General features: G+C 42.5%; 40 protein-coding genes. 20 read left to right on the plus strand and 20 right to left on the minus strand.

The features are described from left to right. Together IEY48_RS14150 and yddG are read right to left on the minus strand one after the other, a co-directional pair. Nucleotides 1–216 (minus strand): transposase family protein (locus tag IEY48_RS14150; RefSeq protein ID WP_229786481.1); only part of this gene is annotated, 216 nt, incomplete at its 3' end. Then, nucleotides 213–1,109, minus strand: coding sequence for an aromatic amino acid DMT transporter YddG (yddG, locus tag IEY48_RS14155; RefSeq protein ID WP_188921400.1), 897 nt, complete (start codon nt 1,107–1,109; stop codon nt 213–215). The genes IEY48_RS14150 and yddG, both read right to left, overlap by 4 nt. 602 nt (nt 1,110–1,711) lie before the next feature. On the opposite strand from yddG, the gene IEY48_RS14160 reads away from it, so the two are divergent. Both IEY48_RS14160 and IEY48_RS14165 read left to right on the plus strand, forming a co-directional pair. Continuing rightward, entirely contained in the window at nt 1,712–3,370 is a 1,659-nt protein-coding gene (locus IEY48_RS14160; RefSeq protein ID WP_188921402.1) for a cytochrome c3 family protein, read from the plus strand. Between the two features lie 804 nt (nt 3,371–4,174). Next, a complete protein-coding gene (locus IEY48_RS14165; RefSeq protein WP_188921404.1) occupies nt 4,175–6,109 on the plus strand; it encodes an Ig-like domain-containing protein in 1,935 nt (644 codons plus the stop codon). Nucleotides 6,110–6,432: 323 nt separating this feature from the next. Here the strand turns inward: IEY48_RS14165 and IEY48_RS14170 are convergent, their stop codons facing one another. Further along, complete coding sequence (locus tag IEY48_RS14170; RefSeq protein WP_188921406.1) at nt 6,433–6,924, minus strand: hypothetical protein; 492 nt, start codon at nt 6,922–6,924, stop codon at nt 6,433–6,435. A 7-nt stretch (nt 6,925–6,931) separates the two neighbouring features. After that, entirely contained in the window at nt 6,932–7,612 is a 681-nt protein-coding gene (locus IEY48_RS14175; protein WP_188921408.1) for an Hpt domain-containing protein, read from the minus strand. A gap of 191 nt (nt 7,613–7,803) precedes the next feature. On the opposite strand from IEY48_RS14175, the gene IEY48_RS14180 reads away from it, so the two are divergent. Both IEY48_RS14180 and IEY48_RS14185 read left to right on the plus strand, forming a co-directional pair. Next, complete coding sequence (locus IEY48_RS14180; RefSeq protein WP_188921410.1) at nt 7,804–8,211, plus strand: response regulator; 408 nt, start codon at nt 7,804–7,806, stop codon at nt 8,209–8,211. 3 nt (nt 8,212–8,214) lie between these two features. Continuing rightward, the gene (locus tag IEY48_RS14185) at nt 8,215–10,593 is read left to right on the plus strand and encodes a PAS domain-containing protein (RefSeq protein ID WP_188921412.1); all 2,379 of its coding nucleotides are present in this window, start codon (nt 8,215–8,217) and stop codon (nt 10,591–10,593) included. Between the two features lie 82 nt (nt 10,594–10,675). On the opposite strand, the gene IEY48_RS14190 is transcribed toward IEY48_RS14185, so the two are convergent. After that, entirely contained in the window at nt 10,676–11,191 is a 516-nt protein-coding gene (locus IEY48_RS14190) for a DUF302 domain-containing protein (protein WP_188921414.1), read from the minus strand. 362 nt (nt 11,192–11,553) lie between these two features. Between IEY48_RS14190 and IEY48_RS14195 the strand changes: the two genes are divergently transcribed. Next, complete coding sequence (locus IEY48_RS14195) at nt 11,554–12,408, plus strand: CLCA_X family protein (RefSeq protein ID WP_308424897.1); 855 nt, start codon at nt 11,554–11,556, stop codon at nt 12,406–12,408. A 98-nt stretch (nt 12,409–12,506) separates the two neighbouring features. Here IEY48_RS14195 and IEY48_RS14200 read toward each other — a convergent pair whose 3' ends face one another. The 11 genes from IEY48_RS14200 to IEY48_RS14250 all read right to left on the minus strand — a co-directional run bounded on the left by IEY48_RS14200 (nt 12,507) and on the right by IEY48_RS14250 (nt 31,990). Further along, entirely contained in the window at nt 12,507–15,383 is a 2,877-nt protein-coding gene (locus IEY48_RS14200) for a DEAD/DEAH box helicase family protein (protein ID WP_188921416.1), read from the minus strand. A 9-nt stretch (nt 15,384–15,392) separates the two neighbouring features. After that, nucleotides 15,393–15,980, minus strand: coding sequence for a class I SAM-dependent methyltransferase (locus IEY48_RS14205; RefSeq protein WP_188921418.1), 588 nt, complete (start codon nt 15,978–15,980; stop codon nt 15,393–15,395). 98 nt (nt 15,981–16,078) lie between these two features. Next, the gene (locus IEY48_RS14210; protein ID WP_188921420.1) at nt 16,079–16,681 is read right to left on the minus strand and encodes a hypothetical protein; all 603 of its coding nucleotides are present in this window, start codon (nt 16,679–16,681) and stop codon (nt 16,079–16,081) included. Nucleotides 16,682–16,831: 150 nt separating this feature from the next. Continuing rightward, a complete protein-coding gene (locus IEY48_RS14215; RefSeq protein WP_188921422.1) occupies nt 16,832–19,930 on the minus strand; it encodes an efflux RND transporter permease subunit in 3,099 nt (1,032 codons plus the stop codon). Between the two features lie 3 nt (nt 19,931–19,933). Beyond that, entirely contained in the window at nt 19,934–21,112 is a 1,179-nt protein-coding gene (locus IEY48_RS14220; protein WP_188921424.1) for an efflux RND transporter periplasmic adaptor subunit, read from the minus strand. 150 nt (nt 21,113–21,262) lie between these two features. Then, on the minus strand, nt 21,263–22,141 hold the full coding sequence (locus tag IEY48_RS14225) for an NAD(P)-dependent oxidoreductase (RefSeq protein WP_188921426.1): 879 nt from the start codon (nt 22,139–22,141) through the stop codon (nt 21,263–21,265). Between the two features lie 484 nt (nt 22,142–22,625). After that, a complete protein-coding gene (locus IEY48_RS14230; protein ID WP_188921428.1) occupies nt 22,626–25,607 on the minus strand; it encodes a TonB-dependent receptor in 2,982 nt (993 codons plus the stop codon). A gap of 634 nt (nt 25,608–26,241) precedes the next feature. Further along, on the minus strand, nt 26,242–26,916 hold the full coding sequence (locus IEY48_RS14235; protein WP_188921430.1) for a glutathione S-transferase: 675 nt from the start codon (nt 26,914–26,916) through the stop codon (nt 26,242–26,244). A 385-nt stretch (nt 26,917–27,301) separates the two neighbouring features. Then, on the minus strand, nt 27,302–27,655 hold the full coding sequence (locus IEY48_RS14240; protein ID WP_188921432.1) for a YkgJ family cysteine cluster protein: 354 nt from the start codon (nt 27,653–27,655) through the stop codon (nt 27,302–27,304). 172 nt (nt 27,656–27,827) lie between these two features. After that, entirely contained in the window at nt 27,828–30,068 is a 2,241-nt protein-coding gene (locus IEY48_RS14245; RefSeq protein WP_188921434.1) for a peptidase U32 family protein, read from the minus strand. A 320-nt stretch (nt 30,069–30,388) separates the two neighbouring features. Continuing rightward, entirely contained in the window at nt 30,389–31,990 is a 1,602-nt protein-coding gene (locus IEY48_RS14250) for an ABC-F family ATPase (RefSeq protein ID WP_188921437.1), read from the minus strand. A 151-nt stretch (nt 31,991–32,141) separates the two neighbouring features. Here IEY48_RS14250 and IEY48_RS14255 point away from each other — a divergent pair, with 151 nt between their 5' ends. The 3 genes from IEY48_RS14255 (at nt 32,142) to IEY48_RS14265 (ending at nt 36,028) form a co-directional block, all read left to right on the plus strand. Then, nucleotides 32,142–32,309 carry a hypothetical protein gene (locus tag IEY48_RS14255; RefSeq protein WP_188921439.1) on the plus strand — a complete coding sequence of 56 codons (168 nt, stop codon included), beginning with the start codon at nt 32,142–32,144 and terminating at the stop codon, nt 32,307–32,309. A gap of 358 nt (nt 32,310–32,667) precedes the next feature. After that, nucleotides 32,668–35,385 carry an EAL domain-containing protein gene (locus tag IEY48_RS14260; RefSeq protein WP_229786483.1) on the plus strand — a complete coding sequence of 906 codons (2,718 nt, stop codon included), beginning with the start codon at nt 32,668–32,670 and terminating at the stop codon, nt 35,383–35,385. Between the two features lie 139 nt (nt 35,386–35,524). Further along, nucleotides 35,525–36,028 carry a VF530 family protein gene (locus IEY48_RS14265; RefSeq protein ID WP_188921441.1) on the plus strand — a complete coding sequence of 168 codons (504 nt, stop codon included), beginning with the start codon at nt 35,525–35,527 and terminating at the stop codon, nt 36,026–36,028. Nucleotides 36,029–36,104: 76 nt separating this feature from the next. Here IEY48_RS14265 and eat read toward each other — a convergent pair whose 3' ends face one another. Genes eat through IEY48_RS14280 form a run of 3 tightly spaced genes read right to left on the minus strand, consistent with a single transcriptional unit; the run spans nt 36,105 to nt 39,817 of the window. Next, complete coding sequence (eat, locus tag IEY48_RS14270; RefSeq protein ID WP_188921443.1) at nt 36,105–37,505, minus strand: ethanolamine permease; 1,401 nt, start codon at nt 37,503–37,505, stop codon at nt 36,105–36,107. Nucleotides 37,506–37,526: 21 nt separating this feature from the next. Beyond that, on the minus strand, nt 37,527–38,414 hold the full coding sequence (gene eutC, locus IEY48_RS14275) for an ethanolamine ammonia-lyase subunit EutC (RefSeq protein WP_188921445.1): 888 nt from the start codon (nt 38,412–38,414) through the stop codon (nt 37,527–37,529). After that, on the minus strand, nt 38,414–39,817 hold the full coding sequence (locus tag IEY48_RS14280; protein WP_188921447.1) for an ethanolamine ammonia-lyase subunit EutB: 1,404 nt from the start codon (nt 39,815–39,817) through the stop codon (nt 38,414–38,416). Before IEY48_RS14280 ends, eutC begins: the two co-directional genes overlap by 1 nt. A 212-nt stretch (nt 39,818–40,029) precedes the next feature. On the opposite strand from IEY48_RS14280, the gene IEY48_RS14285 reads away from it, so the two are divergent. Next, nucleotides 40,030–40,980, plus strand: a complete 951-nt coding sequence (locus IEY48_RS14285) for a helix-turn-helix domain-containing protein (protein WP_188921449.1) — start codon at nt 40,030–40,032, stop codon at nt 40,978–40,980. An 87-nt stretch (nt 40,981–41,067) separates the two neighbouring features. Beyond that, a complete protein-coding gene (locus IEY48_RS14290) occupies nt 41,068–41,958 on the plus strand; it encodes a dienelactone hydrolase family protein (protein WP_188921451.1) in 891 nt (296 codons plus the stop codon). Nucleotides 41,959–42,082: 124 nt separating this feature from the next. On the opposite strand, the gene IEY48_RS14295 is transcribed toward IEY48_RS14290, so the two are convergent. Then, nucleotides 42,083–43,000, minus strand: coding sequence for a LysR family transcriptional regulator (locus IEY48_RS14295; protein ID WP_188921453.1), 918 nt, complete (start codon nt 42,998–43,000; stop codon nt 42,083–42,085). Between the two features lie 224 nt (nt 43,001–43,224). On the opposite strand from IEY48_RS14295, the gene IEY48_RS14300 reads away from it, so the two are divergent. From IEY48_RS14300 to IEY48_RS14345, 10 genes are all read left to right on the plus strand, one after another. Further along, nucleotides 43,225–43,971, plus strand: a complete 747-nt coding sequence (locus IEY48_RS14300) for a histidine phosphatase family protein (protein WP_188921455.1) — start codon at nt 43,225–43,227, stop codon at nt 43,969–43,971. Nucleotides 43,972–44,037: 66 nt separating this feature from the next. Next, nucleotides 44,038–44,808, plus strand: a complete 771-nt coding sequence (locus IEY48_RS14305) for an SDR family oxidoreductase (protein ID WP_188921457.1) — start codon at nt 44,038–44,040, stop codon at nt 44,806–44,808. 55 nt (nt 44,809–44,863) lie between these two features. Beyond that, nucleotides 44,864–45,988: an NADH:flavin oxidoreductase gene (locus tag IEY48_RS14310; protein WP_188921459.1), complete on the plus strand. Its 1,125-nt coding sequence runs from the start codon at nt 44,864–44,866 to the stop codon at nt 45,986–45,988. A gap of 63 nt (nt 45,989–46,051) precedes the next feature. Then, nucleotides 46,052–47,263: an acyl-CoA dehydrogenase family protein gene (locus IEY48_RS14315; protein ID WP_188921461.1), complete on the plus strand. Its 1,212-nt coding sequence runs from the start codon at nt 46,052–46,054 to the stop codon at nt 47,261–47,263. A 91-nt stretch (nt 47,264–47,354) separates the two neighbouring features. Beyond that, complete coding sequence (locus tag IEY48_RS14320) at nt 47,355–48,389, plus strand: phosphotransferase family protein (RefSeq protein ID WP_188921463.1); 1,035 nt, start codon at nt 47,355–47,357, stop codon at nt 48,387–48,389. 41 nt (nt 48,390–48,430) lie between these two features. Next, nucleotides 48,431–49,192, plus strand: a complete 762-nt coding sequence (locus IEY48_RS14325; RefSeq protein WP_188921465.1) for an SDR family NAD(P)-dependent oxidoreductase — start codon at nt 48,431–48,433, stop codon at nt 49,190–49,192. A gap of 56 nt (nt 49,193–49,248) precedes the next feature. Next, entirely contained in the window at nt 49,249–51,054 is a 1,806-nt protein-coding gene (locus IEY48_RS14330; RefSeq protein WP_188921467.1) for an acyl-CoA dehydrogenase, read from the plus strand. Between the two features lie 259 nt (nt 51,055–51,313). Further along, nucleotides 51,314–51,775: a MaoC family dehydratase gene (locus tag IEY48_RS14335; RefSeq protein WP_188921469.1), complete on the plus strand. Its 462-nt coding sequence runs from the start codon at nt 51,314–51,316 to the stop codon at nt 51,773–51,775. A 73-nt stretch (nt 51,776–51,848) separates the two neighbouring features. Further along, on the plus strand, nt 51,849–52,769 hold the full coding sequence (locus IEY48_RS14340) for an SDR family NAD(P)-dependent oxidoreductase (RefSeq protein ID WP_188921471.1): 921 nt from the start codon (nt 51,849–51,851) through the stop codon (nt 52,767–52,769). Nucleotides 52,770–52,894: 125 nt separating this feature from the next. Beyond that, the gene (locus IEY48_RS14345) at nt 52,895–54,076 is read left to right on the plus strand and encodes an acetyl-CoA C-acyltransferase (protein WP_188921473.1); all 1,182 of its coding nucleotides are present in this window, start codon (nt 52,895–52,897) and stop codon (nt 54,074–54,076) included. The last annotated feature ends 156 nt before the right edge of the window (nt 54,077–54,232 follow it).

The raw sequence follows: 54,232 nt of genomic DNA on the forward strand, positions 1-54,232 counted from the left end.
TATGATACGAGCAATTGTGTCATCAGCGGGAATGCCACTCACAAATAGGTCGTTGTTTTTAAACCAGTCATGATGCCCAAGAATGTATTCACGAATATCAAACCAGCCTTTAGCGCCTGCGATAACCGCACATAGCGAACCAAACAGTACCTCAAAAAGGCAATAGGTCACTTTAGCCCCTTGACGCTGGTTTGTTATTGTTTGGAAAACGTTCACGATCTCGCCCTGCGTGTCACCCAAAAGCACATCAGCGAACCGATTGTGACTAATGCTACGCCTTGCCAAAATGATCCGGTGAGAGAAATAGATAAATACACAGAGGCAAACACCGTTGAAAATACCGGAGTAAAATACGACAAAGTGCCTAATAAGATGATATTGCCGCCAATCACAGCTTGATTCCACAACGCATAACCAGAGCCTATTATAATGCCAGCCAATATCAGTGTCGCAGCAGATGAAGCTTTAAACTGAATACTCGGCTCATTACTGAAAAAATACTGCACCCACAAAGTGATGGCCGTTGCCGCAAAAAACAGCACGATAGTATTTTTACCCTGGCTTATTTTTTGGGTCACAACGCAATAAATCGCCCAAATAAAGGCTGCAGAAAACGCCATAAAGTAGGTCAGGGGGTTATCGGCAATATTGGTCAATAAAATATCAACTGAAATGCCTTTGTCACCGGCAATACACCAGGCTACACCTATAAATGCGATACAAACACTGGGGTATATCAACCCACTGACTTTTTTACGGCTCAGCATAACGCTCAATAATATGGTCAGTGCTGGCCATAAGTAATTAATGATCGCCATTTCCATCGCTTGATGGCGACTGTTCGCCATGCCTAAAGACAACGCTAAACATATTTCATAAGTGACAAATAAACTGCCACCAATCAATAGATACTTTTTAGGGAACGCACCGATTTTAGGCACACCCATCACCGACATTAAAAACACTGTGCTCACGCTATACAACATTGCCGCCCCCGCAATAGGGCTAAACAGTTCAGACAAGTCTCGTATAAATGCAGTGACACTGCTCCACAATAAAATAGCAATAACACCATATAAAGTGTATTTATTTTCACCCGTAATAGACATAACACCCAATAATTAAACTCGCCAACTCAAAGTGACACTATCACTGTAAAAACAAATAGATGCAACCTATCTAAGTGAAGTTATTTATTTCAAGTCAATCCGATGGAATAACATAATAAACAGAATAATAAATGATATTGTCTAGAGCCTGTTCTCATGTCTTTGGATAATGTTCCTCAACACGGCTTGTCGGTGTAAAACTCACTTTAACATTAGCTTTTGGCGGTATGATTTCGTAATGCGGATCGTGTTGAATTATGGAACCTTTTCCAATATGAGACCTGCAAACGACTATGTCTGCTCAGCGCTTGCCTGAGTGCTCACTGTAGAAAAAATACCGATTGGCATCACTAATTAGGTATAAAAACGGGCTGTATATGAGCGTGTGTTCAAAATCTACTATAAAATCAATTTACAGTATCTTATGTGTTCACTGATCTATGTTTAATTAAACAAGCATTAATCGAAGTGAGTACACATAGGCGATGAACAATATTAAACAAGCATATTAGCTGGCAATAGCATTTATCTACAATATTCAGATTTGTAAAATAAAGAAGTGTTGGCCTAATAATACTTAACATGATTTTTAGGATGAAATGATGAACAACATAATTAACCCCATATTGTTAGCCAGCACAATATGCTTAATATTATCTTCATTTAATGCCCAAAGTAATGATCAAACGCCTAAAGCAAACTCGGCAACACCGACACACCCTCCGGTTATGGACGTCATCAGTCGCGGCGAATATGCAGGTGCCAAAGCTTGCGGCGCGTGTCATCAACAAAAATACAACGACTGGGCAGGCTCGCGACATGGCAGCATGTTAAGAAAGCTCTACACCGATGGCAATACCATTACCGCGCCATGGGGCACAGCAGAAAAACCACTTATCTTTAAAGACAGCGGCAATCACCAATACACCTCATATATGAAAGGCGATAAATACTGGGTAACGTTGCATGATGCGATAAATAGTCAAAACGATTTAGATTTTCAAATCGATGTGGTTGGCTACAAAACCACGCAAATGTTTTTAAGTTGGGACGAAGCCAATCAAAACTACATCACCATGCCTTTCATTTATTGGGACTGGGAAGACAGTAACCCTAAACAACCGTCTCCAGATAGCCAATGGACCCCATTAACCAGCGGTATATTCTTTTACAATGCAGACGGTAGTCTATTTACCGGTGACAAACTTGAACTCAGTAAGCGCGCCTTTGGTTTTACCAACTTTTGCATGGAATGCCATACCACAGGTTTTGAAGTGAGCAGTTGGGAAGTGCAAGATACGGCATTGGGTAACCGCGTTATCCCTATCGACAATACCAGCAAGACTGTTGAAATGGGCATCGCCTGCGAAAAATGTCACGGTCCAGGGGCAGAGCATGTGCGCACTCAAAAAGCCGATGACATTATTCAGCCCATTAACGATCTCACCGGCGAAAAAGCAGGCGATCAATGCAATGTATGTCATATCGCACCAGTATCATTAAACAGCCCAGCAGCGATTCAAACAGGTTATGGTTACAAATTTAATCATAACGACCCATTAGGTCACGGTATGTTTCCCAATGTCGGAGATGACTTAACAGAGTTCCAAGGTTCAGCCGCTTACAACGTAAGTTACTGGCCAGGTACCAAAATTAGACGCCAAATTAGAACTCACGCCCTAGAGTTAGCAGAATCAAAACACGGCGCCGCAGGCTTTACCTGTGTAACATGTCATGATCCTCATTCACAAAAGCTTAAGTTTGACGGCGAACAAGACAGCGATAATTTATGCAGCAGTTGCCATGCAGAACAAGACAGCGACGCACACAAACTCAACGCGCACAATGCTGTTGATGTTAAATGTACCGATTGTCACATGCCATGGATGAAACATGCGGGTGGACGTGGTCACCGTTACGATGGCAGATCGCACTCATGGGACTTATTAACACCAACAGACTCGTTAAAAGGATTTGACCTGTTACGCCCATACACAGAAAAGGGCGCAGATCCTGACGCACAGCTAACTAAAGACTGGCAAAAAATTGAAGCTATTAAGGGGTTATGCTACGACAACTTCAATTACCCAATCAACGTCGTAGGTTGTGCTAAGTTTGATATTATGCCCAATGCGTGTTCAAGCTGTCATACCGATGAATTCCCAACGCCCGGTGTATTCACTGATGAAGAGCGTGCAAAATTAGAAAATGCAGTGGAGCGCCTTAAAGCATTTAAAAAATTAACTAATCATCATGATTAAATATCATTAAATAAATGAGTTTAAAAAATGCCACTCAGATAATGTGAGTGGCATTTTTGTATTTGGATAATAAATGAAATCCAGCTTGCCAATATTGCGGTGTCAAACTAATTGTTTTGTTGTGAATGGCAATAAAAATAAATCAAAATATTCTGGTTAGTTTTTATTTATGTTCGGTCAATAAGATATATTTCAATTTTTTTGTGATGTAAAAATAGACTCATTTAATGTTAGATTCAACTCGTAACATAATTTAAGAATTATATTTACTGAATTTATAATCAATACTAAGGTTTTTGAGCCTTTAAAAATCAATAAATCTAATCAATGTTTGGATGTATTAGCCTTTCTTAATTCTGGTGGCGTAAGTATCTTTTCGGTATTGCGCTATATAAATCATCCTATATCAAATAATCTTAATCGTTTTTAAACAATGACTTATGATTAATTTGTCATGTATTGGCTTACTAATGACTTTTCAGGTTGAACGCTCGTTCTAGTCTGTAAAGTTGATGAGTATCACTAAATAGGTATTTAGCGTCAACAATTGTGAGCAATCGTTCAAAATGTGGTGTAAGCTTTAAAATGAATTATGTTAATTACTTATGAATAAGTTTTTAGTGGATGCTAAATGTAATTGAATAAGACGGAGAATGTATCACGTAAACTGTACTGTATGTTGTAAATAAAATATTAGAATATACCTTTAAATAATCGCTAAATATAAATGCGATGGATTTCTGCAACCTTTTTTTAGCAGTTTACATTGCGAGTTATATTAAATGGTGAACTTTAGGAACGATGATGAATAAAAAAATTAAACCAATGCTGTTAACCACAACAATATGCCTCATATTATCGGCATGTGGTTCAGACAATAATAATGACACTACTGTGATAGAACCGACAGTACCTACAACTCCAACAACCCCGACAACGAACCAAAGTCCCCAAGCCTATCCTGACATAGCGACCGTAACTCAAGGTGAAACCATCACCATTGATGCGCTTGCTAACGACACAGACCCTGAAAATGACACGCTCTCAATCACCTCTGCAGAAGGGCTCATTATTGACGGTAATATTATCAGTTACACTGCACCAATTGATGAAGTCGGTGACAAAGTATTTAACTACACCATTAGTGATAGCGCACTAGAGTCGTCGTCTACAATTACGATTACCATTTTAGACAAAGCGGATGAAAATGTGGCTATTAGCCGTGGTGAGTATGCTGGGGCAGAAACCTGTGCTACATGTCACCAACAAAAATATGATGATTGGGAAGAGTCACGTCACGCATCAATGCTCAGAAAACTCTATAGCGATGGCAACACCATAACCGCGCCTTGGGGAACAGAAGACGAACCATTTACGTTTACAGACAGTGGAAATCATAAATACACGTCTTACATGAAGGGTGATAAATACTGGGTAACCTTACATGACGCTATAGACAGTAGTAATGATCTCGACTTTCAAATTGATGTAGTTGGCTACAAAACAACGCAAATGTTTTTAAGTTGGGATGAAGCTAATCAAAACTACATCACCATGCCATTCATTTATTGGGATTGGGAAGACAGTAACCCCAAGCAACCATCACCAGAGAATCAATGGACGCCTCTAACGAGTGGGATATTCTTTTTTAACTCAGATGGAAGCTTATTTACAGGCGATAAACTTGAGTTAAGTAAGCGTGCCTTTGGGTATACCAACTTATGTATTGAGTGCCATACAACAGGTTATGAAGTCACCAGTTGGGAAATTAAAGACACGGCATTTGGTAATCGCGTTATCCCAATTGACAACACCAGTAAAACCGTTGAATTTGGTATCGCCTGTGAAAAATGTCATGGCCCTGGGGCTGAACATGCGCGCACTATGAGCCCTGATGACATTATTCAACCTACGAAAGATCTTACCGGTGAGCAAGCTGGCGATGAATGTAACGTATGTCATATTGCACCTATTTCATTAAACAGTCCTGCGGCTATCCAAAAAGGTTACGGTTATAAATTCAATGCTGACAATCCATTAGGACATGGTATGTTTCCAAATCCTGGTGACAATCTTGACGAATTCCAAGGTTCTTCATCAGACAATGTGAGTTATTGGCCAGGAACCACCATTCGCCGTCATATCAGAACACACGCATTAGAACTTGAAGAGTCTAAGCACGGTGAATATGGAATGTCTTGTGTAACTTGTCATGATCCGCATTCACAGAAACTCAAATTTAATGGTGATGAAGACTCAGATGCATTATGTATAAGTTGTCATGCAGAAAAAGACAGCGATGATCATAAACTGGCTTCTCATAATCAGGTAGATGTTAAGTGTGCTGATTGTCATATGCCTTGGATGAAACATGCTGGTGGTCGCGGACATCGTTATGATGGAACCTCACACTCTTGGGATTTATTAACACCAACAGATTCACTTAAAGGATTTGATGAACTCCGCCCATATACTGAAGTGGGTGCAGATCCTGATGCGCAATTAACCAAAGATTGGGAGAGTATTCAGGCGATTAAAGACTTATGCTACGACAACTTCAATTACCCAATCAACGTTGTAGGCTGTGTTAAGTTTGATATTATGCCCAATGCTTGTTCAAGCTGTCATACAGATGAATTCCCAACACCGGGTGTATTCACTGATGAAGAGCGTGCAAAATTAGTCGAAGGTGAAAAACGCTTAGAAGCCTTTAAGATTTTAAGTGATATCAATGATTAAGTAAAAATACTCACAAGTAAGTTAACCCAAAATGCCACTCAAGCAACTTGAGTGGCATTTCTATTTACAATATTCATCCGTCATCTACATACCATTAAGATTGCCTAAAAGTCCAAAGTTTACCAATCCGCATTAGAATGTGCTTTTTTAGCGAAAATTATCAGTGAGGTATTCGAGGCAGCCTTTTGAGGGCATAGTGCGCTATGTTAAGAAAGGCTAACAAAGAAGACCACACTGATAAATTCGCCCTTTGGGGCTGTGTCACAAACCCCATTACGGCTTCAAATGACTTTGATGTAGATGGCAACAGCTACAGTCACCATCTACATACCATTAAGATTACCTAACAGTCCGATATAGTTGTATCCCTTGGATTTATAAAAGGCTAATTCCACTTTTTTAAAGGAGTCGACGTAGGCTGCCACCAAAGGCGTAAACGCAATAATCGCAAAAATGTGCTTAACCTCGCCATCGGGTACAAAGCCCACAGAATGTATTAGCCAATGTGTCAGATCAAACAGCCGCAAAAAGACAATCGCGCCCAAGCCTATGGCTAAAGAGATAAACAGCTGACACCATAAAACACGGTCAAAGTGCCAAAGTAACTTAGATATACTAGAAAAGAAAAAGACATAAGCATAAAGCCCACCAAGTAACATAACCGCTAAAATATCTAAGGACTCAGGCATTAAAAAATAACTAAACGCGGGGATGACATACCAAAACATGCGTTTTTTATAAACGATCACAAATTGTTCCGCGTTAACGATGATGTCGCTGGGTAATGAGCTGACTTGTTTTATGTTATTTTGCACTGTTATTTTATCCTTGTGATTTAATCGTTGCCGCCAGTGCAGATAAGCGTATTAAAGCATCGTCAAAATTTAATTCTTCAATGGTGTCGCAAAGGATTGTTAAATCGATAGTTAAATCGTTTGCAAGTGGACTATTCACAGCCAGCTTTGCTTGCAGTGCCTGGCAATAATCAACAGCATTCAGATTGCCTTGCAGTAAATGCTGATGAAGTACATCAAGCTCATCAGTGAGCTGTACAAGAGAAAGTGTCTCAGTAGATTGCTCTGTTTTTGCTAAGGGAGTATCCACCACAGAGGTGGCTAACAGCGCGTGGATATGGGCAAGTTCGGCGTGGGCAATATCGGCAATATGTTGGCCTACATGGGCGTAACAGCGAGTGGCCTCTGTAGTGGTATCAAGCTCAGTTAATGTACGCTCCCAATCATGTAAAGCCAGATGAAGCGAAGCCAGACCTGTTGTCCCTGCGGTGCCTTTAAGCGTATGTATTAAGGCTAATAACTCGCTCATATTGCGCTGTGCTGCCAATTGCTTAATATCGAGCAGTTGTTGGCTGAGGTTTTTTTCAAAAATGGCAATCAAACGGCGATAAAAAACTTCATTACCGGCAAAAGGGCCAAGCAAGTCTGCTAGTGTTGTATGTGCATCGTTAACCGACAGCTTAGTACCGACTTTGTGAGTGGTTGTCATTGTATCGAGACCCTTAGCTGCAGGAGGCTGTTCATCATTGTTTTTACTATTTACCATGAGTTAATTGTTAAATCCGTGAAAATTTTTTTGGCAATATCAATGTATTTATTCAATGGCTTAGTTTGCTTCATTAACAATTATAATACAATATTAGGGTATATAAGAGCTAAGCCAACCGCACAGGAGCCCAAATGCAGTTAGATAAAATTCTACACGTAGAAGATGATGAATCAATTCGTGTGATCGTGGAAATGGCCCTAGTCGATTTATCTGGGTTTACGCTAGTGTCTTGTGATGGCGGGCAAGATGCCTTAACCAAAGTCGACACATTTACTCCAGAGTTAATTTTACTCGACGCCATGATGCCAGGCATGGATGGCTTACAAACCTTAATTGAACTGCGAAAAAAACCACACTGCCAACATACCCCGATTGTATTTATGACCGCGCGCATTCAGCAAGCCGAAAAACAACAATATTTAGATGCTGGTGCTGTAGCGGTCATTGAAAAACCGTTTGATGCAATGAGCCTAGGCGATAGGCTTGAAACTATTTACCAAGCTTATCTTGCATCGCCAGACAGTGATGTCACGGAGTAACTCATGCAAACCCCAACATTTCCGTTAAATGAACCAAGTCGTATTAACGCATTACAACAAACGGGTTTATTAGACACTCAGCCAGAGCAACGTTTTGATCGTTTAACCCACTTAGCCCAACTGTGTTTAGGCACTGACATTGTATTAGTGTCATTAGTCGATGGCGACAGACAATGGTTTAAATCTAAACAAGGGCTCGATGTCTGTGAGACAGGCCGGGATATTTCATTTTGCGGCCATACGATTTTGGGCGAGGGCATTTTTGAAGTGGCCGATGCCCAACTCGATAACCGTTTTGCCGACAATCCATTAGTGCTTAATGCACCCTTTATTCGCTTTTATGCCGGCGTGCCACTCGTCAGTAACGGTGAAAACATTGGCACCCTGTGTTTTATCGACAGCAAACCACGGCAATTTACCGACAAAGAACGCCAAATAGCCACCGAAATAGGCAAAACGATTGAACAAGAAATTCAAGACAGATTACAAGAACACGCCCACGAGCAACTTGCGACAAGAGAGGAAATGTATCGCTCAGTACTCGAAGGTACTCGAATAGGCACCTGGCAGTGGAATGTCCAAACGGGGGAAACCGTACTTAACGAACGCTGGGCTGAGATTATGGGCTACACTCTTGCAGAGTTAGAGCCCATTTCTGTCGATACCTGGTTAAACTTACTGCATCCTGATGATTTAGCGGACTCAGATGCTAAATTAGAAGAACACCTAAGTGGTAAAACGCCATTTTTTAACGATAAATGCCGCATGAAACACAAGCAAGGGCATTATGTTTGGGTGCATGATCAAGGCAAAGTCATCTCTTACACAGCCGACGGTCAACCCTTAATGATGTTTGGTACCCATGCCGACATCACCCAACAACAAATGAATGAAATAACATTACAACAAAGCCGCGACGAGCTGTATAAATTAACTCAACAGCTACCTGGTGTGGTTTATCAATATCAATCCTGGCCAGACGGGCGAAGCGCATTTCCTTATGCCAGTACCGCCATTGAAGATATTTATGGTGTTACCCCCGAAGAAGTGCTCACCGATGCCACAAATGCTTTTGCTAAAATTCACCCTGATGATTTAGGCCTGCTAGTTGAAAGCATTGAACACTCAATTGAAGACCTCAGCATTTGGGAGCTGGAATATCGTGTATCAAGTGACAATAACGCGTTTAAATGGTTATCAGGCAGTGCCACGCCCGAGCGAATGGAAGATGGTAGTACCTTATGGCATGGCTACATTCAAGATATCACCGAAACTAAAAAACATTACCTTCAACTCGAAGAGCTTAACCAACAGCTCAATGTTGCACAGCAAAGCCTCGATTTGGCCAGCGAACAAGCGCAAATAGGGTATTGGCAGGCTTCTTTAAAGCTCGGCACCTTATGGTGGTCGCCAATCATTTATCAAATCTTTGGCCTAGATGAACAAGACATTGATCCCAGTATCAGCTTCTTTAAAAGCGCGCTTCACCCAGATGATATCGATATAGTCGAAAAAAGTGAGCAGCAAGCGCGCATTACCGGTATTCATAACGTCATACACAGAATTATTCGCCCTAACGGTGAAGTGCGCTGGGTACATGAGCTAGGCCAGCTGGTCTCAGAAGACCAAAATCCCGATTTAGTCATGATAGGCTCAGTGCAAGACATCACCGACAGAATGAAATTACAAAAAGTGAAAGATGATTTTATTTCAACCGTGAGTCATGAGCTCCGTACACCACTCACCTCTATTAATGGCGCATTAAACTTATTGCAATCAGGCAAAATCATCACCTTGCCCGAAAAAGCCCAAAAGCTCATGGATATCGCCAGCAGTAACTGTATGCAACTGAGCAGACTCATTAATGACTTATTAGATATCGACAAACTGGCTGCAGGCAAAATGCAATTTGAAATGACAAAACTCAATATTGTGCCACTACTGCAAAGAGCCATAGACGATCACCAACCCTACGCTCAACAACATAATATTACGCTCGCACTGCAAATGGATGATCATATAGATCAAAGTATGTTGTATGTAGACGAACATCGCCTGCTGCAAATTTTGACTAACTTTTTATCAAACGCGGTAAAGTTTTCGCCCAAAGAGGGTTGTGTCACCTTGTCAGCCACGCTTATAGACAACGACATTGAAATAGCCGTGCAAGACCAGGGCACAGGCATTCCAGACGATTTTAAAAGCAGAATTTTTGAAAAGTTCTCACAAGCAGACGCCAGTAGCTCAAAAGCAAAAGGCGGCACAGGCTTAGGCCTTGCCTTGTGTAAAGAACTCACAGCAGCCATGCAGGGCAACATTGGGTACGAATCTGAGTTTGGCAGTGGCGCCAGGTTTTATGTTCGTCTGCCCATAGCAAAATAATAACCAAACCTAAGTACAGCTAGCAGAAACTAAAAATCCCAGTGGCATTTTCATGCCGCTGGGATTTTTTATTCATCAAAACTTATTTTGTCGTTGCTGCCTTTGCCAGAGTGTTGAGCACATTGGCTATTTTGTTTAACACCGCATCACAGCCTTTAATATCATGGCGTTGTTTAAGGTACTGTGGATTGTTAAACGACAACCATACCTTGTTGTTCGCATCTTCTGTAATTAATACTTTTTGCGGTAAATCAATGGCGACCTGCTGATTACACTGCATCAATTGAGTACCAATTTTAGGATTACCAAAAATAATCACCTCGGTTGCGGGCAAGCTTAGCTCAACAGCTTCGGCATTTTTTTGATGATCAATCCGTGCAAAAACCGTAAAGCCCTTATCTTTAATAATTGACTCAAAACGGTCAGCAGTGGCTTTGGGTGAATACTGGCTTTGCAAAGTCACAAGACTGTCGACCATTAACGTAGGCGACGAGTCATTTACTGTGGCTGCAGAAAGCTCAGATGTTGAAGCAAATGCTGTTGACGCAAGTGACGTTGAACACAGCAACATAAAGGCTAGCGGGACAGGGTTAATCATACAATGCTCCATTTGTGATGAGTATTACAACATAAAGCCAATAGCCATATAAACACAAGTATAAATGCTGGTGGCTCTCACTCATCAAACAGCATCAAACTCATTGAACGCTTAATGGCCAAACTGCATTTATTTGCATACATATACGATTCAATGCATAACAGTTAAAAAATTACCGAGGGTAATACTTTTATTTTTGCATGAACACGAATAAATATGTTGGTGGTCAGCGTTGGTTTTACGCCGTTTATCTATAACACCCATCCGCATTTAACATTTTGCTACGTTCAAAAGCGCTAAAGCTGTAAACTAGCTAGCCAGTTAAAAGAGTGTCAGTTCCGTTTGTTGATCAGAGGTATTGTTTGGCGTCACATCATTCGTTATTAAATCACCAACGTTACTTTGAGCGCATAGGCCCAGATTATCGTAATGGCAGCTCGATGAGCTTTTTAGACATTAAAGACACTTTTGGTTTACGTCACATTCGTGTCGGTAAATGGGTTAATCGTGAAGAGTCTGCACTGGCCGCCAATCTGATTTTTGATTCAATGGCCGACCTTGCCAATATTTTACGTGTGCCACCCGAATTAATTGGCCTGCGAGGGAGCCTACGGTTTGCCTTTGGCTCAGGCGGGCAAAAAGGTGTACAGGCCCATTACTCACCAGCATATAAAGAATTAGCTCTGGCAAAAAATGCCGGAGCAGGGGCATTAGCCCACGAGTTTTGGCACGCCTTTGATCATTACATTGCCGATAAAATGTTTATCGACGACAGCCTATTAAGCCCCGACGGTTACATGAGCACAGCAAACCGCTTTGCCTGCGCCACAGACCACTGGCTCGCCGATAAAACCTTAGTTGATCATCCGTTAAATCAGCAATTATCTAAGTTATTTGAAGTCACCTTTTTAAGCGCCAACGGCCAAGAACCTCACGATTATGTTCGCCGCTCAATCGCGTTAGACAAACTGCAAAACAGCCAATACTTTGCTAAACCCACTGAAATGATGGCCCGGGCTTTTGAAGCCAGTATCGAAATGTATTCAGAAACCCACGCCGACATCGCCAACCCGTATTTGGTCAACAGCACCATCAACTCACCACTGAGCAAACACGGTGCCTACCCAGACGCCAAACACGGCGCCGAAATCTATCAAGCATTAATGGCCTATTTTGAACCACTGGGAATAGCATTTGATAAGCAGACGAATGGTTAAGCGAAAGGCGCTAAGTAACAAGAAATAACTAACAAGAAAAAGCGGGCAATTAATCACAAGATTAAGCGACATTATTTATCACTGGTTAGCTGACTTTGTTATTCAACAAAATCAGCAGCATCTAAGACTTGCTTTAAACGTGCAAACGTAACCATGCTTTCATTGGCAATCATGGGGTTATAGTCAAGGTTATGTGCGTTGAGTTGATATTCACCATTTGGCAATTTGCTCACTTTTCGCAGTAAGTATTGGTTGTCTCCTGCGTCATCCTGTATCTCAATAGCCATGATTTTACCGGTAATCGAACCTGCATTCGTTGGAGTCACTCGCTCAAGTAATAATAAATCACCATCGAGAATGGGGTTCTTGCCGCCATTCATCGAGTTACCGCTGGCTGGGGCGATAAAGTGAATGGCTGGATCGTGCCTATTAAAACTCGAATTTAACTTGAGGGTTTCGCTACTTTCATCAGTACCCGTTTTAAAATGACCACAAGCAATTTTTAAGTCAGGGTAAAAATGCATTAACGTGTGTTGCGGTTGCTCAATAGGTAATTGGTGTACTGTTGCTGGTGCTGCTTGCACTTTCGTTTTTGACGGTTGGCGTTGGCTATAACGAGCTAATAATAACTCTGTTAACTCTCGCATTGCCCTAGATAAAGTCTCAATATCTGTGCCAGCAATATCTATATTTGCGTGAAGACAATCAGCTTCAACTTTAAACCATGATTGGCTATCAGACTGATCTTGTTTGCTTAAAAATGTAATTGGATTGTCTAGCCAGTACTTTCGCCATTTGGGTGATTGAGCGTCTACATCCTGCAAACTTGCTTTTACATCTTGCGTCCATAATTTGGGGTAACGTTTAAAAACTTGCCAACTCTTGATACAAAGTGCGTCGATACTCGGTGGTGTGCGTAAACCGTTTAGCTCAATAAACGCCTCGAGTAATATTGCTTTGAAACATTTACTCATTGAGGTTTTTTCAACACCGCGACTTAACAATGTTAAATAAGGTGTGAGTGTTTTCAATTGGCTATCTTGTGGCTCTTGGCTGATAGCCAGCTCAAACCAACTACCAAATTGCTTGGTCATTTTATTCCAAGCGTAGCCGCTATGATAAAACTCTGTAGCGGTAGGGCGATGGCCTAACTCGTCTTTGAGTAATTGATATTGTTGATCCGCTTTGGTGTAATCCAGTTTTAATTGCTGCCAAAAATTGATTAATTCAGGGTCAATATTAATTAAACACTGGTGGTTTAATTTGGGATTGTTTAAACGTGTAATCGCCTGCTTATGATCAGAGGCTTGCAATAATGCCATTGGACGATTCAAAAAGCTGATGTGATTTCCAATAAAGTCGATAACCGAAACAAACTTTTTATTGGTTTCAGGCGAGATACGCAAACCTCGACCTAATTGCTGTAAAAATAAGATTTTTGATTCAGTAGGGCGCAAGATCAAAATGGTATCAATTGAAGGTAAGTCGGTACCTTCATTAAATAAATCTACTGAAAAAATCACCTCAATTTTGCCTGACTCTAACAAGTTCAAGGCTTCTGCGCGTCTCACGTCTGAGCCACTGTGTACCGAAACCGCGTTAATGCCTCGGTGTGAAAACCAGTTGGCCATATAATCTGCATGCGCTTTTGACACACAAAACGCTAAAGTGCGTTGTTGTTTGTGTGTTTGCCAATGGTCAAAAACATGCTTGGCACGTTTTTCGGTGGCAAATTGGTTTTCGAGAGCTTTCGGATCAAACTTGCCGTTTCGCCAAGGTAAGTCTTGATAATTAACCGTGTCATCATTAATCCCTTGATATTGAAATGGCACCAAGATACCAAGCTCAATACCATCAATAATGTTCTTTTCGTAAACTAAATTGTTATCACACAGGGAAAGAATATCCGCCTGATCTGTTCGCTCTGGTGTGGCTGTTAAGCCCAATAAAAATTGCGGGGTAAAGTGGTTTAATAATGATTGGTAACTGCTGGCACCGGCATGATGAAATTCATCGACAATGACATAATCAAAATGATTTGGGTTCACCTGATTGAGGTGTGTTTGTTGACCTAATGTTTGAATCGATGCAAACACAATATCGGCATCAACAACTTTGGTTTTGGCATTAAAATGGCCGCTGATAAGTTTAGGCAGCAATGTCTTAAACGTGCGCTCTGCCTGCAGTAATATTTCTTCTCGGTGTGCAACAAAGAGCACTTTACGGGCGTTAAATTGCTGTACATCGAATGCGGCTAGCCATGTTTTCCCCATCCCAGTGGCTAATACTACTAAGCCTTTTGATTGCAATGCTAAGCGTGTGTTTGCAAGGGCTGATAAAGCTTCTTGCTGCGCAAAATTGGGTGCGGGTTCTTCTGGTTCAACTTCATTGACAATTGCAAGCGGCGGCTTAACCACTTTGCGTTTTTCGGCATAACGATTGATAAAATCATCTGTGAGATGCATCGATTGCTGATGGTTAAAAATCTGCAAAAATTGCTGACGAATATAGTTAAATTCGCTGGGGTCTTGATTTTCAATTAAGTCATGACGCAAACACCATTCGAACGCATGGGTAAACGCGGCTTTACTGATGTTGTTTGAGCCCACATACGCACAACCGGTATCATTTTGATCGCTGTGTTGTTGAACAAAAATGTAGGTTTTCATGTGAAAGCTTTGGCCGCTTTTACAGGTGAATATTTTAGTTTTAGCGCCGCGAGATTGTAAAATCATCAGGTGGCGTAATGCCACGGGATCGGTAATACAAAGGTAGTCAGAGGTGACGATATCAATACTGGCTTGGCGCTCTAAGGCATCTGATAACGCATCAAAGATTAAATCCAGCCCAGAACGTTGAATAAAAGAAACCGAGATTTCAATATTGCTTGCTCGGTTTATCGCTTGCAATAACTTAGGTAAAAACGGGTCATCCAAACCACCGCTAGTTAATACAGGTCCTTCTGCTAACTTCATGACGTTTCTCTACTTTGAGGTCTTAATAAGAATGGCATTTAGCCACTTTTCGTTTTCTCGTCCTGGGCGTACATCTGTAGTCACCCAGGTATGTTTGCACGTTAAACCTGAGCCTTGTACCCATTGCCCAAGCAAAGACTCATCGGCATCAGCAAAAAAACGGCCATTATGAGTTCGCTCTTGTACGCCATATTTGAAAGAGCAATAAAATACGCCATTGGTTACCAGTGTGCTGGCTAAAGTCGCAAACGTGTTGGGTAGGGCATTTGCTTCAACATGAAGTAAAGACGCGCAAGCCCAAATACCGTCAAATTGATGGGAGAGGTCAATATCATCAAAGCTGCATACTGCTACCGTTTGGCCTATGTATGCTGAGGCAGCTTTAGCTAATTCTGCACTTGCATCAATCGACATGACTCGGTAACCCATATCAATAAAGGCTTTGCTGTCTCGTCCAGAACCACAACCCGCATCTAAAACACGAGCATTAACGGGCAATTGACTGACAAACGTTTGATAAAGTTCACTGACATCGGCATTAACAGTTGAGTCAAAAAAGGCTTGGGAATGTTGATTGTAAAACTCGATGGTAGACATAACTCATCCTATATTTATTCTGATGTGAGTTTATCGATAAATTATAGCTGTCTCAAGTATTTAGTTTGTATTCAAACTAGGGAAGAATCCAACCAAAATCAATAATCAACCTGTTCAATCACACTGATTGCGGTTAGCCCTCGGCCTTTTTTTGATGGCACTCGGTGGCCGGTGTCTGGGTTGGTTTTCATGGTTTGTAAAAACTGGTTTTGTTGTGGCCCAAAGCTGATGTGCAGTGGTCTGTGTTTGCCGTAGTAATAGAGGCGATCGAAACTGAGGTTTTGGCAAATCCACAGGGCGACCTGTTGCATGTCGACTGTTGTATTGTTAGGTGTACCATCGAGTTTATTGAGTACGGTAAAGTCGCATGCGGCGCCTAGGCGTGAGCAAATGATGGCTTGCTTGATATTGAGTTCGTGGGCGCAATGTTGGTCGAGCTTTGGGGCGATGTGCGGGTTAGGATTTTTAGCGATTAACCGTGCAAGCTCGGGTGAGCAAAATCCGTAGGTTAAGTTAATTGGCCCAAATTGGTCGACGATAGGGTCGAGTATTCTTGTCGCCAATGCACTGAGTGCGCGCCAGGTTTCAGGTTGTTTAGGTAAGTTTTCAATTTGATGCAATTGTGCCGTATTGCCGCAGTTTATCAGGTCTGCATAAGTAAAGTGGCGGCTGGCTTTGCCATTGATATTGTAGGTAAACAATCAAAGTCCGATATCAGTATTCTGGTTTGCTGTAACCATACCGTGTATTGATTATGCTGACTAGATCGTTTTGTTTATTGATGTTATTTGAATCTTGAAATTCTCCCGACTGTGAATATTACGTCACAGTCGGGAGGCTTTACGGGTTGATTAATGGGTCGGTTTAGGCTTGACCATTTTTAAAATTATCACTAAAAACAGTGGTGCAAAATACACGACTAACAGTGTTGCGCCTGTCATACCGCCTAGTACTGAGGTACCAATCGCGTTACGGGCATTAGCGCCTGCGCCGCTGCTCAATACCAGTGGTAATACACCCAGACCAAAGGCGAGTGAGGTCATGATGATTGGGCGTAAACGCATTTCACAGGCTTGAATGGTGGCGTCTATCATGTCGGCACCTTTGTCGTAGAGCTCTTTGGCGAACTCGACAATTAAGATGGCGTTTTTAGCGGTTAAGCCAATGGTTGTTAGCACGCCCACTTGAAAATACACGTCGTTTTCAAGGCCGCGTAGCATGATGGCCGCGAGTGCGCCGAGTACGCCCAAAGGCACGACTAAAATAATCGCAATGGGAATGCTCCAGCTTTCATATAATGCCGCTAAACAAATGAATACCATAAGTACTGAGATAGCATAGAGTATCGGTGCCTGGTTTCCGGCTTCTAACTCTTGGTATGACATACCTGACCAACTGACTTGCACATCAGTTGATAGCTCAGCTGCGATGGCATTTACTTCATCCATTGCATCACCTGTACTGTAGCCTGGTGCTGCTTCACCTAAAATTTCAAAGGCTGAGTTACCATTAAAACGTGTCAGCTGTGGTGAACCTGTGCCCCAATGTGATGAGGTAAATGCTGACAGCGGTACCATTTCATCTTGATTGTTACGAATAAGCCAATGATTGAGATCTTCTGGCGTCATGCGGTATTGAGCTTCAGCTTGAATGTAAACTTTTTTAGAGCGTCCACGGTCAATAAAGTCATTAACGTAAGATGAACCCCAAGCAATCGACAATGAGTTGTTAATGTCGTCGATATCGAGGCCAAAGACTTTGGCTTTTTCATAATCAATATCTAAATAAAACTGGGCATTGTCTTCTAGACCGTTAGGTCTGGAATTTTGCAATATTGGGCTTTGGGCCATTTTCGCTAACAGTTGATTACGCACTTCGATAAGTTTGTCGTGGCCAATTGCGCCAACATCTTCAAGGTAAAAATCAAATCCTGATGATTGGCCTAGCTCTCTAATTGCAGGACTACTAAATGCAAACACTGAGGCTTTTTTATAACTTGAAAAATACCCCATAGCGCGTTGAATAATCGCGTTGACGTTGGTCTCGTCTGTGGTTCGCTCTGACCAGTCTTTTAAGCCAATAAAGCCCATACCCGCATTTTGGCCTTTGCCAGAAAAGTTAAAGCCTGACACGGTAAATACAGTATTGATAACCTCTGGCTCATTTTGTTGCAGGTATTCTTTGATGTCGTTCATGACCTCGGCAGTTTGATTGATTGTTGAGCCTGTTGGTAATTGCACCATCATATAAAATTCGCCCTGATCTTCATCAGGTAAAAACGAGCTGGGTAGGGTGTTATACATATACGCGGTGCCAGCTAACAATAAACCGTAGATTAAGGTAAAGCGTAATGGCCGCAGCAGCACACGTTTGATTGAACCTTTGTAACCACTAGACAGGCGATCGAACAAGCGATTAAAGCCATTGAAGAAACCATTAGTGGGTTTTTCTTTCGGTTTTAATAAGGTTGCACACAACACCGGGGTCAGAATTAACGCAACCAGTACCGACAATACCATTGCAGATACTATGGTTAACGAGAACTGTTTGTAGATAGCACCGGTAGAACCCGACATAAAGGCCATTGGAATAAATACCACAGCAAGTACCATGGTAATGCCCACTAATGCGCCGGTGATTTGCTTCATCGACTTTTTAGTGGCTTCTAATGCCGAGAGTTTTTCTTCGTGCATGATGCGTTCAACGTTTTCTACTACCACAATGGCATCGTCGACCAATAGGCCGATGGCCAGCACCATGCCAAACATGGTTAAGGTATTAATAGAAAACCCTAATATCGACATAATGGCAAACGTACCCAGTAACACCACAGGAACAGCAATGGTTGGGATTAATGTTGCTCTGAAGTTTTGTAAAAACAACAGCATCACAAAAAACACGAGTACGATGGCTTCAAATAAAGTTTTAATCACTTCAGTAATCGATAAACGAATAAATTTATTGCTATCAGTGGCTTTGGCCATGGCTAAACCCTGAGGAAAGCCTTTTGATAATTGCGCTAATTTGGCATCTACCGCTTCTTGGGTGTCTAACGAATTGGCACCTGATGCCAGCGTGATAGCGATACCCGATGAGCCATAACCGTTAAATACAGGGATAACGCTTGAGTCTTCGCTGGCAAGTTCTACCCTGGCAACATCACTAAGACGAACTTTTGAGCCATCTTCATCCACTTTAATTAAAATGTTTTTAAATTCATCAACAGTAGTTAATAAGCTTTGTGCTGTGATAGTCGCATTAATTAATTGGCTATCGGTGGCTGGCACGCCGCCGAGTTGGCCAACGGTAACTTGACTGTTTTGCACCGATACAGCATCTGAAATATCAACCGGGGTTAAGTTGTAACTGTTGAGTTTAGCGGGGTCTAACCAGATACGCATGGCGTAGGATGGACCAAAAATGGTCACGCTGCCGACACCATTAACGCGGCTGATAATGTCTTTAATACTTGAGTTAGCGTAATCCTGGATGTCGCCAGTACTCATGGTGCCATCGGGTGAGTACAGGTTGGTGACAGACATAAATCCAGAGGTACTTTTTTTAACGGTTGTACCCTGGTTTTGCACCGCGGTAGGTAAACGGCTACTGGCTTGTTGCAGGCTGTTTTGCACCTGTACCTGGGCAATATCAGGGTCAGTATCAGCACTAAAGGTTAATGTAATAGAAGCACTGCCAGATGAGCTACTGGTTGATGACATATAAAGCAGGTTATCTAAACCTGTCATGCTTTGCTCAATCACCTGGGTGACACTGTCTTCAATGGTTTTTGCTGATGCGCCTGGGTAAGAGGCACTGATGGTAACGGCTGGCGGCGCAATAGTAGGGTACTGCGCGACAGGTAGACTCATTATCGACGCTATACCCGCAAGCATTATGACGAGGGTGATAGCCCATGCAAAAATAGGACGATTTAAAAAGAAACTAGACATGGCTTAATCCTGCGAGTTTGAATGTGCATCGGCGGTGGCAGTTTGGTCTGATTGTTCAGTTTGGCTATCGACGACCACAATTTGGTTGTTTTGCAGTTTATTCAGATTATTAACCACCACATTATCACCCACATTAAGGCCTGTTTTGACCACCCAGCCATTACCGACTTCATTACCAAGTTCGACTGCTCTTTTGGTGATTTTGTTGTCTTTATCGACCACAAATACCGATGGTGCGCCCGCTTGGCTTCTTACTACAACGGACTGAGGCACAACCAGATAATTGCGCTGCTCTGGCATTGAAATATTGGCGCGTACGTACATGCCAGCGAGAAGACTATTATCAGGATTAGGAATAATAGCGCGTAATGTCACGCTGCCCGTTGAGTTATCGGCGCGGGTATCAGCAAATTCAAGTTTGCCAGTATGCTGGTAAAGTGTGCCGTCTTCTAAGGTAATCGTGACTGGGATAGTAGGGCGTGTACCACGCACATTCATAAATTCCTGTCTTAATTTGTATAACGACACAGAAGATTGTTGCATGTCGACGTACACATTATTGGTTTGAATAATGGTGGTTAAATAATCTGATTGGCCAGAGGTGAGCAATGAACCTTCTGATACCTGTGAAAACCCGGCGTAGCCAGAAATAGGCGCTCTGATTTGCGTATAAGATAACTCAATGTTGGCATAGTCTAACTCGGCTTGACGAATCGCCACTTCAGCTTTTGCTTGTAAGTAGCTTGATTCGGCATCGTCAAGTAGCTCCTGGCTTGTGAGGCTTTTCTTCATTAGTGCCTGGTAACGTATATAGGCTTTTTGAGTGCTTTGTTCGCTGGCAAGGGCTTTTTTTAACTCAGCTTGCGCACTATTTACCGTTGACTGATAGGTTGTTGGGTCGATTTGAAATAACACGTCGCCTGCGGTGACATAACTGCCTTCTTTGTACAGTCTGCTTTGTACTATGCCGGTGATTTGCGGTCTGACTTCTGCTTCATTAAATGCAGTTATCCGCCCCGGTAGCTCGGTGTTTAAACGTAAACTGTTATACGACAGTGTCATTGTATCTACGTGTATGTCTTGTACAGGGCGAGTGTCAGATTGAGTTTGATCTGAGCAGGCTGAGATTGCGAAAGTGACAAGGAATAATAAAGGTAATTTACCGAGAGTGAGCTTAAGCATAGTGGCACCATGAGTTATATCGTTTATATAAGGATAACATGTTGCTGGTTAAGTCGGGGTTAATGCTTTGGAGAAAATAAAAAAAGTCTTCATTACGAAGACCTTTTTAGTGGTGCATTTATAAAGCCCTTATCGAGCGATGCAATATGACTATTTTGCTAGCTTAACAAAGTAGTCGAAGATTTCTGGTACGTTGCCGTTACCTAAACCAGCATCAAATGCGGCTTGTAAGTTAGCAGATGAACCTTCGGCAATCTTAGATTGAGTGCCTAAGTCTTCTACCATTTTTAAGAAGTAGCCTAAATCTTTATTGGCGTTAGCAATAGAGAAGCCTAAGTCGCTTACACCATCAACGGCGTAGTTTTTACAAAACTTCATAAACGGTGAGTTAGATGGACCTGCTGACATGATGTCGAACAGTTGCGCGCGGTCAACACCGGCAAGCTCTGCGACAGCAAAGGCTTGTGACATAGCACACACTGTAGTCATGCCCATAAAGTTATTGATTAACTTAGTGGTGTGGCCAGCGCCTAATGCACCTAGGTGAAATACGTTTTCGCCTTGTTCATCAAGCACAGGTTTTACCTTGTTAAAGGTATCGATGTCGCCAGCGGCCATGATGTTTAATAAACCGTCTTTAGCGTGAGCTGGAGTTCGGCCGAGTGGGGCGTCGATCATGCCTGCGCCTTTAGCCGCTAAGTCAGCACCGATTTTACGGGTTGATGATGGAATTGAAGTACCAAAATCAACAAGCACTGCGCCTTCTTTAATGCCCGCTAGAATGCCGTCGTCGCCATATACAATTTTTTCAACTACTGCAGAGGTGGTAAGACATAACATAACAATGTCACTTGCTTCGGCAAGTTCTTTGGCTGAAGCAACCGTGTTTGCGCCACGAGCGACACAGGTTGCTACTGCGTCTTTGTTAAGGTCCATGACATTAAGTTGATAACCTCTTTTTTGTAAGTTCTCAACCATGTTGCCGCCCATAAGGCCAAGGCCGATAAATCCGATGACTGGCTTTGTCATTTGTAACTCCTACATATATTGGTTTTGCTTAACTGTGTGTTGTAAATTGCTGTGCCTTTAAGAGGCGTGCTATGCGCGTGTGTTGACATAGGGCGCAGGTATCGCAATTTGTTATTTTGAATTTTTTGAACCCGTATAATGGCAGGATTATCGACCTGCTTACCAAGCTGTCTTACAAAATGGTAATAGACCTTGCGTTGGTTGTCAAACAATTACTGCGGGTTGGACTGACAAACTTAATAGTGCAGTATATTTGTTTGTTTTACATACTTATTACTGAAATATTATGGGTATGGCAACAAGGTTAAGGCGTTATCATTTATGGGTTTTAAAACTCATTAACGTTCAATTATTGGGTTAATTCTTGGTGTATTGTCTGTTTATTTTCAGCTTAAAGTGTATTAACAAGAGTACGGCGTAATAACACCAAAGGGCTTAATCAAAAGAGCCTATCAACTTGATAGGCTCTTTATGTCGTTGGCTATTAGAACTTAGCTCGAACGCCTAGTGTGTAACGTTGGTCAGCTTCGCTGTAAGCCCATACTGAACCAAGCTCTGTGGTGTATTCAATTGGCTCACCTGTTAGGTTTACTGCGTTGGCAACAACGGTAAAGTGCTCGTTGATGTCATAGCTAACAGAGAAGTCGAACTGGCCACGTGCTTCACGGTAACTATTACCTACAGTTGGGTCGTAGTTATCAGCTGTTGGGTCATTTTGGTTAAATACGTTGTAACCTAATGCACCTACAGTTTGTACACGCTTAGTGCTTTGGTCATCTAAGTAACGGTCACGCCAGTTGTATGCAAGACGTAGCTGTAAATCTTCGCCTTCCCAGTAAATCTGCGTGTTTGCTGTATGCTTTGAAATATTCAGCAATTCGTTGCCGTCTGGTTGCTCACTGTCTGCAAACGTATAGTTAGCATTAACACCTAACCCTGACCAGATACCTGGTAAGAAATCAAGCTGTTGCTGGTAACCTAGCTCTAAACCACGTACTTCACCGCTACCGCCGTTAACGTCAGTTTCAATGACAATACCTGTGCGGCCTGCTGCTTTTTCTGCATCAACATAGGCTAAGCCCTGGTCTTGAGTTGCATTGATGATGTCGCCTTGGCTTTCGCCTGCGGTGTTAAGCAAACAGATGTTGTTCCACTGTGTGGTGTTTTGGCCAGAGATAGTGCTTGAGTCGGCTAAACAGCTACTGTCTGTTTGAGTGAACGATTTAACATCTTTGTAGAATAGTGCTGCAGATAAGATACCGCCGTCACCAAAGTAGTGTTCTACTGATAAGTCATATTGCGTTACGCGGTAAGGATCTAATTGGTAAGAACCTTGAGTACCGGTGACTAACGAGTTATCGATAGACAATGCAGGGCTTAATTCACCAAAGTCAGCACGGCGCATTACTTTTGCCGCCGCAAAGCGTATTAAGGTTTCTTGTGACAAGCTATAGGTCACGTTTAAGCTTGGTAAAAAGTCTGAATAATCATTTTTACCGGTATCAAGTACTTTGTTTCCGTTGGCATCCACTGAATCTACAATGCTTGATTCAAGTTCAGTTTGAATATAACGACCACCCACAACCGCTGAGATGTCTTCAAAGTCTAAATGGAATTGTGCGTAGATTGCGCTGGTTTTCTCATTAATCGTTTTATAAGCACCTGTGTCTTCGACCATGTTGTCGGCTAATGAGCCGTCCATCGCGTAAGAGGTACCTGCTAACATTTGTTGAACTAATGCATAAGTTGCTTCAGCATCTTGTAGTTGTTCAGCATCGTAAACATTGTAGGTCAGTAAGTCGTTTTGACCGGCAATGCCTGTTTGGTCAAAAGAGTTGTCCATGTTAATGGTTTTAAAGCTGTCAGCGATAATGGCGTTATCAATCCAAGTAGGGCTGTATAAACCGTCTTCGTTGGTGGCTCTTTTATAAGCATCTTTTAAAGTGTTACCGTTTGGCTTAAGGTCAAAGCGGTTTGCAGTGTAGTCTCGGTCGGTAAAGCGAACACCTGCTTTAAATGCTGTGACAAAATCAACACCAATATCATTCACTTTAAGGTCAAAACGTAACGCTTGTTCTTCGTTGTCTGTGTCTAGCGTTTTGTGGTAAAACTCACGGAAAACCAGGTTGTCTGGATTGGTTAGCATGCCAGTGTCAGCAAATACATATGATGGAATACCATCTCCACTGGTTGAGCTACCTGTACTGGTGTGAGTGACTAAGTCTAACGTTGGTTCAGTACGCTCAATAGGACGTAGGTTAAATTCTGAAGCTGTTTGGCGCTCTTCTGATTTTGAAATTGAATATTCACCAGAGACTTCAAAGTTGTCGTTAATAACCCATTCTGCACCAATCGCATGAGAGGTTGATTCACTGGTGGTGAAGTCACTCCAAGTTTTAGGAATGGTTAACACGCCGGTTAAATCATAGTTATGCAGCTGACCATTACTGTCGTAATAAGAGTCGCTACGTGGCGATACTGAACCACCAACGTCAAGAATAGAGTAGGCTGCTTGGCCACCGTCTAATTCAGTTGCGTTCATATCAAGATAAACGTTCAGATCTTCGCTGGCCGGTGCCCATTGTAATGAAATACCGTAAGCAGTACGTTCACGCTCTTCGGTTTTTTGTTCAACAGTGCTTTCTGTACGGCGTAAGTATTTACCGTTAGGGCCGCCAGATACATCGACTGTGCCGTCACCATCAATATCAATGTCGTCTTCTAAAGTGACTTTGTTAAAGAATTCGTCACGACGTAGTTCGCGATCTTGGTATGACAAGTTAACCGATGCACCAAAGGTACCATTGTCGCCTAAGTCCCAGTTATCACCCATTGCTGCAGTGAAGTTAGGCGCAACGTTTTCTGTTTTGTCGGCATATTCGCCATCAAGCGTGATGGCAATAAGCGGTTCTGAAAGTTCAAGTGGACGTACAGTTTGCATATTAACTGTACCGCCAAGTGCACCTTCGATCATTTCTGGTGTAGGTGACTTAATGACTTCAACTGTTTTTAAGAAGCTTGAAGGGAAGTCATCGAGGCTAATACCGCCACGACCAGGGCCAGCAGTTGAGCGGCCATTAAGTAATATTAAGTTTTCAGACACACCACGAATGGTCACCGACTCACCGACACCAAAGTCAGATTCGATTGACACACCGGTAATACGTTGAAGTGCTTCTGCAATATTGTTATCTGGTAATTTACCAATATCTTCTGCAACGATAGCATCAACAATACGGGCATCAGTACGTTTTAGTAAGTTGGCTGCTTTTAAGCTACCGAAGATACCACGTACCGCAATAACTTCGATTTCGCTTGTATCTACTTCTTCTACTGTTTGTTCTTCATCTGCAGCAAATGCGCCAGGCATTGTTAACACTGCCGTTAACGTTGCACCAAAAATGGTAATGTTGGTCGCTTTAAATTTAGAGTTACTAAACAATGCACTTATTTTATTAAGCTTCATAATTCCCCCCAAAGAATTTGGATTTGGTATGACAATCCGGTCTACCAATTGTTGTTGTTTTAGTCAACAGCAACATTTATATAACACGATGTTGGTGAATGCAATCTATATTACCAAATTATTAACATTGTCATACCAAGGTCTATGTTGTGGTCATTTGTGTAATGATGCGCTACCACAGGGCTTAGCGGGGATGTTTAACCCTAAATAGGTAGCTATTTATCGGTAATCAAAAAACACAATCCCAGATTACATTAACGAATCACCAACATTTGTTATTTTTAAAGTGATTGGCCTGGTAAAGGGTTTGGTTAACCGTGTTTGAATTATTGGTATTACCTTTAGTGGTTTTCACTGTCACAAAGCATTTGCGGTGCGCAATAAACACTGTGTAATTTGACCGTTGTTTTAATTACAGTGACTCAAGGTGGGTTGATAACATTTAAGGGGCGCTAAATGTGTATGATTTGCAGGCTATTTAAATGATGTACATGCACTTTTATTTACGTAGAATATTTTGGGGGCTATTGAAATGGAGCCAAGCTCGAGCAGGTGTTGTGGTAACACACAGTCTATTTTGTGGTAATAGGGTCGCAGCAAGTGTGATAACAACTATGACAGCGAGAGTGAAGGGTTATTGGCTGTGACCAAATATGTAGTCTTGTTTTGTTTCTAGCCATAATGGATATTGCGCCATGACCTTAGTGAACATTTTGCTTTGTAAGTAGTGGTTAAGCCATTGGCGCAACTTTGGGTAGGGCGCTTGCAGATACCATTGACGTTCAACTCGAGCAAACTGACGGATAAACGGCATTAAGGCTAAATCGACCAAGCTAGGGTTGTTTGACATTAAATAGTGATGTTGAGTTAATCGTCGCTCGAGATCGCCAAGGTATTGCTCACAGGCTTGTCGGTGTTGAGTGAGGCTTGGCTCATGGTAACGCTTGGCACAGCGGTATTGCTCAAGCAGCCCTTTAAACTCAGTGTCAAATTGAGTAATGATCGCGAGCATTTGCGGCAGTACACTAGCTGATTGGCTGTGCAGATAATCATTAGGATCGGTTTGCGAAAAAGCCCACTGCATAATTGCGAGACTTTCGTCAATAACATGGTCATGGCTTGAAGCAGCATTGGCCTTGATCACTAATACCGGTACGGTGGCTTTAGGCGATACGGTCAGTAATTCTGCAGGTTTGTTGCTTAATACTAGGTCACGTATATGCACTTGTTGACCCGATGCGTAAATTGCCAACCTTGCCCGCATTGCGTAAGGGCAGTTTCGTAATGAGTAGAGCACAGGTAATGTCATCTGAAGTGTTCTCTTATTGTTGGCATTCACTTTTCAATCGGCATACGAATATTGAGTTTATTGGATCTAGCTAAAGCAAATCCTATACCCAATCAACTTGAAGATACGTGTTTCAGAGCTTCACCGTGTTTTCAATACTAGGCGCGTTAATGCAGTAATGTAGGCACCTTATAAATTAACGCAACAACGTAGTGGGAACACGGTGAAACTCCCAATGGGCAAGTTTTACACGCGTTTATGCTGTGTTATTGATTTTGGAAAGGGAGCAACCATTACCCGCAATCAATGCCTTGCCTAAACACGTGTAAACTCTTGCTGAAATCGAGTATCTTCAGGTTGTTTGGGTATATAAGCACCTTTTGTCATCCACATCACTACATAAATACTACACCAATACTTGACGAGTGTTGGCTATGTAATGATGGATTTGCTGTTCTGTTTTAGTGTTGATCATTTTGTCTGGCGCACGATCTTCAGGGCATGGCATACGAGGTGTGGTGCCAAACAGTCGGCAAATAAGTGGCCGCTGTTCATAGACTTCGCAACCATTTGGGCCTAAATGAACACAATTCCATTCAGCTAATGCCGCGTCATGTTCTGCGTCGGTTTTAACCGGTAGCCTGGCCATTTCAGCAGATGAGGTGGTGACAGGCCCGCAGCAATCATGGCAACCGGGTTTGCATTCAAAAGAGGGAATACGCTCTCGGAGTAGATCGACTATTTCGGTGTCATTATTCATATCGTTACTTCTATTGTATTAACTATAACGTTTTACACTTTACGCTGTGATGTTAAGTGATTGATTATAATTAAATATCACATTAACTAAAGCGTATCACTGTTCCCATTGACTCAGCACATTCTTGTTATCGTTACGACTGTGTCAATGGGGCAGCTAAAAGCGGTTGGCTTTATAACCCTTGTTGGTATTGCGCATTGGTCGACACGGTAACCAATTGGTTCAGTTGAACTTTGGCTTCGTTTACGCCTTTTAGCACGTTTTCAAAGTGGTTAACCAATTGCACTTTGTCAATTTCAGCTTTTGAGCCCGAACCAATATTGGTTAAGTCGATAAAGAACTCGTCAAATAAGTGTGATAAGTCTTCAACGGCTTCGATATTTAAAAACTGCTCATGGTTATAAATGCTCGGGTAGCCACCTTTTTGTTTGTCGACTGCAAACGAGATCCCTTTGACGTTGGTAATGGTGGTGGCTTTTTCGCATTTAAGCATGCAACCATCTTCAATACTGGGTTTATTACAACCCACCGTTTGTTGGAAAAAGCATTGGCGGCTGGTCATCATCAAAATGGGATGATAAATGCTGTATAGCAGTTTAAAGTTTTTTGGTCTGCTGATGTTTCTAATTTGATTACGATTAATCTCGTTAGAAATAAACGCACCTGCGCAATTTAACTGCTCTTGCAGTGTCATTAACGCGTATGAGTTGGTGGTATTTAAAAATGGACCTGCTATCCAGTCTATGCCCATTTCATAGGCTTTAAATGCGACACCGGTATTATTACTGACAATACGTGCAGGTTTTACCGCTTCTAGCAGCCGTACTGCTTCTATATAGTCTTTACCAATCAATACCGCAGGAAACCACGGGATTAACCTTGGGTTACGTAAAAATATGTCGATGTATTTGTTGTCATTTTTCTTAAAGCTTTCTGGCAGCTTAAAGTAAATGTCGGCATCGGTAACATCGCATAAGTTAACGTCTTTCTCATCGCTTATTAGCAATGATAACGTTGGTGTTTCGGTCACTTTTGGGTGCTTAACTAACTTAGGTAATGTCACTGCGCCAATGTATTCCCGCTGTGTAAGTTGCAGTAATAATTGGTTTTTAAGTTGGGTGAGTTGGCTAAACGGCAGGGTTAACTCGGTATCTAGGTTATCGAAATTAAACGGCTGTAACTGATAACCCGTACTTTTTAAACTCTTAAAGCGTTTTTCAATTGCTGCCTCATCAATAAATGACTCTGTCGCTTGTGTGAGCGTTGAGTTTGATTCAATGACAAAATGTTGCTCTGGCGTGGTGACCGTGATTGACAATGTTTGGCCCGCTTTACCCGCAAATGTCAGGGTTAAAGACGGTTTTGCGATGCTTAAATGATTAATTTTTTCAGCGACTAATTCAACGATGGCATCTTTAGCGGTTGATAATGTGTCTTGTGCTTCTTGGATTTGCACTACAGAAATGGCATTGCTGGCGTCGTTAGCATGTTTAAAGCTGTTATCGCGCGGATTGTCGATAAACATGTCTTTGGTGAGATTACCTTTTAAAAATGAGTTGGTAAAATCACGGTTAAACACTTTATATAGGTTTGAGTCGTCAGCCAATAGCTTGCCAGTGTCGACAAACTGATCAATTTGCTTGCGCCAAGTGTCTACCACTGTGTGGACGTATTGCGCGCCTTTAATGCGGCCTTCAATTTTTAACGAATCAACCCCAGCATCGACTAATTCGGGTAAATCAAAATAGGCTGAATTGTCTTTTAAATTTAGCGGAAACTTATTTCCTGCAGCGGTGATTTCATATTCATCACGACACGCCTGGCTACAGCGCCCGCGGTTACCTGAGTTACCAACACTTACTGAGCTTGAATAACACTGACCAGAGAAAGCAATACACAAGGCGCCGTGCACAAACACTTCTGTTAATACATCGTGATCGTGTGCCAGGCTCGTTAAGCTTTTAATTTCGCCTAGGTTTAACTCGCGCGATAAGTTCACTCGTGTTGCGCCAATTTTGGCCAAGAAACCAATTTGGCCTTCATTGTGAGTGGTTAGCTGAGTAGAGGCATGAATGGCTAACGATGGGAAATGCTTGCTGACCAGATTAAACAGCCCTAAATCTTGTACTATGATGCCGTCGATGCCGGTATTAACCAGTTGATTAAGCAACTTAACTAACGTGGGCACTTCGTTTTCCAGAATGACAATATTCATGGTTAAGAAGACTTCACATTGGTATTGATGGGCTAGGGCAATCACACCAATTAAGTCATCGAACGACAGGTTAGCCGCTCGGTTACGGGCGTTGAAGGTATCTAGGCCGCAATATACCGCGTTGGCGCCGGCTATGATTGCTGCTTTGATTGCATCGACGTCTCCACCGGGTGCCAGTAATTCGATTTTTCTCTTCATGATAGGTTCGCTACTTTTAGTTAATTATTGTTTTACATTGTTATTTGGCGAGTTAGACACTTAATTACGAGTTAGATACTTAATTGCGTGTTCAAGCTTGTCCATTAGCATGTTCGATTGTAACAGTCATAGCGCCATAGCACAGCGCCTAAAATGGACTGTTATTTAAATAGTTTGATAAACACAAAACACCACAAATATAAAATGCTTTAAATATAAAATGCTTTAAATAGAAAAGGCCTCCGTTTATGTTGTGTCACCACATAAACGGAAGCCTTTTTAGGTATGCGAGTGAGTGTTATCACTTGCACACTTAATCACTACATTTTAGCTGCCGATTCAGCCTGGCTTGCAAGATATTCATCATAAGTACCCTGGAAGTTAATCAACTTTTTGTCTTTTAAATCAATGATGCGATTTGCAAGTGATGATACAAACTCGCGGTCATGACTAACAAAAATCAAAGTGCCTTCAAATAATTTCAAGGCTTGATTTAATGCTTCAATCGCTTCCATATCCATGTGGTTTGTGGGTTCGTCCATGACTAACACGTTAATGTCCATCATCATTAACTTACCGAATAACAAGCGGTTTTTCTCACCACCTGAACAGTTACGCACTTTTTTGTTGGCGTCATCTTCGGTAAATAATAAGCGGCCTAGCATGCCACGGACCATTAAGTCGTTATGTTTTGGTGTGCGCCACAACGACATCCAATCAAATAATGTCATGTCATTGTCGAAGTCGGCGCTGCTGTCTTGCGGGCAATAACCAATGGCGGCGTTTTCAGACCATTTAATACGGCCGTGATTATGTTGAAGTTCGTTTACTAAACAACGTAATAGGGTGGTTTTACCCACGCCGTTTTCACCGATAATCGCCAGTTTTGATCCTGCCTCTAGGATGAGGTCACCGTGTTCAAATAATACTTCATCAAAACCATGGCCTAACTCTTCAAGCACGAGCGCCTGGCGGTGTAATTTTTTAGATTCGGTAAAGCGAATTGATGGAGTAATACGGCTAGATGATTTAACGTCATCAAGCTTGATTTTATCCATTTTTTTAGCACGAGAACTGGCTTGTTTGGCTTTAGATGCGTTAGCACCAAAACGGTTAACGAAGTCTTGTAGTTCGTCAATTTCAGCACTCTTTTTAGCGTTACCTGCTAATAACTGCTCACGAATAAGGCTTGATTGTTCGAGGAAGTATTCGTAGTTACCTGGGTAAATACGTAATTCGCCGTAGTCGATGTCGGCCATATGAGTACACACAGAATTCAAGAAGTGTCTGTCGTGCGAAATGATAATCATGGTGCACTTACGCTTGTTTAGCTCTTCTGCTAACCAACTAATGGTATGAATGTCCAAGTTGTTGGTGGGTTCGTCTAGTAACAAGATATCTGGGTTAGCAAACAATGCTTGTGCTAATAACACACGCAATTTCCAACCGGGGGCCACTTGTTGCATTAAGCCAAAGTGAAATGATTCTTCAATACCCGCTTCAAGTAAGATTTCACCTGCACGGCTTTCTGCTGTGTAGCCATCCATTTCAGCAAATTCGCTTTCAAGATCGCCCACACGCATGCCGTCTTCATCGGTCATTTCTGCTTTAGCATAAATGAAATCACGCTCTTGTTTGACTTTCCATAATGCAACGTCACCCATGATCACAGCATCAACCACGCTGTATTTTTCAAAGGCGAACTGGTCTTGGCTTAATGTACCGACTTTTAAACCTGGCGTGATGGATACGTTGCCAGAGGTTGGGGCTAACTCGCCACTGAGAATTTTCATGAATGTGGATTTACCACAACCATTTGCGCCAATTAAGCCGTAACGATTGCCATGGCCAAATTGCGCCGAAATGTTTTCAAACAACGGCTCAGGGCCAAACTGCATAGTAATATTAGCGGTAGAAATCAAAACAAGTTTCCATAGAGTGGTACAGCATCGTTATCGACAAACAGTAGTGTTGTGAAAATAAGACTGATAGGGCTTAAGACATAAGGTCGCGGATTATACAGGGAAGTGCTCGATTGTCGATTTATTATCTATGTTACTTAGGTTTTTGGAGATGAACCAACAACCACATCATGTGTGGCTGTTGGTTAAGGATGAATTAGCTAAAAATGCGTTTTACTTTGCAAAATATAAACCCATTGCAATAACAGTAGCGATAAAGCCTGCCAATGTTGTCACTAACGCCATGAATCCACCTTTGTTATTGTCAGTTTATGAATAAATTATTGCTAAGCATTTACAAGCTTTACACTCGTGATAACCCTGTGGATTTCACAAACAGAGTCGACCTAAAACGAAACAGCTGTTTGTTTGAATTAATAAAAAACAATTATTTTTGAGAATTGACTCACAATAATGACTCAAACAAGTGTGGTAGAGATTTATTTTCAAGTTAACCAACTGATTTACGTTTATAATCTATATATATTACTGCTTACTAATTTTTGCTTTGTAATTGAGTTTTTATTTGGATAATAAGCGTCGTCAAAAGTGAGTCTTTGTTTACTTGATCCTTTTTATTTTTACTTTTTGTATGGTCAACTTTTTACAGTTTTAGATTCAATGGAGTACGGCTAACTATGGTTTTGAGAGTCAAAACTTATGCATTTACATGGTTTGTCTTTGGGATGTTGGTGCTGTTGTTGCCGCAACCTTTGATAGCAGAAAATCGCGACGAAAACACTCATGCTCTTTCAGTGTTAACTGCACAAGAGCAACAATGGTTGTCTCAACATCCGGTGGTTAAAATTGGGGTCGACGGTTATTTCCCGCCTTATAGTTATTTTAATGAAGACGGTCAACTTGTTGGCCTAGCGATTGATATATTATCTTTGATTAGTGATAAAACAGGCATTGAGTTTGTCATTAATGACGAGCATAAATGGCCAGATATTGTGAATAATCTACAGCAAAATAAAATTGATGCCATATTAACTATGGTCAAAAGCCCTGAGCGTGAAAAACAGTATTTATTTACCACGCCAATTATTTATAAATCTCTGGTAATTATCACTCAAAAGCACAATCAGACTATTACAGACCGAGAAGATATTGCCAATAAGAGTGTGGCAATGGTAAGAGGTTATCAATATGCCAACAGTTTGAGTGAAGAGTTTCCGAGTATTGCGCCTGTTTATGTTGATACTATGCGAGAAACCTTTGAAATAGTGGCCGCAGGCCAGGCTGATGCCACCATTGGTTTTTTAGCCGCAGCCAATTACTTTCAATTAAAATATGCCTATAACGACTTAAAAATCGCTGCATTTTATGAAAAACATAACGCCAATGAAGCCATTGCGGTAAGTCAAAGTGCGCCTATGCTGGCGAGTATTCTTCAAAAAGGAATTGATTCACTCACGCCTCAACAAAAGAAAGACCTGAATGAAGCATGGGGCGCCAATATCAAAATCCCAAAGGATTATACAGAGCTAATTGAGTTTGCTTTACTTTCTGGTTTGCTGATTTTGCTTTTAAGTATTTGGGGAATACAGTCTAAACGTCATAACCGTGATTTGGTTAAAGCGAATCAAAATGCTGAAACAGCAAATTTAGCCCTAAATGATCTTAAAGATAATTTGCAGCAATTAGTTGCTGAACGTACTCAACAGCTGACACAAAGTGAAAACCGTTACCGAGGGTTGGTTGAGTCACTCGAAGATGAATACATTTTTTATCAACACGATACTCTAGGTTTTGTGAGTTATGTTAGTCCATCGATAACCCATATTTTGGGGCATCCTGTTTCTGGTAAGGGTGGATTTTATCATCAATATTTAACTGACAGTCCAAAAAACAAAGTCGTTGCTCATTATGTTGAGCGTATTTTACAAGGTGAAAACTTAGCACCGTTTGAAATTGAGTTAGACGACACCAAAGGGAATGTTCATACCTTTGAAGTGCTTGAGCGCCCTATGTATGGGGACAATGGCGAATGTATTGGTTGTGAAGGGATTGCGCATGATGTGACGGCGCGAAAACAACAGCAAGATAAGCTGTTTTATTTATCACACTATGATGATTTGACCGGTTTAGTAAACCGCTATTATTTTAAAAAGTTACTCGACGATGACATTGATAACTGTAAAAAGATGGGCCAACCGCTGGCATTATTATTTTTAGATTTGACCCGCTTTAAAGTGATTAATGACAATTTTGGTCATACTGCAGGCGATTACATATTAAATCAGGCAGCCTCCCGAATTGAACAGCACTTAAAAGGTCACTTTGTAGTGTCGCGTTTTGCGGGTGATAAGTTCTGTATTTCGTTGCCAAATAAGCTGGCGGCAGAAGCAAACTTAATGGCTATTGAGTTAATTGAAGCATTTCAGCCACATTTTGAGTTCCTTGAACAAACCATCATTATTGGCTGCCGTGTAGGGATAAGTTTGTTCCCACAAGATGGTCTTAATGCTGAAACGTTGATTAGTCACGCTGATTCCGCTTTATATGAGGCTAAAAAGAATCCCGCTTGTGTGGCTTTTTGTAATAAAGAAATGGCGTCATACAACAAAAAACGTCATGTTATCGAACAAAATTTAAGTAAAGCATTGTTTGTGAATGACAATTCATTGCCACCTCAACTCTTTATTGTGTATCAGCCTTTAATGAGCCTGCCCGAATGTCAATTAGCAGGCTTTGAAGCGCTGGTGCGTTGGGAACATCCTGAATTAGGCGTGATTTCACCCGGTGAATTTATTCCTATTGCAGAAGACACTGGGTTGATATTTACATTAAGCCATTGGGTTGTTAATAGCGTTTGTGAGCAGTTAGTTGAATGGCATCAGCAAGGGTTTGATTTTAAACGGGTGTCGGTGAATATATCGGCACTTGAATTAATGAACATTAAATTTGCCGAAGAGTTACTCAGTATGGTTGTTCAATCTGGTGCTCAACCGAGCTGGTTTAAGTTAGAAATCACCGAGACTGCTTTGATGGCGATTCCTGAGCAAGCCATCGAAATTTTACAAAAGTTAACCAGGGCTGATTTTGAAGTTGCCATTGATGATTTTGGGACAGGGTATTCTTCACTCACGTACCTTAAGTCATTACCTGCTAGCACATTAAAAATTGATCAATCTTTTATTCGTAATCTGATTGAATCCAGTGAAGACCAGGCCGTAATCAAAGCGGTGATCAGTATGGCGCACTCTTTGGGCAAACAAGTCACTGCCGAAGGGGTTGAGCAACAAGAGCAGCTTGACTACCTGATAGCTCATGGTTGTGATGTCGCCCAGGGGTATTACTTCTCGCGCCCAATTAGTGTCCAAGAAGTGAACCGGTTATATTTTGAGGTATAAGTTTAGTGATACTGAATTGAGTGAGTTCATATACGATAAATATTTGATGATGATTTGATTAATTAGCGGCGCAGTATGCTTTATTGCTATTATAGCGGTATGTGCCACGTTGGCAGCAAAGACAACATCGGAAATACCCATGGTAGAAGAGCAACAAAACAATCCATTACATGGACTTAAGCTTGAAACGTTAATCACAGAGCTGGTTGAATGTTATGATTGGAAAATTTTATACGCCGCATTGAAACTCGAATGCTTTAACCTCAATCCATCGATTGAAGGTTGCCTTAAGTTTTTGAAAAAGACTGAATGGGCCCGTGAGAAAGTTGAAAATTTTTATTTATACCGTTATAAACGCATGCCCAAAGCGGTAGGCGATCAATTTGAGCTTAAGCCACGTGAGCGTGGTTTTGCAGCTGGCATAGTACCGCGTAAGCCAATGGAATTAACCTTTGAATCTATTGCGAGAATGCATGCACAAGCGGCAGAAAACTTTGAAGCAAACCGTAATGCTAGAGGCCCAAAAAGTTCATCTAAAGCCCATGGTAGCCGTAACAGTAGCGGTTATGAAAAGCGTGTAACATCAGGTAAATCTTCTAACAAAGCCCCATCAGCCGACCCAAGTAACCCTTGGGGTAAATAAGCGTTTAGATATTAGAAAGCCCTGAATGTTCAGGGCTTTTTTTGTAATACAAGATAGCACTACTGTTATATTATGCTTAATTAGCCAGTGTTAGATCTGACTCTGCTGCGGCCAACATCGCAAACTCTTCATCGGCATTTTTGGCAACCAGTCGTTTTGAACTATAGCCAAAGTAATAAGCCGCACCAATCACAAACAAGCCCATAGTGAACAAGAATGCTCGCGGATCAAATGCATAAACGCCGGTCAGTGCAATTAATGACAACAGCAAGGCAATACCAGAGGTGAATACGCCGCCAGGTGTTTTATAAGGGCGAGCCAACTCAGGCTGTTTAATGCGAAGTAAAATATGACTTAAAGCCATTAATGCATAAGACACGGTTGCGCCAACAACGGCCATCGCTAACATTAAATCTCCTTCACCGCTGAGTGATGCAACAAAGCCAAATATTGCAGGAACAATTAACGCACGAGCAGGGACTTTACGCGAGGTGGTAATCGATAGCGCGCGAGGTAAATAACCTGCACGTGATAACGCAAACACTAGGCGGCTATAGCCATAAATAATCGAGAAAAATGAAGCTACTAAGCCTGCTAAACCTAAAATGTTGACTATGGTGGCTAAGCTTTCATTGCCAGTCACTTTTAAGGCATCAACTAAAGGTACAGCACTTGCGCCCATTGCTGCAGCACCGCCTACGCCGGGTACTAATACCACAACCATCAAAGCGGTAAATAATAAGAATATCATTGCACCAATAATGCCTTTAGGCACATCTTTGGCAGGGTTTTTAGCTTCTTCTGCAGCTAATGGCACACCTTCAACTGCCAAAAATAACCACATGGCAAAGGGTAGTGCTGCCCACACACCATACCAGCCTAATGGTAGAAACTCACTGGCACCCGCTGCATCGGTAACGGCAACATCGTATAAGTTACTGGCATCAAAGTTAGCCACGAGTACCACCGCCGTGGCAATAATGGCCAGTACCGCTAAACCGCTGATCACCATCATCACTTTTAGCGCCTCGCCAACACCGGCTAAGTGGATGCCAACAAACACTAAATAAAATACAGCGTAAACCCAGGGACCATTAAATCCAAGCAGTTCTTGTACTGCGGAGCCAATAAAAATCACAATGGCGGCAGGCGCTAGGGCGTATTCAATTAATACTGCTAAGCCCGTCAAATAGCCACCAGCAGGTCCCATTGCTTGACGTGCAAAACTGTATCCGCCGCCAGCAGCGGGGATTGCCGCTGACATTTCTGCTAATGACAGCACAAGGGTTAAATACATCACAGCCATTAAGATGGCGGCAATGGCAAAGCCACCCCAACCAGCTTCGGCTATACCAAAATTCCAACCTGCGAAATCGCCTGAAATGACATACGACACGCCTAAGCCTGCAAGTAAAATCCAGCCTGCTGTGCCGCCCTTTAATTGCCGTTTGGCAAGGTATTCTTGGTTATCTGACATGATCTTTCTCCCGGTGTATTATTATTCTGCGATTAAAAAGTGAGTTGTTTGCTGTTGATTTTCGATCACATCGTCTTGAGTGCGATCTTTAAGGTTGACTCCTGTAAGTTGGCGTTTTCTGGCTTCAGTGATTAAGTATTCAGCCCGTTTGGCAGCCTCATTAAAACTGAGGCCAGCCGGACGAATGTTAGAAATACAATTACGACAAGCGTCCGTTAAGCCGGTTTTAGGTGACCAAGTCATATATAAGCCGAGGCTATCTGGCGAACTTAATCCGGGGCGCTCGCCAATAAGCACTATGACTATCTGGGCGTTAAAGATTTCGCCAATATCGTCACCAATTGCCACACGCCCTTGTTCAACAACTGTAATAGGGGCGAGGGTAAGTGGTTTTTGTTGTTGGTTGAGCCGAGTTAACAATGCATGAATAAACGGTTTTGCATGACTTTGAACGGCTAAAGACGATAAGCCATCTACGACGACAATGGCCAAATCAAATTGTGGCGTTGCAGCTTGGCCCTGATTGAGGTGTTTTACTAATGAGAGACGACTCGCATCAGCCAGTTTTCGGCCCAAATCTGGGCGTTGTAAATAGGTCACCCGATCATGTGCCTGACTGGCGACAACCAATGCCGGTGTAGCATTTACTAGTAACGGGATCGCATTAAGCTGCTGAGCTAAGGCTTTAATATCTAATGGTAAATTAACGGCATCACGCGCTTCGGCGTGCGACAATTGAAACGCCAGCAATTCTGATGTTGGCAAACTGATACCTGCACGACCAAGCCCAATTCGTGCATCGGTAAATTGGCGTAAATCACGCCATGGATTATTAATCACTGCCCCGTTTGGAAACTGGTCTGGGTTTATGGGGGTTTTGAGCGTTTGAGGTGATGAAGGTGGCTTCATTAGCAACCTCCTTTTAACGCACGTAATGGTTCGGCAAACGCGCTGGGTAAAGCGCTTGATAAAATGGTGTTTGACGTATCTTGCATGATGTTCATGCGTGTTAACCATTGCTCAAACTCAGGCGATGGGCGTGAGCCTAATACGCGGCGCACATAGAGCGCATCGTGAAAAGAGGTGGTTTGATAATTAAGCATAATGTCGTCTGAGCCCGGAATACCCATCACAAACGAACACCCTGCGACGCCGAGTAACGTGAGCAGGTTATCCATGTCATTTTGGTCTGCTTCAGCGTGGTTGGTGTAGCACACATCGCAACCCATAGGCACTCCAAGCAATTTACCGCAAAAGTGATCTTCTAATCCTGCGCGGGTGATTTCTTTACCGTCGAACAGGTATTCTGGGCCGATAAATCCCACCACGGTATTCACTAACAATGGATTAAACTTACGTGCAACAGCGTAAGCTCGCGCTTCACAGGTTTGTTGATCTAACCCATGGTGAGCATTGGCTGACAATGAACTGCCTTGGCCGGTTTCAAAATACATGACGTTTTGGCCAACAGAACCACGATTAAGGCTCAGTGCAGCTTGTTGAGCTTCGGCTAAGGTATTTAAATTAAAACCAAAACTGCTATTGGTTGCTTCTGTACCGCCGATGGATTGAAACACTAAATCAACCGGTGCGCCGGCTTCAATACATTCAATGGTGTTGGTGACATGAGTGAGAACACAGCTTTGAGTCGGAATTTGATATTTTTGGATAACATCGTCCATTAATGTCATTAATTTAATCGCTTGCGCTACGTTATCGGTAGCCGGATTAATACCGATAACGGCATCGCCATTGCCATAGAGCAAACCGTCTAACATAGAGGCTGCAATACCGTTTACATCATCCGTAGGGTGATTAGGTTGTAAGCGGGTAGAGAGGTGACCCGGTAAGCCGATAGTATTTCGAAATGCTGTTGTTACATGACACTTTTTCGCTACCAATATCAAATCTTGATTGCGCATGATCTTGCTCACAGCAGCTGCCATCTCAGGGGTAATGCCCATTTTTACCGTGGCCAGAACCTCTGGTGTCGCATAATCACTTAATAACCAATTACGAAAATCGCCAACGGTTAGGTGGCTAATATGACTAAAAGCCTTACTGTCATGATCATCGAGGATCAATCGGGTAACTTCATCTTGTTCGTAAGGAATTAACGCTTCATTCAAAAAGGTTTTTAAGGGTAAATCTGCCAAGGTCATTTGGGCTACTGCTCGCTCTTTAGCTGAGTGTGCAATCACGCCCGCTAAACGATCGCCAGAGCGCTGCGGCGTGGCTTTCGCCATAAGTTCTGCCAAGCTGGCAAATTGATAAGTTTGGCTACCTAATGTGTAGCGATAAGCGTGACCCATTCTTAACCTCAATGCTTTATGTTTTGGTATAGCTTTTGCTCGGATGATGATTAAGCCAATTACTTTGATGTTTTAGTGCAGCTTAAAGCGTACCAACTGACTATCAAATTTTGGCAAACGTTGATTTGATGTTTATTTTCAATTAGATACTGTTAGGTTTTTGTCAAATATTGTTAAATGGTAACCATAAGGTGTGAGTTGAGGAGGTTCTAATGCAGCGCGACACCGAGCATGACGCACCACAAAAGTGCATAGTGCAAACGACTGACGTTGATGAGCAGGCTCATAATTTAACGTCGTGGCAGCAAATTTATGATCAAACCAGTAATGGTCAGTTTTATGGTTGTATAGAAGGGATTGATTATCCAGACTCACATTTATTTAAAGAATTTACTCAGCGAGCGCTCAGACAGCAGTGCAATATTGCACCAGAGTCGATATGGCTTGGTATTCCTGCATTATCTACAGACAGTAAAATAAACGGCTTACAAGTCGAGTCACATCAATTTATGTGCCGTGGTAGTGATTGTGATTTTGAATTAATGACCCCAGAAGAATTTACGATTTATGGTGTCGTGATTAACCGTGACATGCTTTTTTCGATGGCAGAAATCCAAGGCGTTAAACTCAAACACAGTATGACGCAAGATAATGCACGACAAGTGGTAACTACAGCGGTGTTGAATCAAGCAAGATTAACGATTGAACAGCTTATTAGTCACAATGGGTTAGGCCTTTGCACTCAAATACAACAAGATATTCTCAACACGCTGGTATTAACATTATTAGTTGATAACCAGGCTAATCAACATATTGCGCCAAGTTATCATCATAGGTTAGCCGTTGTTGAAAAAGTAAAAGACTACATTCATCAACATCCACATCAGGCGATAACCATCACCCAGTTGTGTGAGCATACTCATGTGAGCCGGCGCACTTTACAATACAGTTTCGAGTCAATTTTAGGCATCAATCCATTGCGCTTTTTACGCTTAACCCGACTCAATAACGTCAGGCGAGAGCTTAAAAAACCACAGCAAGATACACCCATCGCAGTGATTGCTGCTAATTGGGGATTTTGGCACCCAGGACAGTTCACTAAAGACTACACACAACTATTTGCTGAGAATCCATCTCAAACTCGAAATCGTTTTCAGTATTGAACGTAAATTGTCTTATCTTCGTATCACACTTACGCTATTGTTTTATTTTCTATATGCGACTTGCCACAACCAAAGCAGAGGGAACTTATGCAACAAGATAAATGGAACAAAATTCCGCAAGAGGCGTTTGATTGGTATGACTCTTATGCACATGGTGGCATGGATCGACGCACCTTTATGGCTAAACTCGGTTCGTTAGTGGCACTAGGGTATTCAATGAGTGTATTAACCTCAGCTTTATTGCCAAATTATGCCCTGGCTGAACAAGTGTCGTTTAATGATGCTGATATTAAGGCCACGTATGTTGAATTTGATTCGCACTCTGGACATGGTAAAGGCCGAGGTTACCTAGTTGAACCACTCAATAAAGAAGGGCGTTTACCTGTCGTTCTGGTTGTGCATGAAAACCGTGGTTTAAATCCCTATATTGAAGATGTCGCCAGACGATTAGCAAAAGCGGGATTTATCGCATTGGCACCAGATGCGCTATTTCCGTTAGGTGGTTATCCAGGAAACGATGATGATGGTCGGCAAATGCAAAGTACATTGGACAGAAGCAAAATAGAACAAGATTTTGTTGCTGCAGCTGAGTTTTTAAAGGCCAATCCTCGCAGTAATGGCAAATTAGGCGCAGTTGGTTTTTGTTTTGGCGGCTATATCGTTAATTATCTTGCTGCAGCTAAACCAGATTTATTGCAAGCCGGTGTGCCTTTTTATGGCACACCCGCAGCCAAAGCGTTAAGAGCCAATATTAAAGCACCGTTATTAATCCAGTTAGCAGAATTAGATGAACGCGTTAATGCCACCTGGCCTGAATACGAACAAGACTTAGTGGCTTACAACGTACCTTACACCATGTATATGTATGACAAATCAAATCATGGTTTTCATAATGATTCGACAGGGCGCTTTGATGAAGTGAATGCTGATTTGGCATGGGAACGAACATTAGCATTTTTCAATAAGCACCTGAGTTAACTATCATATAGCGGTGAAATTTGGCTTAGGACAGCTATTGTCATTTGTTTATAGCAATAGCTGTTAAAACTAAAAGCGCTTACTCGGTTAATTGAATTAAGTATTCAATTAATCACTACAAGCTTTATGCTTGCTTAGACGTTACCGCATTAGACGCGGCAATAATCATCTTATTCCTCAGCCATTTGTTGGCGGGTTCCTTATCCACATTCACATGCCAATATAAATGCACGCCAATATCAGGTAATTCTACGGGTAAAGGGTGCATAACAATATCGAGCATTTCACTGTACATCTCAGCCGCAGTTTTGGGTAAGGTTAATAGCATGTCGTTGCTTAAAATCACTTTACACGCAGACAAGGCTTGTTGACAACGCAGCGAAATCTTCCGGTGATATCCCATTCTCGACAATTCAAAATCTTCTAATCCTGGTCCTGTCGAACGAGATGATACCAACACATGATCAAGTTTAAGGTAGGTGTCTAAATCGAGCGTTGTGGTGAGTGCTGGGTGGTCTTTTCGGCCAACCACCATCAATTGATCACTTTGTAATTGAGTGTGACGAATATTATTGCTCACGGGGATCAATGCATCGATGGCTAAATCGATATCACCGCTGGCCAATTTGTTTTCTAACTCACTACGGTTAACACGCTTATTACTGTTTAAGTGAATGGCAGGAGACTCTATAGAAAGGCTTTCTTGTAAAATAGGTAAATAATAAGGTTCTAACGAGCCGTGTAAAGACAATGAAAAACTTTTGCGAGAGGTCAGTGGTTCAAATTGTCTTGATTGTACTAGGCATACCTGCAACTGATGTAACGCTTCGCGCACATCATCAATCACGTTCTTTGCCACGGGAGTGGGGCGCATTTCGTTACCTTGTCTGATAAACAATGGATCATCAAAATGATTACGTAATTTCCCCAATGAGTGACTCACCGCGGGTTGCGACAAATTTAATACCGATGCGGCTTTAGTAATATTGCCTTCGCAATATATGGCATCAAAAACCACAAACAAATTCAAATCAATTTTCATGCTCACTCCGTTGAATTAACGAAAGATTAATCCACTTATCACTACAGCATGTTATCTCGTCAATAAACAACATGATATGCACAGCCTACTATTTAAATCACAAATAGTAGGGTATTAGAACTATTCATTTGTTCAATTTAGAGCTTGAGATTAGCATAGTCAAGTAGATTCGCTTCAACTCATTTTGGTTATCCATAGCGCATTAATTAAGTTAGAGACTCACAATGGCAAAGATATATTTGATCCGACATGGACAAGCTTCATTTGGCAGTAGTGATTACGACCAACTGTCTGATAAAGGGAGTCAGCAAGCCTCAATACTTGGCCAATATTGGCGTTCACGCCCTTTGCCAAGTAAGTATTATTGCGGCGATTTATTACGCCATGGCCAAACTTTGTCACATTTTGCTAAAGGGTTACAAACTGACGCTACACCCATGGTGATCCATTCTGGTTTTAATGAATTTAATCATGTTGATATATTGCAAAAGTTTAATGGTGAATGGCACCATTTTTCTGAAAAAACCGAGCAGCTTCAGCAATATGAACATCCCAACAAAGTCCTACATAAAGAATTTTATCAAGCATTAAATCGTTGGATGAGTGGTAAACATGATTTGGAATACAAAGAAAGCTGGCCACAGTTTAAAAGCCGCTGCATCCGCGCATTGCAAGATATTATCGAACAAGAGTTAGCTTCTCGGCGAGCATTAAACAGTAATAAGCCAGATGTTAAAGGCAATGCAAAGCAAGCCAAAGACATTTTAGTGTTTACCTCTGGCGGCACTATTTCAGCCATCTTGCAGCACATGCTGCAGCTAAACGACAAACAAACACTGGCCATTAATCAGCAAACTAGAAACACAAGTGTGACAAAGATATTGTTTTCGGAAAAAATGTTAAGCGTTGATTATTTTAATAATTACAGCCATTTAGAGCAAGCTGGCGAAGAATGGATAACCTTTAGATAAGGGTACACAGATAAGTTATTACACCATCTGCGGTTGTACTCATGATAACTACAACAAGGACATAAAATGAATACTGGTAATTTATTTGATTTAACAGGGAAAGTGGCGTTAGTCACAGGTGCTAGCCGAGGTATTGGTGAAAGTGTCGCAAAAGTCTTGGCTCAATATGGCGCTCATGTCATTGTATCTAGCCGAAAAATAGAAGCTTGCCAAGCGGTTGTCGACCAAATTGTTGCCGATGGAGGCAGTGCCCAGGCGATAGCTTGTCATATTGGTGAGTTAGCGCAGATTGACTCAATTTTTGCCGCCATTACAGAGCAACATGGCAAGTTAGATATTCTGGTTAATAATGCGGCGGCAAATCCTTACTTTGGCCACATTATCGATACTGACCTAACTGCATTTCAAAAAACAGTGGATGTAAACATCCGCGGTTACTTCTTTATGTCTACCAACGGTGCAAAATTAATGAAAGCCAGTGGCGGCGGTTCAATCATTAATGTTGCCTCTGTTAATGGTGTTATCCCGGGTGATTATCAAGGCATTTATTCTGTCACTAAAGCTGCCGTTATTTCAATGACGCAAGCTTTTGCCAAAGAATGTGCTCAATTCAATATTCGTGTTAATGCCTTACTTCCTGGCGGTACCGACACCAAATTTGCATCAGCATTAGTGGATAACCCAACCATATTAAAACAAATGATGTATCACGTGCCGATGAAGCGCGTCGCACAACCTGACGAAATGGCCGGTACTGTGCTGTACCTTGCCTCAAACGCATCAAGTTACACCACAGGTACTGCCATCAATGTCGATGGTGGTTATTTGATTGGTTAACGATTTAAAACAAACAACAAAAACAAAAAGCAAATAACACCCATAGGAATTAATGATGACTAGCACTCAAAACACCAGCATCAACAAGCTATTTGAATCGTTTTCAAATAAATCGTTATCGCTTAAAAACAAAACGGTCATGGCGCCGATGACCCGCGCCTTTTCGCCAAACTATATCCCTAACGATGAGGTTGCCGCATATTACCGCCGCCGTGCAGAAGGGGATGTGGGCTTAATTATTACCGAAGGCACCTTTATTGGACATAAAGCGGCCAACGGTTACGAAAACGTACCGGCCATTTTTGGTGAGCAAGCCTTAGCTGGTTGGAAACACGTGGTTGATGAAGTACACGCAGCCGGCGGTAAAATTGCCCCACAGCTGTGGCATGTTGGCGCGGTAAGAAAACCCGGTGTCGGCCCAGACAAAGAAATGCCTGCCTACAGCCCATCAGGCTTATATAAACCAGGCGCACCAAATGGTGTTGCCATGTCACAAGCTGACATTGATGAAGTAGTTGCTTCATTTGCTCAAGCTGCACTCGATGCAAAAAACATTGGTTTTGATGCCATTGAAGTGCATGGCGCCCATGGTTACTTAGTTGATCAGTTCTTTTGGGAAGGCACTAATCAACGCGATGATCAATATGGTGGTTCGCTAGAAAACCGCGCCCGCTTTGGCGTTGAAATTGTCAAAGCCATCCGCGCAGCTGTGGGAGAAGATTTTACCATTATCTTCCGTTTTTCTCAGTGGAAACAACAAGATTACAAGGCGAAACTGTGTCAAACCCCTGAAGAGTTAGCCATCTTCTTAGGCTTACTTAGTGATGCAGGCGTGGATATTTTCCATGCGAGTACTCGTCGCTTCTGGATCCCTGAATTTGAAGGTTCTGATCTAAATCTGGCCGGTTGGACTAAAAAGCTGACTAACAAGCCTGTGATCACTGTCGGTAATGTCGGCCTGGATAACGACTTTATAGGTGAAGGTAATGCTGATTTATCAGGGACTTCTAACCCAACCGGTATAGATGAATTATTGGTACGTTTAAACAATGACGAGTTTGATTTGGTCGGTATTGGCCGCGCGTTATTAGTTGATCCGCAATGGGTGAATAAAATTAAAACCAATGCCATAGATGAGATTAAGCCGTTTAACAAAAAATCATTAATGTCGCTTAGTTAGGCATTTTACAGCTATCCATTAGCGCCACTTATTACGCACTAAGATTCAGTAAAAGGACACCATATGAATTTTGAATACAGCGAAAAAGTTCAAGGGTTAATTAACCAGGTCAACGAGTTTATGGATTTGCATGTTTATCCGGTCGAGGATGAAATGCATCAACAAGTGGCCCTTGACCCATGGTCAACACCTCCGTTAATGGAAGAGCTTAAGGCTAAAGCAAAAGCACAAGGCTTATGGAATCTCTTTCTGCCTGTTGCTTATGGCAAGTACAGTGGCGGGTTAACCAATTTAGAATATGCGCCATTAGCTGAAATTATGGGCAAAGTGATGTGGGCTCCCGAGGTGTTTAACTGCGCCGCCCCCGACACTGGCAACATGGAAGTGTTAGCTAAATACGGTAATGAGGCGCAGAAAAAACAATGGTTAGAGCCACTGCTTGAGGGCAAAATCCGTTCAGCATTCGCCATGACCGAACCCGAAGTGGCCTCAAGTGATGCAACCAACATTGAGTTGAGCATTGTTCGTGATGGTGACGAATATGTCATTAATGGCCGCAAGTTTTACATCAGCGGAGCGTGCCGTAAACAGTGTGAAATCATGATTGTGATGGGCAAAACCGATCCAGACAATACCAATCGTTATATTCAACAATCTCAAGTGCTTGTGCCAATGAATACCCCTGGGGTCAAGATGGTCAGGCCGATGCAAGTCTTTGGCTATGATGACTCACCAGAAGGCCACGCAGAAGTGACCTTTACCAACGTCCGTGTGCCGGTTGAAAACATCATCGTAGGTGAAGGCAAAGGTTTTGAAATCGCGCAAGGTCGCTTAGGCCCTGGACGAATTCATCACTGTATGCGCTCAGTCGGTATTGCCCAGCGTGCATTAGATTTAATGTGCAAGCGCGTCAGTGAGCGAATTGTATTTGGTCAGCCGATGATTAAGCAGCAATCGGTACGTGAAGACATTGCTAAATCTGCCTGTCAGATTGAGCAAGCCCGTTTAATGACCTTAAAAGCGGCGCAAAAGATGGACACCGATGGCAACAAAGCCGCGAAAGATTTAATTGCCATGATTAAAATTGTGGCGCCCAGTATGTCACTTGATGTGATTGACCGTGCCATTCAATGCCATGGTGCTGTCGGCGTTAGCCAGGATACTTTCTTGGCACATGCTTGGGCAGGTCAGCGTACGCTTAGATTAGCCGATGGCCCAGATCAGGTTCACATGATGCAGCTTGGCCGTGATTTAGTGAAAAAGGTAACGCAATAACATTGCAGGCAGGTCAACAAACGCTGGGGCGAGTTGGCCTGCCATTATCATTTTATTACTGTCATCAATCTAACAATAAGAGTATTGCGAATTGCCACATACATTTCCTATCGATAATGATCAGCTTAGTGCTTATTTACAGCAACACGTTGAGGGTTTTCAAGGGCCAATAACACTTGAGAAATTCTCGGGTGGTCAATCAAACCCCACATACAAACTTACCGCTAAGTCGGGTGTCTATGTACTGCGTCGCCAGCCGCCTGGGAAGTTATTAAAATCTGCTCACGCCGTTGATCGCGAATACCGGGTACTTAATGCGCTGAAACACACTGATGTTCCTGTCGTTGAGGTGTCTCACTTATGTGAAGACACCACTGTTATCGGTTCAATGTTCTATTTGATGGAATATTGCGATGGACAAGTGTATTGGAGCGCATCTCTAGCAGATGTTGACACTAATGAGCACCGCGGCGCCATGTACGATGAAATGAATAGCACCCTTGCTGCATTACACAGTGTTGATGTTAATGCTGTTGGCTTAAGCGATTATGGCAAAGCGGGTAACTATTTTGAGCGTCAATTGGGCCGTTGGACCTCGCAATATCGTCTAACAGAATTACATACTATCCCCGCTATGGATGTGTTAATCCAGTGGCTTGAGGACAACTTGCCAGCAGATGACGGCCGTGTGTGTTTGGTTCACGGGGATTTTCGTTTAGACAACATGATGTTTGCTAAAGACAGTCCAGAGATCATTGCCGTTCTTGATTGGGAACTTTCAACGTTAGGGCATCCTTTTGCTGATTTAGCCTATCAATGTATGCAACTGCGTATGCCAGCAGGCATGGGGACCATTGATGGTTTAAAAGATGTTGATAGAGCCAGTTTGGGTATACCAAGTGAAGCAGACTATGTTGCCCAATATTGTCAGCGCATGGGGATCGAAAAAATTGATAACTGGGCGTTTTACTTAGCCTTTAGCTTTTTCCGTTTAGGGGCGATAGCTCAAGGTGTGGCAAAGCGCGCCAGTGAAGGTAATGCCTCAAATGAAAACGCCAATAAAGTCGGCTCGTTTGTGGCCCCTTTAGCGCAAATGGCATTACAAGTCATCAATACAGCTGAATAATCATAAAAACAACAAGACCATCAATTACAGGAGTTACTCGCATGGATCCATTATTAGATTTTACAGGCAAGGTTGCCGTTATCACTGGTGCAGCTCAAGGCTTTGGTAAGTTGCTGTCACAAGAACTGGCTAAGCGTGGCGCAAAGTTAGTCATAAGCGACATCAATGAAGCTGGTGTGCATAAAGTCGCAGATGACATTGCCTCAACGGGTGCTGAAGTGGTCGCAATGAAATGCGATGTATCAAAAGATGAGTCTTGTAAAGCCATGGTCGATACCGCGCTTGAGTATTTTGGCCGAGTCGATATTGGGGTTAACAATGCCGGTATTGCCCATGAATTTATGCCACTGCACATGATTGATGAATCAATTTTAGACAGCCAATTTGCGATTAACGTTAAAGGTGTTCAGTTTGGTATGCGCCATCAAATTGCGCAAATGCTTAAGCAAGGTGAGGGTGCAATCCTCAACGTAAGCTCAATGGCAGGTTTAGGCGGGGCAGCCAGAGGCAGCGCCTATTCAATGGCTAAACATGCGGTGATTGGCTTAACCAAAACCGGCGCGGTTGAATATGGTCGAGATAATATTCGTATTAACGCAATTTGCCCTTTCTTTACCCTGACTCCAATGGTCACCAATTTTGCCGATGAAGAAAAGCAGAAGAAAATGGCTCGCGGTACCCCAATGAGCCGTTTAGGTGAGCCTAAAGAAATCGTCGCAGTCATGCTTATGATGCTATCGCCTGGCAATACCTATATGACCGGACAATGTATTGCAGTAGATGGTGGTGTATCTGCGTTTTAAGCCGCAGATAGTTATCCCTGTATTCACACCTTGTAGCCAAATAAGAAGAGAATATTATGCCTGCAACATTAATGAATGAACGCGACCTTGAGTTTTTGCTGTACGAGCTATTTGACAGCGAAGGCTTAATTACGCGAGAGCGTTATCAAGACCATGACCGTCAAACGTTTAATGAAGTCATCAACACAGCAAAAACCATTGCTGAAAAACATTTTTTACCCATAAGGCAAAAACTCGATACCGAACAGCCGACCTTTGATGGCACAAAAGTTCATATTGTGCCGGAGCTCAAAACCGCCATTGCAGCGGTAATTGAGTCTGGTATTGGTTCGGCCACCGCTGATTACGATTTAGGTGGAATGCAAGTGCCTCCTATTATAGCCAGTGCAGCAGGGGCGTTTTTAAGTGTCGCAGGCGGTGTAGGGATGGGTTACAACATGCTCACCACCGCCAATGCCAACTTGTTGCAAGCCCACGGCAGCGATGAGCTTATCGATACCTGGGTAAAACCGATGCGCGAAGGTCGCTTTATGGGCACTATGGCCATGACAGAGCCGGGCAGTGGCTCTGGTTTGGGCGACTTAATCACCAAGGCGGTAAAGGCTGATGATGGCACTTATCGCATTAGTGGTAATAAAATCTATATATCGGGCGGTGACCACGACTTAAGTGAAAACATTGTGCATTTAGTGTTAGCGCGTATTCAAGGTGCACCTAAAGGGGTGAAAGGGATTTCGTTGTTTGTGGTACCCAAGTTTTTACTCAATGACGACGGCTCTATCGGCGCCGATAACGAAGTTGCCTTAGCGGGTTTATTTCATAAAATGGGTGGCCGCGCGCAAACCTCTACAGCACTGAGTTTTGGTGAAAAAAATGGTTCAGTAGGTTATCTCGTCGGTGAAGAAAACTGTGGCCTTAAGTATATGTTCCACATGATGAACGAAGCGCGCATTATGGTGGGAACTGGTGCAGCGGTGATTGCGGTTGCAGGTTATCAATATTCGGTTGATTACGCTAAAAATCGTCCTCAAGGTCGGTTGCCCTCGTGTAAAGACCCACTGTCGCCCATGGTTAATATTATTGAGCATGCTGACGTAAAGCGTATGCTACTGGCTCAAAAAGCCTATGCAGAAGGCGCAATGGCATTAGTGTTATACGGCACTCAGTTAAGTGATGACGAGCATACCGCCGATACTGAAGAGCAGCGCCAACATGCACATACGTTATTAGACTTTTTAACCCCAATCATTAAAACCTGGCCGTCAGAATACGGCCCTAAAGCCAATTCTTTAGCGATTCAAGTGATGGGCGGCCATGGCTATATTAACGAGCATCCGGTGGAGATGTTTTATCGTGATAACCGTTTAAACCCGATTCATGAAGGGACAACCGGGATCCAATCATTAGATTTACTGACTCGCAAAGTGCCGATGAACAAAATGCAGGGGTATAAAGCGACATTACATGAAATCGTTAAAACCCTTGATGACGCTAAGAAGTACAGCAGTTTACAGCCAATGACGGAACAACTTAGTGACGCTCTGGCGACACTATCTACCACTACTGAGGCTGTATTAACGGCAATGGCGACTAAGAATATTGACCTCGCCTTATCTAACTCAGTGAAGTACCTTGAGCTCTTTGGTCATGTCATTATTGCCTGGTTATGGTTAAAGCAAAGTATTGTGGCCACTAAAGCTTTAGCAGAGAAACCACATCAGGCCGACGTGCATTTTTATCAGGGTAAATTACAAGCTGCGCAGTATTTCTATCGCTTTGAATTACCAGAAATCAATGTGTGGTCGCAGTTGTTAACACAAACAGACAGCACCAGCTATGATATGCAGCCAGAGTGGTTTTAAAGATGTAATGTCTTGAAACTGTTAAGGTTAAAGTCATTTCTGATTAGGATTAATTCCAGCCATATAACCAGCATTACCCCTTTATTGGGTAATGCTTTTTTGTTTTTAAGTGTTTAATAAATTAGTCTTAACTATTCGTATTGATAATATCTAAGTATCAAAACTATTCATTTGTTTAATTCGTTTGCCCCAATTAGCATGAGATATCGCTTAAATTTCATTCATGGAGCGTACTGCTACAGTACATAGGGGAACGGAAATGCCGACAGTCATTAATCGCAATGAAATTACACAGTATATTGGCCATCAAGCCGCGCCAACGAGTTGGCACCAAATCAAGCAACAGCAGATTAACCAATTTGCTGATTGCACTTTAGATCATCAATTTATTCACGTCGATGAAGAAAAGGCCAAAGCGACACCCTTTGGCTCAACGATCGCGCACGGTTTTTTATCGTTATCCATGCTGTCGCATTTTGCAGAAGAATTTAGCGTCATTATTGACGGCTTTTACATGGGATTAAATGCCGGATTCGATAAAGTGCGATTTTTGCAACCCGTAACAGTTAACAGCCAAATTAGAGCGCACGCTAAAATCTTGTCGATTGAAGAAAAAAAGCCTGGGCAATTTCGTTTATCAACTGAAGTCACCATTGAGATTGAAGGTTGCGATACTCCGGCATTAGTCGCCGAGTGGATTTCAGTGCAAATGGTGAAGTAATCAAACATCGAGTCAGTTAGACACGAAATGAAATATAACAATAAAAATTATTCAGCATTTTAAGGGGACCAAGATGACTATCAGTTTTGCAGGACAAGTGGCTATCGTCACAGGCGCGGGTAACGGATTAGGGCGCTCACATGCATTAGCCTTGGCTAAACGTGGTGCTAAAGTGGTGGTGAATGACCTAGGCGGCGCACGTGATGGCAGTGGCGCTTCATCTGCAGCCTCACAAGAAGTGGTTGAGTTGATTGAAGCCATGGGCGGCGAAGCTATAAGTCATGGTGCAAATGTGGCTAATTTTGAAGAAGTACAAGACATGGTGCAACAGGCCATGGATAAGTGGGGCCGCGTTGATATTTTAATTAATAACGCCGGTATTTTGCGTGATAAATCGTTTTCGAAAATGACCTTAGATGACTTTAAGTTAGTGATGGACGTCCATGTTATGGGCTCGGTTAACTGCACTAAAGCGGTGTGGGAAATCATGAAGCAACAAAACTATGGTCGAATTGTCATGACAACCTCATCAAGCGGCATGTATGGTAATTTTGGTCAGGCTAATTATGGTGCGGCAAAAATGGCCCTGATTGGTTTAATGAATACCTTAGTGCTTGAGGGCGCTAAAAATAATATTCACATTAATGCATTAGCACCTACTGCGGGCACCCGCATGACAGAAGATTTAATGCCCGAAGAAATCGTTAAAGCCTTTGCGCCAGAAGCTGTGACTGCGGGTATGTTGACCTTGTGTGATGAAGCTGCACCTAACCGATTTATTTTATGTGCTGGCGCGGGCGGTTATTCAAGTGCCGGTATTTTTGAAACCGACGGCTGCTTTATTCCGACGGCTAAACAAAGCCCAGAAGCCGTGCGAGACAATTGGGACCAATTAACCGCACAAGACAATCAAAAAGCATTGGTGTCAGGCGCGCAACAAGGTGAAAAATTTATCATGAAAGCCATGGCATTCATGAAAGCGCAACAGCAATAATAAATTGATTAGATTATTCCGAGATCACTGGGGTGATGTCGGTTGAGTGGTGTCATTGGATTGCAACAGCACCACTCACAATGTGCATTAAATAAGATGCACTCTATATATAAAAGGAATTTGTCATGAGAGAAGCCGTCATTGTATCAGCCGCCCGCACGCCTATTGGCAAAGCCTACCGTGGTGCATTTAATGATTTATCCGCACCAACGTTATCAGCCGTTGCTGTTAATGCCGCGGTAACGCGCGCGGGAATTGACCCAAATGAAATTGACGATTGTATTTTTGGTGCCGCATTAACCCAGGGTAACCAGGGAATGAACTTTGGTCGTCAGGTTGCTATGGCAGCCAAGTTACCTGTATCTGTGCCAGGTATGACGGTTGATCGCCAATGTTCATCAGGGCTGATGTCGATTGCCCTTGCCGCAAACCACATTGTGGTTGACGGTGCCAGTGTTGTTGTCGCTGGCGGGTGTGACTCAATCAGTTTGGTGCAAAACGATAAAATGAATATGCATCGCGCGGTTGACCCTAGCGTAAAAGCTTATCGTCCAGCCATTTATATGCCCATGCTTGATACCGCTGAAATAGTCGCTAATCGTTATGATATTTCACGCGAGCGTCAAGATGCTTATGCACTCACGTCACAACAGCGCACCGCTGCAGCTCAAGAGGCGGGTAAATTTGATGATGAAATTGTACCGGTAAGCTGCACTAAGTTAGTGATGGACAAAAACACCGGCGATATTTCAAAAGAGCCTGTGACCCTGACAAAAGATGAAGGTAATCGTCCATCAACCAATATTGAAGGTTTAGCTGGCTTAAAAGCGGTAAAAGATAATGGCTCAATTACCGGCGGTAATGCATCACAACTTTCTGATGGCGCCGCCGCAGTTGTGGTGATGGAACGTGAACTTGCCGAGCAGCGCGGCCTTAAACCATTAGGTGTATATCGCGGAATGGTGGTTGCAGGATGCGAACCTGACGAAATGGGCATTGGACCTATTTATGCCATTCCCAAACTACTCGAGCGTAATGGCTTAACCATGGACGACATTGGTTTATGGGAAATCAATGAAGCCTTTGCTGTGCAAGTCATTTACTGTGCCGATAAGCTAGGCATTCCTGCTGACAAATTAAATGTTAATGGCGGCGCAATCTCAATTGGTCACCCATACGGCATGAGTGGCACACGCATGGTGATGCACGCGTTAATAGAAGGAAAACGTCGCGGGGTAAAATACGTGGTGATTAGTATGTGTATTGGTGGCGGTCAAGGCGCAGCGGGTTTATTTGAAGTGTTGTAAGCGTTTAGTTGCTTGTTGGAAGGTCATCAAATACCCAAACAACCTGAAGATGCTCGATTTCAGCAAGAATTTACACGCGTTTAGGCAAGGCATTGATTGCGGGTAATGGTCGTTCCCTTTCCAAAATCAATAACGCAGCATAAACACGTGTAAAAC

The sequence above is a fragment of the Shewanella saliphila genome, assembly GCF_014648295.1.
Lineage (GTDB): Bacteria > Pseudomonadota > Gammaproteobacteria > Enterobacterales > Shewanellaceae > Shewanella > Shewanella saliphila.

Excerpts from the sequence above, each read along its gene's own strand:
- IEY48_RS14310 (WP_188921459.1), top strand. The coding sequence starts at position 44,864 with ATGACTAGCACTCAAAACACCAGCATCAACAAGCTATTTGAATCGTTT.
- IEY48_RS14160 (WP_188921402.1), top strand. The coding sequence starts at position 1,712 with ATGAACAACATAATTAACCCCATATTGTTAGCCAGCACAATATGCTTA.
- IEY48_RS14225 (WP_188921426.1), bottom strand. The coding sequence starts at position 22,141 with ATGACAAAGCCAGTCATCGGATTTATCGGCCTTGGCCTTATGGGCGGC.
- IEY48_RS14255 (WP_188921439.1), top strand. The coding sequence starts at position 32,142 with ATGAACCAACAACCACATCATGTGTGGCTGTTGGTTAAGGATGAATTA.
- IEY48_RS14190 (WP_188921414.1), bottom strand. The coding sequence starts at position 11,191 with ATGATTAACCCTGTCCCGCTAGCCTTTATGTTGCTGTGTTCAACGTCA.
- IEY48_RS14245 (WP_188921434.1), bottom strand. The coding sequence starts at position 30,068 with ATGAAGAGAAAAATCGAATTACTGGCACCCGGTGGAGACGTCGATGCA.
- IEY48_RS14340 (WP_188921471.1), top strand. The coding sequence starts at position 51,849 with ATGACTATCAGTTTTGCAGGACAAGTGGCTATCGTCACAGGCGCGGGT.
- IEY48_RS14240 (WP_188921432.1), bottom strand. The coding sequence starts at position 27,655 with ATGAATAATGACACCGAAATAGTCGATCTACTCCGAGAGCGTATTCCC.
- IEY48_RS14235 (WP_188921430.1), bottom strand. The coding sequence starts at position 26,916 with ATGACATTACCTGTGCTCTACTCATTACGAAACTGCCCTTACGCAATG.
- eat (WP_188921443.1), bottom strand. The coding sequence starts at position 37,505 with ATGTCAGATAACCAAGAATACCTTGCCAAACGGCAATTAAAGGGCGGC.
- IEY48_RS14280 (WP_188921447.1), bottom strand. The coding sequence starts at position 39,817 with ATGGGTCACGCTTATCGCTACACATTAGGTAGCCAAACTTATCAATTT.
- IEY48_RS14335 (WP_188921469.1), top strand. The coding sequence starts at position 51,314 with ATGCCGACAGTCATTAATCGCAATGAAATTACACAGTATATTGGCCAT.
- IEY48_RS14205 (WP_188921418.1), bottom strand. The coding sequence starts at position 15,980 with ATGTCTACCATCGAGTTTTACAATCAACATTCCCAAGCCTTTTTTGAC.
- IEY48_RS14215 (WP_188921422.1), bottom strand. The coding sequence starts at position 19,930 with ATGTCTAGTTTCTTTTTAAATCGTCCTATTTTTGCATGGGCTATCACC.
- IEY48_RS14305 (WP_188921457.1), top strand. The coding sequence starts at position 44,038 with ATGAATACTGGTAATTTATTTGATTTAACAGGGAAAGTGGCGTTAGTC.
- IEY48_RS14265 (WP_188921441.1), top strand. The coding sequence starts at position 35,525 with ATGGTAGAAGAGCAACAAAACAATCCATTACATGGACTTAAGCTTGAA.
- IEY48_RS14285 (WP_188921449.1), top strand. The coding sequence starts at position 40,030 with ATGCAGCGCGACACCGAGCATGACGCACCACAAAAGTGCATAGTGCAA.
- IEY48_RS14315 (WP_188921461.1), top strand. The coding sequence starts at position 46,052 with ATGAATTTTGAATACAGCGAAAAAGTTCAAGGGTTAATTAACCAGGTC.
- IEY48_RS14180 (WP_188921410.1), top strand. The coding sequence starts at position 7,804 with ATGCAGTTAGATAAAATTCTACACGTAGAAGATGATGAATCAATTCGT.
- IEY48_RS14185 (WP_188921412.1), top strand. The coding sequence starts at position 8,215 with ATGCAAACCCCAACATTTCCGTTAAATGAACCAAGTCGTATTAACGCA.
- yddG (WP_188921400.1), bottom strand. The coding sequence starts at position 1,109 with ATGTCTATTACGGGTGAAAATAAATACACTTTATATGGTGTTATTGCT.
- IEY48_RS14295 (WP_188921453.1), bottom strand. The coding sequence starts at position 43,000 with ATGAAAATTGATTTGAATTTGTTTGTGGTTTTTGATGCCATATATTGC.
- IEY48_RS14260 (WP_229786483.1), top strand. The coding sequence starts at position 32,668 with ATGGTTTTGAGAGTCAAAACTTATGCATTTACATGGTTTGTCTTTGGG.
- IEY48_RS14300 (WP_188921455.1), top strand. The coding sequence starts at position 43,225 with ATGGCAAAGATATATTTGATCCGACATGGACAAGCTTCATTTGGCAGT.
- IEY48_RS14330 (WP_188921467.1), top strand. The coding sequence starts at position 49,249 with ATGCCTGCAACATTAATGAATGAACGCGACCTTGAGTTTTTGCTGTAC.
- IEY48_RS14220 (WP_188921424.1), bottom strand. The coding sequence starts at position 21,112 with ATGCTTAAGCTCACTCTCGGTAAATTACCTTTATTATTCCTTGTCACT.
- IEY48_RS14200 (WP_188921416.1), bottom strand. The coding sequence starts at position 15,383 with ATGAAGTTAGCAGAAGGACCTGTATTAACTAGCGGTGGTTTGGATGAC.
- IEY48_RS14230 (WP_188921428.1), bottom strand. The coding sequence starts at position 25,607 with ATGAAGCTTAATAAAATAAGTGCATTGTTTAGTAACTCTAAATTTAAA.
- IEY48_RS14165 (WP_188921404.1), top strand. The coding sequence starts at position 4,175 with ATGAATAAAAAAATTAAACCAATGCTGTTAACCACAACAATATGCCTC.
- eutC (WP_188921445.1), bottom strand. The coding sequence starts at position 38,414 with ATGAAGCCACCTTCATCACCTCAAACGCTCAAAACCCCCATAAACCCA.
- IEY48_RS14345 (WP_188921473.1), top strand. The coding sequence starts at position 52,895 with ATGAGAGAAGCCGTCATTGTATCAGCCGCCCGCACGCCTATTGGCAAA.
- IEY48_RS14175 (WP_188921408.1), bottom strand. The coding sequence starts at position 7,612 with ATGACAACCACTCACAAAGTCGGTACTAAGCTGTCGGTTAACGATGCA.
- IEY48_RS14290 (WP_188921451.1), top strand. The coding sequence starts at position 41,068 with ATGCAACAAGATAAATGGAACAAAATTCCGCAAGAGGCGTTTGATTGG.
- IEY48_RS14325 (WP_188921465.1), top strand. The coding sequence starts at position 48,431 with ATGGATCCATTATTAGATTTTACAGGCAAGGTTGCCGTTATCACTGGT.